Source organism: Stenotrophomonas sp. Ste96, assembly GCF_024519495.1.
GTDB classification, from domain to species: domain Bacteria; phylum Pseudomonadota; class Gammaproteobacteria; order Xanthomonadales; family Xanthomonadaceae; genus Stenotrophomonas; species Stenotrophomonas bentonitica_A.
Genome location: NZ_JALJRX010000003.1, coordinates 528,732 through 586,402 on the forward strand (window position 1 = coordinate 528,732; position 57,671 = coordinate 586,402).

A 57,671-nucleotide genomic window follows, 5' to 3' on the forward strand; every position below is an offset into this window, starting at 1 on the left:
TGCTGGCCTGTCACGCCGGAGGTCGCGGGTTCAAGTCCCGTCCGCTCCGCCAGTTTTAAAAAAACCTCGAAAAAAGCAGCACTTCGGGGTGGGCAATCTGAATATCTTCGGATAGAATGAGGGCCTGCAAAGTTTCAAGTGCGGAGCGGTAGTTCAGCTGGTTAGAATGCTGGCCTGTCACGCCGGAGGTCGCGGGTTCAAGTCCCGTCCGCTCCGCCAATCTTTGAAGAGCCCTTGGTGAAAACCAAGGGCTTTTTTTTGTTTCCAATCCAGCAGATTGCTCGGCAGCGCGGCGCACACCGTTTGCCCGCCGCGATCGGTGGGTGCGGCACCGGGCAGATCGCGCGCAGGGGCCGGCGCGGGCACTTTTGGAGCCTGCCGCGAAGCGGGTTACACTGCCGGGCTCGCCAATCAGGCCTTGATTTTTCCCATGCTGCAGAAACTTCGCGACAAGACCTCGGGCTGGATCGTTACCGTGATCCTGGGGCTGCTGATGATTCCGTTCCTGTTCGTGATCGACTCCAGCTACCTCGGTGGCGTCGGCTCGCAGAACGTGGCCAAAGTGGCCGCACCGCCGACCTGGTGGAAGTCCGCCCCGTCGTGGTGGCCGGTCTCGTTCCTGTGGCAGCACCATGAGATCAGCTCCAACGATTTCCGCGTGCGCTTCGAGCAGGCGCGCCAGCAGGCACGCCAGGAGCAGGGCGAGGACTTCGATCCGCGCCAGTTCGAAAGCACGGAGAGCAAGCTGGCCGTGCTCGATCAGATGATCGATGAGCAGGTCGTGCGCCTGGCCGGCGAACAGTCCGGCATCGTGATCGGCGATGCCGCCGTGCGCGAGTACATCGCCTCGATCCCGGCCTTCCTCGGTGCCGACGGCAAGTTCAACCAGGACAACTACCGCATCGCGCTGGCCAGCGGCAATCCGCCGCGCACGCCGACGCAGTTCGAAGCGCTGGTGCGCGAGAGCATCCAGCAGTCGATCATTCCGTCGGCCCTGCAGCGTTCCGGGTTCACCACCCAGAGCGAAGCCGAGCGCCTGATGAAGCTGCTCGGTGAAACGCGTGACGTCGAACTGGCCGCGCTGCCGGAAACCCCGGCCGACACCGCCGAAGTGACCGACGCACAGATCAAGCAGTGGTATGACAGCCACACCAAGGATTTCCGCCAGCCGGAAACCGTGTCGCTGGAATACGTCGAAATCAACGGCGCGAACCTGCCTGCGCCGGCGGCCGCCGACGAAGCCACGCTGCGCAAGCGCTATGACGATGAGAAGGCGCGCTTTGCCACGCCGGAACAGCGTCTGGCCTCGCATATCCTGATCACCGCCGATGGCAGCGATCCGGCCAAGCTCAAGGCGGCTGAAGAGAAGGCAACCCGCCTGGCTGCCGAAGCCAAGGCACCGGGTGCCGACTTCGCCGCACTGGCCAAGGCCAACTCCGAAGATCCCGGTTCCAAGGACACTGGTGGTGACCTGGGCTGGGTGGAACGCGGCGCGATGGTCAAGCCGTTCGAAGATGCCCTGTTCGCCATGAAGGCGGGCGAGGTGACCGGTCCGGTCAAGACCGACTTCGGTTTCCACGTGCTCAAGCTGCGCGAGACCAAGGGCGGCGAAGGCCGTTCCTTCGACGAGGTGCGTGACCAGCTGGCTGCCGAGCAGCTCAAGGCCGACACCGACCGTGTGTTCACCGAGCTGAGCGGCCGCCTGGTCGATCTGGTCTACAAGAACCCGACCTCGCTGGAAGGTCCGGCCAAGGACATGAGCCTGCCGGTGCAGACCATCGGTCCGTTCACCCGCACCACCGCCAGTGGCATCGCCGCCAACCCGGCCGTGCTGCGCGCGGCGTTCTCCGACATCCTGACCCAGGACGGCACGGTCAGCGACCCGATCGAGCTGGGTCCGAACCACAACGTGATGATCCGCGTGACCGAGCACAGCCCGGAACAGGCGCTGCCGCTGGACAAGGCCCGTGAGCAGGTCATCGCCGCGATCCATGCCGACCGCACCCGCCAGGCGTCGGAGAAGGCCGTGGATGCCGTGCTGGCCAAGCTGAAGGCCGGTCAGACCCTGCAGGCGCTGGCGACCAGCGAGAAGCTGCAGATCAGCCCGCTGCCGGGCCTGCCGCGCACCCAGCCGGTGCCGACCCCGGAGATCAACCGTGCCGTGTTCAGCGCGCCGTTGCCCGCCGAAGGCAAGCCGAGCTACGGCAAGGTCGCCGTGCAGGGCCGCTACGTGATCTACGCGGTGACCAAGGTCACCCCGGGCAACGTTGCTGAAGTGGACGCCGCCCAGCAGCAGCAGCTCAAGGAGCAGCTGAGCCAGATCGACGGCATGGCCGCCGCCAAGGCCTACGTGGAAGCGATGCGCAAGCACTTCAAGGTGCAGACCGAAGAAGCCAACCTCTAACCGGGGCGGCTTCTGCTGGACAACAAAAAGCCCGGCGATGCCGGGCTTTTTGCGTTGGGGGTGGGCGCTGCTCAGTCTTCGACGCGCAACACCGCTCCCGGCTTGAGCACACTGCTGCCACTGAGGCCATTGAGCGACAGCAGGGCCTTCAACGGCATCCCGTAACGGCGGGCGATGGTCCAGGGCGATTCGCCATCGCGCACGGTGTGGCGGCGGCTGCGCGGACGATCCGCGCTGGCCACCGTGCGGGTGGCGGCCGGCGCAGGCGCCGTACGGGCGGCCGGGCTATCCACTGGTGCGCTGGGAGCCACCGCAATGGCGGCCACGCTGGCGCTGGCATCCACCGGCGCATGCGCGGTCGGGGCCAGAACCGTCACCTGGCCGGCCGGGCGGCCCTTGCCGCTGGCCAGGGCCGGGTTGAGCCGGGCGATCCGGGCCGGATCCAGGTCGCGCTGCTGGGCCCACTGCTGGACGCTGGTGCCCGCCGGCAGGGTATGCCCCTTCAGCACGGGCACGGTGCGGTCCAGCGAGGCCATCACCGCTGGCTCGGTTTCTGCGTCTTCCAGCACGCAGGCCAGGGCGTGCAGCTTCTCGACATAGGCATAGGTGACCGGCGACAGGCCGGGCAACTCGGCCGGACGCGCGTTCTGCGCGTTCATGCCGGCCTTGCGCAGCGATTGCAGGACCCGGTACTCGCCGGCGTTGTAGGCCATGGTGGCCAGGCGCCAGTCGCCGCCGAACATGCCGTGCAGGGTCTTGAGGTAACGCACCGCGGCCTGGGTGGAATCCACCGCCGAGAGGCGGCCGTCGTAGCCCGGGGTCATCTGCACGCGGTGGTTCTTGGCGGTGGTGGCGATGAACTGCCACAGGCCGGCCGGGCCGCCGCCGTTGCGGGCGTTGGGCCGGTAGCCGCTTTCCACGAAGGGAATCAGCGCAAATTCGGTCGGCAGGTCGGATCTGCGCAGCTCTTCCACCACATAGCCGAACAGCACCAGGGCGTCATCGTCCTGGTTGGCCAGGCGCGAGGGGGCATGCGCGAACTGCTTCTGCCAGCGCGGGCTGGTCGCCTCGGCGTCGCAGGTGGGTTCAGCCAGGCCATCGCGGAAGCTGGCGAAGATGTCCTGCCCGTTGCGCACCGAGGCCGGCGGCAGCGCCGCAGCGGTCAGGGGGAGGGAGGACAGGCCGGCCACGTTCTGCGACATGCCGGCGGTCAACGACTGGGCGCCCGCGCTGCCGGCCACGGCGATCGCCAGGCCCAGCGCGAGCGGCAACAATCGCCGACTCATGTTCGGAATCCGTCTTTCCAGTGTCGCAGCCCTGCGACAACATCGACTTCATCGGTAACGGGACGCCCGAGATGGGCGCTGACGGCCGCCTGGATGGCGGGGGTACTCGTACGCAGGAACGGATTGCATTCCAGCTCGCTTGCCAGTGAAACCGGCAGCGTGGGCAGGTCATCGCGGCGCATGGCCAAGGCCTCCTCATGGCGCTGCGACAGCGCAGCGTTGGTGGGGTCTACATGCCGCGCGAAGACGGCATTGGACAGGGTGTACTCGTGGGCGCAACAGACCATCAGTTGCGCTGGCAGGGACGCCAGCTTCCGCAGGGATGCCAGAAGCTGGGGAGGCGTACCTTCGAACATGCGCCCACAGCCCAGGCTGAACAACGCATCGCCACTGAAAAGGTGTTCAGCGGTGTGAAACGCGATATGGCTCCGGGTGTGCCCGGGCACGGATACTACGTGGAACCCCAGCCCCAATGCCTGAACGCATTCACCTTCAGCGACCCGATGGGCGGCCACCTGGATGCGCGGTTCTTCTGGCGCGTAAACCTCCACCGCCGGAAAACGCGCCTGCAGTTCTGCCACGCCGCCGATGTGATCATCGTGGTGATGGGTCAGCAGAATGCTGTGGGGAACCCATCCCTGCTGCGCTGCGGCAGCCAGAACGGGGTCGGCCTGGCCGGGGTCGATGACCACGGCGCGGCCGTCGTCGGCGACCAGCGCCCAGATGTAATTGTCCGCAAACGCGGGTAGGGCGGTCAGTCGCATAGAATTGGACCATGCCCCCCGCGCCGAGCTCCCGTCAAGCGACAGTCGCATCCTGGTTTGATACTGAACCGGCACACGCCTTGTGCCGTCTGGAATCCGAGCGGTTGCGCAGCCTGCTCGCCGAGCGCCCGGTGAACCCCTGGCTGTGGGTGGCACCGACGCCCGGCTGGCTGGAGCGCGTCGAGCTGCCCGGTCGCGGCCTGCGGCTGTTCCGCGACGGGGCAAGCTACGCCGGGGACGTGCACTGCGGGCTGCCGTTGCCGCTGCCGGACGAGAGCGTCAACGCGATCATCCTGCAGCACGTCACCGCGCGCGATGCCGAGCAGCTGATCGACGAGTGCGCGCGGGTGCTGATGCCGGGCGGCCGCCTGTGGTTGTCCACGCTCAACCCGTTCAGCCCGTACCGCCGGCAGTGGCGCCACCACGGGCTGGTGGTGCGCAGCCCGCAGCGGCTGCGCCACACTCTCACGCAGGCCGGTCTGAGCTGCGAAGACCTGCACTACCTCGGCCCGATGTGGCGCGACCGCTCGCCGGCCCGGCGCGACCTCGCTCCACTGCGCGCGGCCTGCCTGTTCACCGCTGAAAAACGCACTCTGGCCCTGCCGGGACCGACGCCCGTGGCCCTGCCACGCTGGCACGGGACCGTGGCCACCTGATCTGGAATGGAATGAAGACGATAGAAATCCACACCGACGGTTCCTGCCTCGGCAATCCCGGCCCGGGCGGCTGGGCGGCGTTGCTGCGCTACAACGCGCACGAGCGTGAGCTGAGCGGTGGTGAAGCGCATACCACCAACAACCGCATGGAACTGATGGCGGCCATCTCGGGGCTGGAAGCGCTCACCGAGCCATGCAACATCGTGCTGTACACCGATTCGCAGTACGTACGCCAAGGCCTGACCGAGTGGATGCCCGGCTGGATCCGCAAGAACTGGAAAACCGCGGGCGGCTCGCCGGTCAAGAACCGCGAGCTGTGGGAGCGCCTGCACGCGGCCACGCTCAAGCACACCATCGACTGGCGCTGGGTCAAGGGGCATTCCGGCGATCCGGACAATGAGCGCGTGGACCAGCTGGCGCGCGACGCCGCGATCCGGATCCGTGCCGCCGGCCCGGTACACTGAGCCCATGCGTCAGATCATCCTTGATACCGAAACCACCGGCCTGGAGTGGCGGAAGGGCAACCGCATCGTCGAAATCGGCTGTGTGGAACTGCTCGAGCGCCGCCCCAGTGGCAACAACTACCACCAGTACCTCAAGCCGGACTGCGAGTTCGAGCAGGGCGCGCAGGAAGTCACCGGCCTGACCCTGGAATTCCTGGCCGACAAGCCGGACTTCGGCCAGGTCGTCGACGAGTTCCTGGCCTACATCGACGGCGCCGAGCTGATCATCCACAACGCGGCGTTCGATCTGGGCTTCCTGGACAACGAACTGTCGCTGCTTGGCGACCACTACGGCAAGATCACCGACCGCTGCACGGTGATCGATACGCTGAAGATGGCGCGTGAGCGCTTTCCCGGCCAGCGCAACTCGCTGGACGCGCTGTGCCGACGCCTGGGCGTGGACAACGCCCACCGCCAGCTGCACGGCGGCCTGCTCGATGCCCAGATCCTGGGCGATGTGTACATCGCGCTGACCTCGGGCCAGGAAGAAATCGGCTTCGGCGCGGCCGACGACCGCAAATCCGGCAGCGCCCGCGTGCAGACCTTCGACACCTCGCGCCTGCTGCCACGCCCGCGCGTGGTCGCCACCGCCTCGGAGCTGGAAGCACACGAAGCGCGCCTGGCCAAGCTGCGCAAGAAGGCCGGCCGCGCGATCTGGGATGGTGAGCCTGAAGCGGTGGAAGCGGTCAGCGCCTGATGGCCCGACCCCGGCGGTAGATCCCGACCGTTGGTCGGGATGCCTGCCTCAATGGCACCGCACCAGGATCACGGTGATGTTGTCCGAGCCGCCGCCATCCAGCGCGGCGGCGACCAGGGTATCCACGCATTCCTGCGCACTGGCATCGTCGAAGGCGAGGGTACGGGCAATGCCCTTGTCCTCGACTTCCTCGGTGAGCCCATCACTGCACAGCAGCAGCTGCATGCCCGGGCGCAGCTCACCGGTGGTGGTCGCCACATTCAGGTGCGCCGGATCGGTCACGCCCAGCGCCTGGGTCACCACATTGCGGTGCGGGTGCGCGCGTGCCTGTTCGGCGGTCAGATTGCCCTGCGCGACCAGCTCCTGGACCACGCTGTGATCCTGACTCAACTGGGCCAGCTTGCCGTCGCGCCACAGGTACGCGCGGCTGTCGCCCACCCATGCCACCTCGTAGCGATTGCCCTGGACCCGCGCGGCCACCACCGTCGTGCCCATTGGCAGGCTGTCATTGCGGCGGCGCGAGGTACGGATGATTTCCTCATCGGCGATCCGGATGGCATGCGCCAGCGTCGCCCCGCGGCGGATCTCGCGCACGATGGTCTCGCGCGCCAGCGCACTGGCCACCTCGCCACAGGCGTGCCCGCCCATGCCATCGGCGACCAGCCACAGCGCCAGTTCGCCATCGCCGTAATACGTATCCTCATTGAGGTCACGGCGCAGGCCGGGGTGGGTCAGGTGTCCGAATTCGATCATGAAGGCGCGTGCCGGTAAGGATTGCGGGGGATAACGGCATGATCGCGGCCCGCCGGACATCCGGCAAGGCATCCATACAGAAGAAATTCACTTCTTTGCCCGCAATGACTTGTCGCCAGCGCGTCCTACCCGTATCATTCGCGTCCCGGTTCGCCGGGACCATCTGGAGAGGTGGCAGAGCGGTTGAATGTACCTGACTCGAAATCAGGCAGGCGTTTATAGCGCCTCGGGGGTTCGAATCCCCCCCTCTCCGCCAGATACTTGAACTAAGCCCTTGAATTTCAAGGGCTTTTTTCATTTCCGGCTTGGCCGGTATGCCATCTGGTATGCCATAAGGAGCTGGCTGCTGCTGGATCATTCTGGACGTGTCCACGCCTGCAATTGGCGCAGATGGTTTGCCTTGCTGAAAGGGACGTTTGCATGCCATAGATCGCAATACTGGGCAGCTCACGACACTGTGTGCCTTGCGATGGGCTTCGCTGTCTTCAGATGAATGGCAGCAGCTAGACGATGCTGACAAAATTAGCTGACATTTTGGTACTGTAAGCTGCAGTACATATGCAGCCGCCCTGGGGGGCTATGGCCACGTCCAAGACTGCCACACTGACACTTCGGATCGATCCAGACTTGAAGGAGGCTCTTCGAGTTGCGGCTGAGCATGAGCATCGATCGATTGCGAACATGATCGAAGTACTTATACGCAGCCACTGCGAGCGACATGGCATTGATGTAGTGCGCTCGGTCGGAAAACCAAACAGCAACGGAGTGCATTCATGATCAAGACTGTCAAGCAGGCCTGCCGGTTCAATCCCGTCATCCGTGACTATCGAATGGCTCAGGGCATCGAGAACCTCGCAGACCTCATCAATGATGCTGGTGATGGCAGCGAGTTCTTCTCGCGTAACTTCGTCACCCACGGCATGGATCAGCTCTTCCGCGAAGCTCTGCTGCGACTTTCCGGCAAGTCCGACCAGGCCGTCTTCGAGCTGACCCAAGCGATGGGTGGCGGTAAAACGCACATGATGATCGCGCTGGGCTTGCTCGCCCGCCATTCGCATCTGCGCAAGGATGTTCTGCCTGCGGATCTGGCCTCGCGCATCGAGTTTGGCCAAGCGCGTATTGCTGCGTTCAACGGTCGCAACAACCCCGACAACTTCATCTGGGGCGAGATCGCCACCCAACTTGGAGCTGCAGAAGCCATCAAGCCCTATTGGGCGAACGGCCCCAAGGCCGTCGATCAGCGTCAGTGGAAAGAAATCATCGGCGACAAGCCGACGCTGATCTTGCTCGATGAACTGCCGCCCTATCTGGACAACGCCAGCACTCAGGTGTTTGGCCAAGGCACGCTTGCCAACATGGCGGTCTACAGCCTCTCCAGCCTGATGAGTGCTGCGCTAGAACTGCCTAATTGCGCCATCGTGGTTGCAAACCTCTCGGGCAGTTACAAGGCTCAGACAAAGGCCTTGGCTGATGCCATCTCCAACCTGCAGCAGGAAACCCGCCGCCAGGCGATGACCATCACGCCTGTGCAACTGGCGGGCAACGAAATCTACGAGATCCTGAAGAAGCGTCTCATCGACGAACTGCCGGACGAACGCGTCATCTCCGACATTGCGGAGGAGTACGCGCAGCAGATCAAGAAGGCCGAGGATGGCGGCTATATAGTCGCCAGCAGCATCGAGCAAATCGCCGAGCAGGTCAGGGAAACCTATCCCTTCCACCCGTCCTTCAAGCACCTTGTCGCGCTGTTCAAAGAGAACGAAGGCTTCCGCCAGACCCGTGGCCTGATGCAGTTCACCGCACGCTTGCTCAAGAGTGTGAGTGAGCGCGAAGCCGACGATGTCTTCCTGATCGGCACACAGCACCTGAACTTGAACGACGAGCAGGTCAAGGACGAGATCGAGCGTATTGCGCCCAAGCTGATGCCGGCTGTGACGCGCGATATCGCAGATGCGGGCAACGCCATCGCCGAGCATATCGATATCGAACTGGCAGACGATGCCGCGCAGCAGGTTATGACCTTGCTGCTGTCGTCCAGCCTGTCGCGTGCTGTCGGTGGCCGTATCGGCCTCTCCGAAAGCGAGTTGATCGAGTTCCTGGCTGCGCCGCAACGCAAGCCCGATGAGTTCCTGCAGGCATTGCAGCGCCTACGCGAATCGGCGTGGTACCTCCACCGTGAAGAGCAACGCTTCTTCATCAAGGAAACCGAGAATCTCTCGCGCCAGATCGAGCGCAACGCCAAGGAAGTACCGCAACCCAAGGTCGATCAGGCGCTCATCAATCGCCTCTCGGGCATCCTTGCCCCGGTCAGCAAGATCGCCTATCAGGCCGTGCAGGTACTGCCCCGGCTGGATGAACTCAAGCTCGGTGGCCCGCGCACGCTGATCGTTATCAAGCCGGATGGCAAGGTGCCGCCGAGCGAATTGCAAAACTTCTTCGATTACCAGCAGGAGAAGAATAACCTGCTGGTGCTGAGCGGCCAGGACAGCCTGTTAGCCGACGCAGTTGAGGAACGGTTGCGCGAGTTGTATGCCATCGAGCAAATCCACAAACGCCTAAAGCCCGGTGACACTCTGTTTGATGAGGCCCGCGACCGCTTCGAGGAATCCGAGGATCGCTTCAGCAAGGCCCTGTCGGCAGCCTACAACCGGATTTATTTCCCAGCCAACGACCCGGTGGATGGGCGTGACGTCTTGGCTGGAGTCACTATTGATCAGGGCCTCAAGCTTGGCCAGGGCGATCAGTCCGCCGAGGCGCAGATCGAAAAACTGCTGGCTAGCCCGCGCGCCGACTACAAACTCGTAGCCGAGCTAGGCAAGGACAACTTCGACGAATGCTTCGCGCAGGCCGAGGAGTACCTGTGGCCGTCCGGCAAGGACAACCGCCGCACCCCTTGGAAGGATGTCACCACCCGCGCCAAGTGCTCGCCGATCTGGCCGTGGATGCCGGGTTCCAGCGGCCTCGATACGCTCAAGACCGAAGCCCTGAAGCAAGGCCGCTGGCGTTTGGGTGAGGATGGCTACATCGAGAAGGGCCCGTTCCCCAAGGACAAGGCAACCGTCAACGTCTCGGTCATCAACGTCAAGCCAGACACCGGCGAAACGATTCTGAGCCTCACGCCTCGCCACGCGGGCGACAGCCCCATCGTCTATTGGTCGAGCAAGCCCGACGTTTCCGACAAGGACAACAAAGTCGAAGACCTGGATAACTTCGCCACCGGCGAGGGCACGGTCTACTTCATGGTGAAGGAGCCCACCGGGCGCTACGAAAGCGGCCCCGCCACTCGCTGGCTGGCCGATCTCAAGATTCGTCATCAGATCGAGCCTGCGGCGGACAAGCGCCGCGTCACCCTGGCAGCTACACCGCACGCCGACATCTTCTATACCCTGGACGGCTCCAATCCCAAGGACGGCACCCGCTACGACGCGCCGTTCGAGATCGGTTCCGCGAGCTGCCGCCTGCTGGTGTTCGCCCGCGCGGGCGAGGCTAACAAGACGGCGGACTTCCAGATCCCCGCCAGCGGCGACAAGACGGTACAGATCGTCGACAGCAAGCCTGCACGCCTGCAAAGCAAGCGTGTTGCTCTCGACACGACCGACCGCGTCTTCAGCGTCATCAACCGTTTCCGCGATCAGCCTGGCACGCGTTTCAAGGGTGTGCGCTGCGAAATCGGTGAGGGCGAGAACACCGTAACCGTGCGCTTCCAGGAGCGAGAAGTCACCGCCGCCATCATCGAAGGCGTCGTCAACAGCCTGCGCGACGTGCTCAAGGAGCCTGACGCCCCACTCAACATTGCCATCGCCGACGGCATCGCCTTCGATACCGGCTTTGCACTCAAAGAGTTCGCCAAGCTCGCCGGAATCGAGCTCAAGCCGGGCGACATCAATCAGGAGGAATGAGGATGGCTAAAGCCGCAGGTAACACACCATCGCCCAAGGCGCGTGCGCAAGTGCTGCACACGCTGGGTTTTGGCGTGCCTGCAACTTCTGATCCTCATCACTTCAAGGTCGTTATTCCCAAGGCAAGCACGGGCAAAGTTCAGATCAGTGAACACCTCGGCTTGCAGTCAGCAAGCAACGACAACGCGGTGATTGACCGCGTTTTGCTGGATCGACCTCGCTGGACCGCCATCCGCGCCGAAGTTCAACGAGCCTTCAACGCTCGTCTGGCCGCGCATGGCATCAAGCCCGGTACGTGGAAGGTCGGCGACAACCCTGTGGATCGCTTGCTCGGCAAGGAATTGTGCGTACTGGCCTGGGCCGTCGAGCAGATGGAGATGGAGAAGATTCCAGTCGCCGTGCGCAACTGGTTGGCGCTGCGCCCGGAGGAACGCTGGTGGCTGTTTGGCATGACGGCCACGAGCACCGGCGGGGTGATGGATGGGGGCAAGGGCTGGCGCGCAGCGCTCAAACACGCCTTGGGCGATGTGGCGCAGAGCGAACTGCTGGCACCGCGTGCGCGGCGTGGCAAGTCGGAACAAGACGCTGTCCAGATCTCCTTGGGCCTGTTCGGGGAAGACGCGCCATGAACGCCGTGCCCGTGCCCCAGCAGCCGAAGATTTATCACATTGCCCATGTGGATCGTCTGTCATCCATCGTGGCGACGGGCGGGCTTTTGTCGGATGCGCTGGTTCAAGCGCAGGCGCTGGGCGGAACGATGGTAGGCATGACCCACATCAAACAGCGCCGTCTGACCGAGCTTCAACTTGCCAGCCACCCCGGCTTGTTCGTCGGTGCCTGCGTGCCGTTTTACTTCTGTCCGCGCTCCGTGATGCTGTATTTGATCCACCGGCGCAATGCAGAACTGGCCTATCAAGGTGGTCAGGAACCCATAATCCACTTGCAGGCGGATTTGGGCGCAGTTGTGGCCTGGGCCAACGCGCAACCCGCTCGCTGGGCCTTCACGCTATCAAACGCCGGATCGTATTTTTTTGAAGACCGCAATGACTGGGCGCGTCTTGGTGAAATCAACTGGGCGGCGGTGCAGGCGAACAACTGGAGTGGCGGCCTGAAAGAAGGCAAACAAGCCGAGTTCTTGTTGGAGCAACATTTTCCGTGGCACCTTATCGAACGCATCGGCGTGCAGTCTGCCACGGTCTATCGACAAGTCGTCAACGCCCTTCCGGCGCACGGACACCGGCCTCCGGTCGAAGTGCGCCCGGACTGGTATTACTGAATGAGAGGAGCACAGCCATGATCGAGTACACCTCGGGCGACATCCTCCAGTGTGAGGCCGACGCACTGGTCAACACTGTCAATTGCGTCGGCGTGATGGGGCGCGGCATCGCCTTGCAGTTCAAGAACGTCTACCCCGAAAACTTCAAGGCTTACGAGGCCGCCTGCAAGCGAGAAGCCGTGCAGCCGGGTCGCATGTTCGTTTTTGAGACGGGCCAGCTCACTCTGCCGCGCGTCATCATCAACTTTCCGACCAAGCGCCACTGGCGCGGCAAAAGCCGTATTGAAGACATCGATGCGGGCCTTGTCGATCTGGTCAATGTCATCCGCGACAAGGGCATCCGCTCCATCGCCATCCCGCCGCTGGGCGCAGGCCTGGGTGGGCTGGACTGGAACGAGGTGCGCCCACGCATCGAGCGCGCCCTGGCAGAGCTTGCCGACGTACGCGTGCTGGTGTTTGAGCCCAAGGGAGCCCCGGCCACCGACAAGATGGCGCATGTGCGCGAGGTGCCCAAAATGACAGCGGGTCGCGCAGCCTTGGTGGAACTGATGCAGCGCTATCTTGGCGGCCTGCTTGACCCCTTTGTCACCCTGCTGGAAGTCCACAAGCTGATGTACTTCATGCAGGAAGCAGGCGAGCCGCTGCGTCTCCAGTACGTCAAGCATCACTACGGCCCTTACGCCGAGAACCTTCGGCATGTGCTGAAGGCGGTGGAAGGTCATTTGATCGCGGGTTACGCCGACGGCGGCGATGCGCCGGACAAGCCGCTCACGCTGGTGCCCGGTGCGGTTGAGGACGCCAAGGACTATTTGGATCAACACGACATCAGCCGCGCCCGTTTCGAGCGCGTAACCAAGCTGGTCGAGGGCTTCGAGTCACCTTACGGGCTAGAACTCCTGGCCACAGTGCATTGGGTGATGAGCCGCGAGGGTGCCACACAGCACGAAAGCGTAGAACGTCAGGTCTATAGCTGGAACGCACGCAAGCAGCAGTTCACCCCGCGCCAGCTTGCCATTGCCGAAGAACGGCTGCGTTCCCACGGCTGGCTGTCACCGGACGCGGCTTCGGCCCATTGAGGATTCATTAAAGAATGCAGCAAACAACAACCACCCTCACGCCTTTGGCCTTGAAAGATGCGCCCGCGCTGATCGAGACGGTTTTTCCCGCCCAGAAAGTGTCGTTCGAGGCACAAAAGGAGCGGAAGGCAAATCTTGGCCAAACCCTGACCGGGCTGGGCTCCTACTGGAAGGGTCGCAAGCCACTGATCTTGGTGCGAGCCATCGTGCTTGGCACTCTGCTACCGCCCACTGACGACGCGGAAGCCGATCTCGCCATCTTCGAAAAGCTCATGGCGTTCGACGATGAAGGATTGGCCCGACGGGCATTGGCGGCCAACGCGTTCTCGGTGTCCAAGCTCCAGGAGATGATCCCTATCTCGGACCCGGAGCGCTACTTTGGCGGACGTGGTTGGCGACGCGACATCACCGATGACGACAAGCTGGTGCTGTACCGCCAGGCGCTGGCCACCCTGTCTGGTTACGAAGAAAAGGCCAGTATCAGCAAACGCCCGGAAGAACTGGATCAAGACTGGCTCTTCGCTCCGGTGTGGGCAGAGGTCAACCGTCACTACGCTCATCTCGGTTTAAGCGTGCGGTCCTTGCCCGAGCTGGTGGAACAGCTGGGCGTCTTGCGTTACGGCCACCGCGCCCGCGTGGGCGACACATTTAGCGGCGGCGGCTCCATCCCTTTTGAGGCTGCGCGCATCGGCTGCGACGTGTATGCCTCCGACCTCAACCCCATCGCCTGCATGCTGACTTGGGGCGCATTGAACATCATTGGTTCAAGCCCGGAGCGACGCGTAGAAATCGAGAAGTCACAGGAACGTGTTGCCAAGTCGGTGGATGCGGAGATCACGAAGCTGGGCATCGAGCACGACAAGCAAGGCAATCGCGCCAAGTCTTATCTTTATTGCGTAGAAGCCCGTTGCCCGGAAACGGGATGGATGGTTCCTCTGTCCCCATCGTGGGTGATCTCCAAGGGCCGGAACATCATCGCTCGCCTGAAGCCGGATCACGGCAACAAGCGATTCGACATCGAGATTGTCAGTGGCGTTTCGGACAAGGAAGCAGCGGCTGCTGATCAGGGTACGGTGCAAGACGGCGACATGGTCTATACGTTGGACGGAAAGACCTATCGCACGCCCATCAAGACGCTGCGCGGCGACTATCGGAATTCCGATGGCAGCACGGGCAATCGCTTACGTCGTTGGGAGAAGAACGATTTCAAGCCGCGCCCTGATGATGTTTTTCAGGAGCGGCTCTACGCCATTCACTGGATCGCTAAGGACTCGCTCACCAAGTCCCGGCAGGAAACTTGGTTTGCCGCCCCGACTGACGCCGATTGGGAATCTGAGCGCCGCGTGGAAACGCTCGTCGCTGCGAACCTGAGCCAGTGGCAGGATGAAGGACTGGTTCCGGATATGGCCATCGAACACGGGGACGAAACGACCCGTCTATTCCGTGAACGCGGTTGGACACACTGGCACCATTTGTTCAATGCGCGGCAGCTGCTTTTGATCTCGCGCTACTTCCAGCATCGCACGCCGGAAGACTACGTATTCAACGCCAAGTCGCTGGATTGGAACTCCCGGATCGCCAACTGGATGAACCATTGGGAGAAGACCAACAACGTCTTCTACAACCAAGCGTTGAACACGTTCTACAACTACGGCATCCGTTGCTTTTTCAGCCACGAAGCAGGCCGGTCGTTCGGCTTTGCCAACAGTCCGCTTCCAGAGACTCGCCGGTCGATCAAGTGCCGTGATGCAGCCAAGCTTGAAGACGACGCTGATATCTGGATCACCGATCCACCCTATGCGGATGCGGTGAACTACCACGAGATCACCGAGTACTTCATTGCCTGGTTGCGCAAGAACCCACCCCAACCCTTCGATGACTGGGTGTGGGATTCGCGCCGCGCACTGGCGATCAAGGGGTCAGACGACGAGTTTCGACGTGGCATGGCTGCCGCCTACAAAGCAATGGCCGATCACATGCCTGACAACGGCATGCAGTGCGTGATGTTTACCCATCAGGACACCGCCGTCTGGGGCGACCTAATCGGCATCTTCTGGGCTGCGGGCCTGCAAGTTGTGGCGGCGTGGTACATCGCGACGGAAACCAATGCAGCTATCAAGAAGGGGAGCTTTGTCCAAGGCACCGTCATCCTGATGCTCAAGAAGCGCGCGGCTGGCGAGCGTACTGGTTTCAAGCAGCGTCTGTTGCCCGCCGTTCGGCAGGAAGTGGCGCGGCAGATCGAAACCATGATGCATCTGAACGACACTGTGGCCGCCCACCACGGTGAGCCGGTGTGGGGAGACTCCGATTTGCAGATGGCCGGGTATGCGGCAGCCCTCAAGGTGCTGACCGCCTACACACGCATCGGCGACGAGGACGTCACCACCTTCGCTCTGCGCCCCCGCGCACGGGGTGAAGTCACTGTGGTGGACGAAATCGTCCAGCAGGCAGCGGAAACCGCATCCAGCCTGCTCGTTCCAGAGGGCCTCACCGCCGACGCGTGGGGGCGCCTCACTGGCATCGAACGCTTTGTACTGCGGATGATGGACATGGAAACCGCAGGCACGTCCAAGCTGGACAACTATCAGAACTTCGCCAAGGCGTTCCGCGTGACGGACTACAGCCGCGTGATGGGCGACATGCGCCCCAACAACGCACGCCTCAAGCGCGTCAGCGAATACGCTTCGCGCGATCTGACAGATGCTACCGAGATCGGCGTGACGCGGCTGGGTCAGCTCATCATCGCATTGCAACAGCTGCTCAAGGACACCGAAGCGCAGGTCATCGTTGAGCAACTGCGAGCCGAGATGGCTGACTTCCTGGAAGTCCGCTCGCTGCTGGTGGACATGCTGGCCTTCATCGAGCGCAAAGCGCCCGAATCTGAGGTGCGCTCTGCCGCCGAGGTGTTGGGTGCGCGTTTGAAGAACATGCGCTTCGGCGATTGAGGGAAATTACATGCAGGCGGATTTTCTCGATGCACATGAACGCCATTGGGATGATGCGGAACGCTTGTTTCAGTCGCAGCGCTGGGCCAATGCCGATCATCTGTACGGCATGGCGGCGGAGTGTGGAATGAAGCGGCTGATGCTGGCGTTTGGAATGCAATACGATGCAATCAAGGATCGACCTGCCAGCCAACAGGACCGGGTGCATGCGGATGGCACTTGGGCGCGTTTCGAGAGCTATCGCAGCGGCCATGCGCAAGGGACGAGCTATGCGCTGTCGCCCGGTAATCCATTTGCAGACTGGGGCGTTTCCGATCGCTATGCCCATCAGTCCAACTTCGATCAAGCGCGAGCGCAGGGGCATCAAGCCGGCGCTCAGACAGTACGCAGCCTGATTACCAAGGCGCAATACGAGGGCTTGCTATGACCACCTTCGATCAGATTCTGCCGATCACCACTGGGGTGCTGGCGGCTCATCGCGACACGCTGTCTCGGCTGGAATGGTTGATCATCAATCGCGACCTTAACGGGCGAGTGCGCTTTATTGCACCAGAGCAAGTCCGCGAGGACCAGGGCCTGCGTGCGACTATCGAGGCTGTTTACCAAGCGCTGGCCGAGCGCCTGGCGCCGCACGCTTATCAGCCGGCGATGGGCATTTTGTATGAAGCCAATCCAGAGCAGGCTAGGCAGGGCGCATCCAGCTATGACGTGAACGGATTCGAGAACGTGTGGGTGGTGGACCGACTGGCCACCGAGGCCAACTGGGCGCGTATCGCGCCGGAAACGCAAGGTGCTCCGCGCATTGTGTTCTTTTCCATCAAGGGCGGCGTTGGCCGCTCTACGGCGCTGGCTGCCACGGCGTGGCAACTGGCGCAGGCTGGCAAGCGGGTGCTGGTGTTGGACCTTGACCTGGAGTCGCCCGGACTGTCCTCCGCGTTATTGCCGGTGGAACGGCAGCCGATGTACGGCATCACCGACTGGCTAGTTGAAGACATGGTGGGCAACGGCGATGTCGTTCTCGACAGCATGGTTGCTACCAGCAATCTCTCTCATGACGGTGAAATCCATGTTGTTCCTGCTCATGGTGCGGAACACGGTGAATACATCGCAAAGTTGGGCCGCGTCTGGATGCCCAAATTGCACGCTGATGGAAGGCGCGAGGCGTGGTCGGCTCGGCTTGAGCGCTTGTTGCATACGCTGGAGGCGCGTATCCAGCCGGATGTGCTGCTGATCGACTCGCGCTCCGGCATCGACGAAATCGCCTCTGCTTGCATCACTGATATGGGTGCAAATCTGATTCTGCTGTTTGCGCTCGAAGGTGAGCAGACTTGGAACGGTTATCGAATGCTGTTCGAGCAATGGCAGCGTGCCCAGGTGGCCGAAGAAATCCGTGAGCGCCTGAGGGTTGTAGGCGCCATCGTGCCCGAGCTGGATCGGGTGACTTATCTTGAGGGCTTGCGCGAGAGCGCATATGGCATTTTTGCCGACAGCCTCTACGACGAGATTGCGCCGGCCAATCCAGCCGCCATCGGGCCGAGCGCGAGCGGTGATGGGAAGTGGCGGGTTGAGGAGCTGGTAGAAGGCTGGAACTTTGACGAGGCGGATGAAGGCGCGCCCCACTACCCGTGGGCAGTGAACTGGCACCGCAGTTTTGCCGGTTTGCGCTCATTGCAGGGTCGGCTCGCCAGCATTGATGCGCAGGAGGTGCAGACCGTTTTCGGCCCGCTGATCGGCGGTGTGCGCGACGCCATTGAATCAAGGAGTTTGTCATGACGTCAGCTCAGCAGTTGCGCGAAGCCATTCTGGCCGCGCCCCTCGAAACCAGCAATTTCGCGGAAACCCCGCAAGCCGGAACCTTGTATCTACCCCCTTCGCACCTCAAGGCATTGAGGTTGGATGCGCACGTTGTTGTAGGGGGGCGTGGCGTGGGCAAATCATTCTGGACGGCAGCCCTGCAATCGAACCCGCTTCGCCAGCAACTGGGCGCTGCGGTCACTGAGTTGCAGGGCATTGAAGTTTTCGTAGGCTTCAGCAATGCCGAGGCCATCGACGACTATCCGAATGCCGACGTTTTTGCCGCTTTTCTTGACCAGGATGGCGACCCCTATGATTTGTGGCGCGCCGTGATTGTGCGCAGGATTGCGCAAAAGGCCGGCGAGCCGATTCCGCTTACCAGCTGGCAAGCAACGGTCAATTGGTTGAAGCAACAGCCGGAAGACGCGGCGCGATTGATGCAACGTCCACGTAACTGGAAAGGCTTGGTGCTCTTTGATGCGCTGGATCGCACCAGCACCGACTGGCGACGCATGGACGGCATCGTGCGCGGCCTACTGCGGGCAACGCTTTGGCTGAAGGCCTTTGCCGGTCTGTACGCCAAGGTGTTCTTGCGTGAGGACCAGGCCGAGCGCACCGTGTTCAATTTCCCGGATGCCTCCAAGCTCACCGCCACCAAGGCTGAACTGACCTGGGCCAGACATGACCTGCATGGCCTGCTCTGGCAACGTCTGATCAATGCGCCCGATCCAAGTGGCTTGTGTCTGCGCGATGTTTGTCCGCATGAACAGCAAAATGGCGTGTGGCGTGTCGCGCAGCCGATGAAATCGGAGTCAGAGGCGCAAAAGCAGGCGTTTGCAACCCTGGCCGGGCCGTGGATGGGGCGTGACCGGCGTCGGGGTGTGCCCTACACATGGTCGGTGGGTCATTTGGCCGATGGGCGCGGCCAGACCTCGCCACGCTCCTTCCTCGCGGCCATTAGGCGCGCGGCGGAAGATTCCAGCGAGCGCTATCCCCAGCATGACCATGCCTTGCACTTTGAGAGCATCAAGCGCGGCATTCAGAAGGCATCGGAAATCCGTGTGCAGGAAATGGCCGAAGACTACCCGTGGGTGCCTGAGGTCCTCGCCGCTCTGAGCGGTATGAACGTGCCAATTGATTTCGATGTGGTATTAGCTAAGTGGCAAGAGGCGTTTCCTGACGGCGCACAAGGCATTAGCACTACCCAGCTGCCCGCACAGCACGTTGATCGTGGCTGGAGCGGTGTACGTGAGGATCTGCAGCGCCTGGGATTGTTGGAAGTCAGAAAGGATGGGCGCATCGATATGCCCGACCTGTACCGCGTCGGTTTCGGCTTGGGTCGCCGCGGCGGCGTGAAACCCAAGAATTAACACTTATGAGCATGCGGCGCTTCTCTTCGCGTACCCATCGGCTGGATGCTAGCTTCCTGATGCAGCATCTGGCCGGTGCCAAAAGCTACAAGCGCATCGCTGGCTACTTCACCAGTTCTTTGTTCGAGGTAGCAGGGGAAGCACTGGAGCACATTCCTGAGGTCAAGATCGTTTGCAACGTGGATATCCACCCGGACGATCTGAAAGTGGCGCAACTGCGCGAGAGCAAGATGCTTGGCCGCTGGAACGAGCGCGCCCTGGAGGCCGAGGCACTGCTTAACCGCGAACGCTATCGGCGGCTGGACGCCTTACTCGCCAAGCATGGGCAGGCGGTGCGCATAGCACCGGACGATATCTGCGGTTTCGTGCATGGCAAGGCAGGTGTGATCACCCTGGCTGATAGCCGTAGGCTGGGGTTCATCGGGTCGATGAACGAGACGCGAAACGGCTGGCAGCGCCACTACGAAATCCTGTGGGAGGACGAATCGCCAGAAGGCGTGGCGTGGATCGAGGAAGAATTCGACTTCCTCTGGAACGCCGCCAAGCCCCTTCCGCAGGCCGTGATCCGCGAGGTACATCGGCGTGGCTACCGGCGTGAGATCGAGTTCATCGAGATCGATGATGATGAGAGTCTTGCTCCTGCAGCCCTGATCGAATCACCGCTGTACCGAGAAGGTCAACAACTCCAGCCGTGGCAGCAGGGCTTTCTGACCGAGTGTCTACGCCATCAGCGTCTGTACGGCACGGTGCGCCTGCTGTTGGCCGACGAAGTAGGCCTGGGTAAGACGCTGTCGCTGGCTACCGCCGCGTTGACGCTTTGCTTGTTGTCCGACAAGGACAATGGGCCGCGTCGTCCGGTCGTGATCTTTGCCCCTGCCACGCTGACCGAACAATGGCAGACCGAAATGCTGGACAAGCTGGGCATCCCGACCGCCCGTTGGGATACCGTTGGCAAAGTCTGGCTGGATGCTGACGAGCGAGTGCTGTCGCCTGCCGGGCGCGAGCAAATTGCCCATTGCCCGTTGCGCATCGGCATTGTCTCCACCGGTTTGATGATGCGCGACTCGCTGGAGAAGCAGCACCTGCTTGGTATGCGCTTCGGTGTCGTGATCTTGGACGAAGCGCACAAAGCCCGAACCCGCCAAGGCTTTGGCAAGGAAGCCGGAAAGCCGAACGAGCTACTGGCTTTTATTCGTGAGATAGCCGCGCGTGCCGATCACGTGCTGCTGGGCACGGCTACGCCGATCCAGACCAACCCTGCTGATCTATGGGATTTGCTGGGCATCCTGCACCAAGGCCCAGGCCGCTTCGTGCTCGGCCACGACCTAGCACCGTGGCACCGACCCGACGAAGTGCTTGACATTCTCGCGGGCCGCGTGGAGGTCGAATCGCTCACCCATGCGTGGGAACTGTTGCGTTCGCCGCTTCCGCGCATGGAATCAACCAGTGAGCCTCGCGCCCGTCGCTTTTTCTCAGCTATCCGGCAAGACTTGGGTTTGCAGAACGGCGAGTGGCAAACCAACCGTTCGCTGGCCGATCTGACTGAGGAAACGCGGGAGATTATGGAAGAGGAGCTAGAGCGCCGCATATCAGGTGCAACGCTTTTCCAGCGCGAAAATCCGCTGGTACGCCATGTCGTGCTTCGCAAACGCCAGCAGCTTGAAGACGCTGGGCTACTGGCTCGCGTCGGCGTGGACGTGCATCCGGAACGAGGGCAAATATCGGAGCAGCGCGCTTTCGATGCCTTGTTCGAGGGCAAAGCACTGCGCACGTCCGAAGACTTCAGGCAGGCGTACGGCGAAGCACGTGCGTTCGGCCGGGCACTGGCCAAGCGCGGTAAAGGCAGCGGTTTCATGAAGAACCTGATGGAGCAGCGCATCTGCTCCAGCGTCCACGCGGGCTTAGCGTCGGCCCGGCGCTTGCTGCAAGGCGATGCCGAGCACGAGGAAGACGAAGAACTAGAAGTTGATCTCACAGTCGAGACGGGTGAGGAACGCGAGGTTCTTCAACGCCTGATTACCCGACTCGAGCGGTTAGAAGCCGATCCAAAGATGGAGGCCGTCGTCCACTTCCTCGACAAGGAGAAATGGCTGGAATTGGGCGTCATCATCTTCAGTCAGTATTACGACACAGCGAAGTGGTTGGCGGACTTGCTGGCGTCGCGCTACCCGGAAGAAGCTGTCGGCCTTTATGCGGGTGCGGGCCGGAGCCGTCTGTACCAGCGTGGTGACAGCGTGAGTGTCGAGCGTGAAACCCTGAAGCGGATGGTCGCCGAGCACCAGATTCGCATCATGGTGGCTACCGATGCCGCCTGCGAAGGCTTGAACCTGCAAACGTTGGGAACGCTAATTAACGTCGATCTGCCGTGGAACCCAACGCGCCTCGAACAGCGGATTGGCCGCATCAAACGCTTCGGACAGCGGCGTGAAACCGTTGACATGCTGAACCTCGTGTTCGAGCAGACCGTGGACGAAAAGATTTACGAGCGCCTTTCCGAGCGCATGAAGAACCGCTACGACCTCTTCGGGTCGCTGCCAGACACCATCAAGGATGAGTGGATCGAGGACATCGAAACACTGGGTGAGCAGCTGGATGACTACATCAACGCGCAGAAAACCGCGACGGGCTTTGATCTACGCTACACCGGCACGATGATGCCACCGGACAAGGATTGGCGTGAGTTCACGGAGGTTCTATCAAGACGCGATCTGGCTACTCTGATGAGTACAGCTTGGGGTTAGCTTTTTAGGGATGTTAGTTTCTGATTTTTTCACTTTGATTAGGGAAATCATCATTCTATTAAATTTCAAACACATATTACCCAGTTGATGCCGGTGGTTGCTGGCTTCGCGTGTCGATGCTCCGCAATGAAGCATCTTCCTTGGGTATGGCTGTATGAAAGAAAGATCCGATTGTCTGTACTGTGTTTTGGTTGTCGCAGCCTCCATCATCGCTGCGGTTGCTCGGTGTGCTCTGTCTTCGGGCAGTGAAGACATCGAACCCTTTAATTGATACTACATTGGCATACGCACAAGGCCCGGCATCGTCCGGGCCTTGTGCGTTTGTGCCGTAAGAAGCGAGGAAAATACGATGCATCTGGTTGAAACAATGGCCTATGCGGGCGCTAAGCCGTGGCATGGTCTGGGCAATAAGCTTGAACAGCACCAGCCTATTGAGGTCTGGAAGCGTCAGGCAGGCATGGATTGGCAGATCGAGGACTCCGAGGTCCGTTTCATCACGGGTAGCAATGCCATCGGTGCCATCCACTCCTTCCCGGAGCAGAAGGTTCTTTATCGCTCCGATACCAGGGAGCCGCTGGCTGTCGTATCCAAGCGGTTCAAGGTTGTCCAGCCGGGAGAGATCCTGGAGTTCTACCGTGATCTGACGCAGCACAGTGGCTTTGAACTGGAGACGGCGGGGGTGCTCAAGGGTGGCAAGAAGTTCTGGGCCATGGCTCGTACGGGCCAGAGCACGTCGCTCAAGGGGCGTGACCGGGTGGATGGCTATCTTTTGCTTGCTACTGCCTGTGACGGCACGTTGGCCACCACGGCGCAGTTCACCTCGGTGCGGGTGGTGTGCAACAACACCCTGCAGATCGCTCTGGGAGACAGCAGCGGAGCCATCAAGGTCCCGCACCGCAGTCAGTTCGACCCGGATGCTGTGAAGCGCCAGTTGGGGATCACCGTCTCGACCTGGGACAACTTCGTGTCTCGCATGAAAGCCCTCTGTGACCGTCCAGTTGACCCCGATACGGTCGATGGTCTGTTGCGACGGGTGCTTACCTACCAAGGCCAGGGCACCACCGCTGAGGTCGTCAACGAGCAGGCGCTGGCCAGTGTCCGTGCCCTGTATGAGGGCGGCGGTCGAGGCGCGTTGTTGCCTTCCAGCCGTGCAACGGCCTGGGGCGTACTCAACAGCGTCACGGAGTACGTTGACCACCACCGACGAGCCCGTAGCGATGATCACCGCCGTGATGCGGCATGGTTCGGTGCTGGAGCTCAGCTCAAGCAGCGCGCGTGGGATGAAGTGATGAAGTTGGTGGCCTGATGGAAGCGCAGGCCTATCACATGACCACATTAGGGGCCGGATCCAATGAGGAGGAGAGCAGGATCCGGGTACGTGAGGACAGGACGATTGCGAGGGCGCTGCAGATCCTGCAGAAACGGGCATCGTTGCCAGGGGAGGTGCTGGGAGGAGCAACCCAGGGTGCATTGTTCTTCCGGCTACGTCTGGGAGGCGAAAACCGCGAGCATTTCGAGGTTGCCTTTCTCGACACGCAGTTCCAGCTCATCGCAGTTGAGCGGCTTTTCTCAGGAACGATTGATGCAGCCGAGGTTCATCCTCGGATCGTGGTTCAGAGGGCACTTGCCCACAATGCATCGGCGGTACTCATGGCTCACAACCATCCAAGCGGTAGCTTGCAGCCATCTGCATCAGATCGCGCAGTCACGGCGCGGCTGAAGGCTGCCTTGGACACCGTGGACGTGAGGCTGTTGGACCATTTCGTTGTCACCAGTCATGAGGTGGTCTCGATGGCCTCTCAAGGCATGGTCTGACAGAGCTGCAGCGATCAGTGCTGTCGCTTCGCCCATTCATCTTGACCACATCGATAGCTTGAAATGAAAGACCTGACCAAGGCCGCCCATCAAGGCGGCCTTTTCTATTCCGGAGATTGCCAATGAGCAAGCACACCGCGTTGCGTTTGGTTGATACGCGTTCACTGGATCGCCAGCAGTGGCTGGAGGTCCGCAATGGCGGCATCGGTAGTTCGGATGCTGCCACCGCCGTGGGGTTGAACCCCTACAAGAGCCAGCTGGAGCTGTGGCAGGAGAAGACGGGCCGCAAGCCAATGGAAGAGATCCCCCCTGGACAAGAGGATCCCCGCTACTGGGGAACCCTGCTCGAACCCATGGTGGCCACAGCCTACCAGGAGCGCACGGGGAACCGGGTACGCCGAGTCAACGCCGTTCTGCAGCATCCGACCTTCCCGCACATGCTGGCCAACCTCGATCGAGAGGTAATTGGTTCCCCGGGGGTCCAAATCCTTGAGTGCAAGACAGCAGGGGAGTTCGGCTCTCGGCTGTGGAAAGACGGGGTTCCCGAGTACGTGCAGCTGCAGGTACAGCATCAGTTGGCAGTGACGGGGAAGCAGGCAGCAGATGTGGCAGTGCTGCTGTGTGGCCAGGCGCTGAGGATCCACCGTATTGAGCGAGACGAAGAGATCATCAGCCGCCTGGTGGTATTGGAGGCCCGGTTCTGGGATCACGTTATCAACGACATCGAGCCACCAGCTGATGGTTCGGAGTCGGCGGCCAGAGCGCTTCGGAGCCTGTATCCGGGCAAAGACACGGTTGTCGACTTCAGCCAGGACGAGGTGCTGGTCGAGACGTTCTCTAACCTAGTGTCTCTCAACGAGGCAGTAGCAGAGCAAGAACAGCAGGCAGAGCTGCTGAAACAAACGCTGCAGCAAGCCATGGGCGATGCATCCGTTGCCAGGTTTGGCTCGTTGGGAGAGGTGATCTACCGCCGTAGCAAGGATGGCACGTCACTGGATACCAAGCGGCTCGCAGCCGAGCACCCGGAGATCGCCGCGGCCTACACGGTAGTCCGTCCGGGGTCACGGCGATTCCGAATCAACACCACGATCAAAGAGGTCACATCATGCTGAAGGGACTGGCCATAACGCCGCCCGTGATTGGGCGTATTTCAATCGGCCGGGTAGTAGAGCGCAATGGCAAGCGGCTGCCAGAAAAGGACGATCAGTTCACCCTCACTAGCCAGGTACAGAACCGTGAGGGCTGGGTGCTGCACCCGCTGGATGAGGAATTGCGGCAGGCATCGGACGGTAACAAGCTGAGGTCCATCCCGGTGCGCCTGCTCTTCGACGATCCAACCCTGAACCTCCGGGCTGACTACTCGCTTTTCAATCGCGAGAACGGAAGACCGCTGTGTGTAGGCAATGGAGACACCTGCCGGCGAGCTGGCCCTGAAGGCATGGAGACGTTGCCTTGTCCTGGTCCGGATGCGTGCCAGTTTGCCAGTGGGGGCTGCAAAGCCTATGCCCGCTTGAATGTGGTCATTGGGGACGGGGAAGGTGATGCGATGGGCAGCTTTGTCCTGCGTACCACCTCCTACAACACCATCCGGACACTCGCAGCGCGACTGCACTACCTCAGTGCGGTGTCAGGTGGTCGGCTGTCCTGCCTGTCCTTAGAGCTGAAGCTACGAGGTAAGTCCACCACGATGAGTTACCGATCAGCGATCTACTACGTCGATCTGTTGGTTCGGAGTGGTCTGACACTGGAGCAGGCTGTCGCAGAGGCGGTGGACCGACACGCCGCAAGAGCTGCGGCGGGGATCGACCAAGCTGCACTGGATGAGGCAGCGAGACAGGGCTTCGCTAACGGGGCCTTCGAGGACCTGGACGAAGACGTGCCAGCTGTGGTCGAGGAGTTCTATCCGACAGGGCATGGCGAGGTTGCACAGGCTCCAGCGAACGGAAGTCTCAAGGACAGACTGGAAGCGCAAGCGTCACGGTTAGCGTCGTAGGTGAGCAGTACCTGTTCGGACTTGTATCAGGTACGGGCAAGAGGCAGTTCAGGTCCTGCGCGGACAGATGATGGAACGGACCAATTTGTGTGCGCAGATGACGAGATATGCCAGGGAGCGAAAGCTCCCTGGCATGTAAGCGATTGATTTTTATTTGACTTTGTCGGTTGTGAGCGTGCATGGAAAAAACCTGGATTTTTTTTCCCTGTACCCGCAACAGCAGCATATCGACACTGATCACGTCGGAGGCCAATCCCCTTCGATAGGAAACCGGCCGGATTCCTTCCTGAAACGTCCAACACAACGAAGGAATCAACAAATGAAGCACATAACGTCCAGTCTGCGCCAGGGCGTAGACAAAAGCATGCCTTTGGCTGAGGAGAACAACACTGGCTGGAAAGCAGGGTGGCCGGATAGCCCGACGCTCCGCTTGAAGGAGCTGATCACGCTGCTCCGCGTCAGCAGGAGCAAGGCATACGAGCTGATGAAGTCCGATCCGGACTTCCCGAAGGGCATTCCGCTCTATGACAGTGAACTGTCTCCGAAGTTCTACTGGACGCATGAAGCCATGGCATGGGCTGAAGGCCGTGCAGTGAAGTTCCGTCGTGCGAAGGAGGAGAAGTGATGATGGCTAATTTTGCAGTCCACTCTTCGCCGCTTGACGCGCTCACGCACGCTCTTGGTGAACAGTTGTCCAAGGGGAAGAACAAGCTTGAGCAGGATTTCAGGGAGGCCTATCCGATCCTTGAAGAGCACATCGCAAGGAAGATGCGCAAGAAGGTCTTGGTAGATCAGTTCAATGCTGCGTACAAGCATGAGCTGAACCTGATTCAATTCCGCAAGCTGCTCAAGGAGGAGCGTGCTCGTCGCCATGCGGATGGCGATGCTACCCGGTGCCAGAGCTGTGGCCAGCTGTTGGTCGAGGCCGAAGAAAACACCGCTGCTGAGACGACTGAGGAGGATGCATGATGACTACCAATCGGCAGCGTTATGCCCCCAAATATCCTCTGGAAACCTTTCATCATGTTGCTCGTGAGGCTGGCCTTGAGCTCCTCCGCAACGTGCAAGTTCCGGATGCCATGGTTGGCATGGGTCTTGTCAATGCCATTTCGATGGCGTGCCAGGGGCTGATTGATGTCAAGTTGCCGACCGGACAGATCAGGCCCGTAACGCAGAACTTGATGCTTGTGGCTGAGTCTGGTGAGCGCAAGTCGACGGTGTTCGAGCTGCTGCAGGCACCTTTCCGCGATGCAGATACGAAGGCGATGACTGCGTTCAAGCAGCAGTCAGAGTCTTATGAGATCGAGCTTGGACTCTGGATGGCCAAGATGAAGGGCCTGAAGAGCGCGATCAGTAAAACGGTTGCCGGTGGTAAGTCTGTGGAAGCACTGGAGGCACAGCTGAAGGAGTATGCAGAAAAGAAGCCTCTGCAGCCTCGCCTTCGTTGCTTCATCAGGCAAGACATAACAGCCAAGGCCATCATGGAAGCTGTGCAGGGTGATGGCGAATCCATCGCTATCACTACTGATGAAGGTCACATGTTGTTCAAGAGCGAGGCAATGGCGAATGTGGGACTGCTCAATCGTCTCTGGGATTCACCGGGAATGATGCCATTGGATCGCGCGGAGAACGAGCATCTGATTGTGATGAATCCGCGAGTGTCGGTGAGCATCATGACCCAGTACGAACCGTTCAAGCAGTTCCTCAATAGGCGGGGCTCTGTCGCAAAGGGGAGTGGCCACTGGGCACGCTACCTGGTTGCGTGGCCTCGCTCCATGATGGGTTATCGGCGGATCGAAGACGTGGAGCCGGTTTGGGAGCATTTGCCGGCATTCCATGAGCGGATCGCGCAGTTGTTGTCCAAGTACAAGGAGCTGTCTGCAGCGGAGGCCATTGCTCGTGAAGTGGTGTGCTTCTCGATCGATGCCAGGGCGCGCTGGGTAGCATTGGCATCAGAAACTGAGTCCTTGTTGCGCGACGGGGAGTACTTGAGTGATATCAATGACTTCGCGGCAAAGATCATGGAGATCGTGGCTCGACTCGCTGCATCGATGCAGTACTTCAGTGGAGAGGGCGGTGACATCACCCTCGATACGATCAATCGTGCCTTCGAAATCGTTCGGTGGCATGTTGAGGAGTACAAGCATCTGTTCTCGCCCGCGTTTGCGCTGGCTCAAGATCAGATTGATGCCCAAGCATTGGAGAGCTATCTCTCCACGAGGTGGTGGCAGGGGCGTTATTCCGATACACATGCACCTAAGAATCAGGTTTTGCGTTGTGGGCCTGTACGTGACCGAGCAAGGCTGAATGCAGCTATCTCGATTCTTGAAGTCCAGGGAGCCATTCAGGTCTGCCGTGTCTACCGGGATAATAGGACCTATTTGCGCTTGATGAACCACTACTTTGACCGGAGGACTTTGTAAGCAAGCTTGAGACCAAGGGGCCCCGGCAATAGGCCGGGGCTTTTCTGCTGTGGTTAGCTGTTTCTATCTTGATTCTGCGACTTTGTCGCAGAATCGCCGGGTGGAGCACTGAGGTCTGCCGGATTATCTGGCGCTGAAGCTGCCTTCCCGTCTTTACGGCATTGAGCATACTGGGACTTCTCGGCGTCTTCCATCTCCTTGACGAAGCGTTGGCCGAGGTGGCGTTCTGCGGGTCTGACAATGCCTTGCTCTCGCAAGCTGCGGTGGTCTACGCGGGTCGAATACCCATTCTCAGCAAGGAACTGATTCTGGATGTCCGCTACCAGCTTTCGCTGTGCAGTCACCTGCTGCTTCAACTCCATTGGGCTTTTCCCCCCACTGTCCTTACGGCATCCACCTGCGGAAGGATTCTTAGAGTTGTAGCGGGCGAAGGTCTGTTCAGGTGCACGGTCGATTGCATCAGGCAGCCTGTCTGAGCACATCAGATGGATGTGCGGGTTCGGATCTCCGCCTAGTTTTCCTTCAGGTGCATGGAGCGCGTACTGGTACGGCTTGATCCCTGCTAGGTTCTTAGCGAGCAGTTCGGCAAGTTCGGTCTGTTGTACGGTGCTGAGCTCACTTGGTAGTGCTATTTCATGCTCACGATAGACTGCCCCGTTGGAGCGTTCATGCTTGTCAGCAACACTCCAGAACCGTTTCGGATCGTTGCCAGCCCATTCGGGCATGTTTCCGTGTCCTGTATGGACAAGGTCTTTTTTGTCGCTATGTGAGCCCTGTCTCTCGATGTAGTTGGCGTGCCTGCGAGCACTTCCTTTCTTGCCGCTTTTGATACTGTAGTGGAAGCTTGCCATTGCTGTATCACCCTTTCTCTTTGGATAATAAGAAAGCCGACAAGAGTGATTCTTGTCGGCTACAGGTAGATACTCGTGATCGAAGGTTGCTGGGCTTGGATAGAAAGGGTAAGTGCGCGTACCACACTCCCCCTGTAATCTATCTTCAGTTCTTATTGCTTGAGATTCCCTTCGATTCCTTTCGTTCTTCGTGTTTTTGCTTCGATGGACGTGAGTGAGTGTCTACATATGTATAAGGGTGATGCAAGTTAAAAATTACATAGCGTGTGAAGTGGCTTGATCTTCAATGTACTGAATCAAGTCTTCGCAAAACATGTTGATCTTTGTCTCGTATTCGTTGCCTGCTACGAGATCGAAGTGAGAATGAGCTATGGTCATGTGTTTCAGGTAGGCGAGCTGAAATTTCATGAATGCTTCCATTCGGTTGTTGCGTCCGAATAGTAATGAGAAGACGATGCAGTATCGATGATAGAGAGTAATCATTGCGCCTTGCGGAATGTAATCCTCTTCATACAGCTCTCCGATGTCTCTTGATGGATCCAGGTGGCTCAGTAGACGAGATACCGTTTTTTCACTAGAGATCTGCCCTTTCCAGTAGGGCGTGTACTTCGTTTTTATCTTCTTTTGTATCTTTATGGCTGATATGGCTGCGATGCAGTCTGCCATTGAGATATTGACGGCCTCGGGATCTGTTCTGTGCCACTCGTGGAAGACATAGGCATGCAGAACCTTCTGCGTTTCGTCAGCTATGTTTGGGATTTCGCTGGATCTAAATTCTTCACCAGTGGCTTGGTGAACCAGACGTGCCAGCTCCTTTGCATGGGTTTTCAGGAAAGAGTGAATAGCTGCGAGTGATGTGACAGGTCGCAATAGGTCATCGCTCTCTGACGGTGAGGAGAGGGCGTGAGCGAAGAGTGGCTCTATCTTGTATTTACTTAACGCTTCGTTTTCTGATTCGATAATTCGTTGATACTCGCCAACGAAGTGCAAGAATGGAAGGTTTATCAAATAGATGTATAGTCTTTCGTGGATGGGGGCGGCTTCTTTGCTGGTCAGGAGTGATGATGGTTGATAGCTTTCTATTTGATGTGCGCCAAACATAAAAGCGCTTGCTATGGCTTCATCATCGCCGGCGAAAGCTATGTAGATGGGATCAATAAGTTCCTTTATTTGTCTGGCGTAGTATTCAAGGAGTTTCGAAGGCGTGAGCCTGTTGGTGTGTATGTGCTTAAGTATCTCCTCGTCGATCTCACGCTCAAGTGTGGACATGAGATAGGAGGCTGCTTTGATGGTTTTTTCGTTTCTTGGGGTGTTGCGTTCCGTCCAGTGCTCGAAGGTGGCTTGGGATGGCCCTGGGAGGGAGATTCTTTCGAAAAGTTGTCCCTTAAATGATCTGTTGCTGCGATAGAGTAGCTTGATTGTTTTGATGGTGGTGATTGGTAGTTTTGAATTTATCGATGGTATTTCTATATTAAAGTTTGATTTGATGAAATTGATCGCCCCCTCTAAATTCTCTTTAGTTATTTCCTCTCTGCATATGGCTGGATTGGATTTTTGGCTGCCTTTTGGCTCATGTGGGGGCGTGCGGTTGAGCTCTTCTAAAAGTTCGTTGATGCTTCCAGTTGCTGATTGATCTGTTAATTGATCTTTTTCGAAGTTAAAGCGCGGCTTATACTTCCCTGGTTCGATGTTGCTGTCTTCCATTTTCAACCACCATCCTTTTGGTTGTGTCTAGTGTTTGATGATCGCTATGTCGCCGATCCTTGTGGCGCACCTGAATAAGGCTGCGCCACTTCGTTTTATAGCAGGGAGACAACGAACGCAATGAGGGGCGCCATTGGGCTTTGATGGACGCGTTGGAGTGCTCGCCAGGTCTGCCTCCACCAACCCGCCAGCCCACGCTGCCTACTCCCACAGTGCCTCTGCCGAACTTCGCGTTGATCTGGTCCAGTACGGTCATGGCCCGCTCTGTCTCCTTGTCTTGCCCGTTCTTTGGTACAAAGACATTACATGGGGGGGGGGCAGCGAGCATGATCCGAACAATCTCAATTCATCGCCATAAGAGTTTTCATCCAGCTAACGCGCATTCGGTTCATATCCCGAATAAGGCCGCGACTTACGTCTACGGCCTCAATGGAGCAGGGAAGTCTTCCATCGGTGAAGTAGTCGACGGGCTGGCGCGCAACGATCCCGCGTTTGCGCACTGCAGGATCGAGACAACCGACAACGCGCGCTATCGATACTTGATCTACAACCACCACTACGTTGAACGCCTGATCGGCCAACCCATCCAGGGCATCTTCACCGTCGGTGAAATCGACACTGCCCGCCAGCAACGCATCCAGGACATCGAGAACCGCAACGGCGAGTTGGACGGTCTGATCGCCCTTGGCGCAGCAAGTGTCAGGACAGCCGAAAGCAACATTGCCAAGGAGCTGGTGCGGGCCAAGGACGAGATCTGGAAGGCGGGTTCTACCCCGAAATCACGGACTGTTTGGAAAGTGCTGAAAACTTCTGATCCTGCTTGACCCGTCGCCGTCGCATCCTGGGGTTGTGGCGGCGCTCGATGTATTCGAACACATCGGACCGGGCGGCATCGAGTGTGGGATACGTTGTGCGATAGATCCGCTCGCGCTTGAGCAATCCGAAAAAGCCCTCGCAGGCTGCATTGTCGCCACAATGCCCCACCGCACTCATCGAGCAAAGCAGGCCATTGGCGGCCAGGTAATCCTGGTAATCACCGCTACGAAATTGGCTGCCGCGGTCGGAGTGCAGGATCAGCGGATGCTGCTCCTGACGCTGCCAAACCGCCATCTGCACCGCTCTGATCACCATCTGCCTGTCCTGCCGATGATGCATCGACCAGCCCACAATGCGCTGATCAAACAGATCCAGCACGTCGCATAGATACAGCTTGGCCTGCTGGGTCTTGATCTCGGTGATGTCGGTCACCCACTTGGTTTCCGGCTCCAAGGCGCTGAAATCACGCTCCAGCAGGTTGCGCACGCCCGGCGGCGTCAGTGTCGGTTGAGCGCGCTGCCGCCATCAATCGGGCAACCCGATTTCGACTGGCTAACAACCCTTCCTCGACCAGATCCTCCTGCATGCGGCCGGCCCCCAGCGTGCCCCGGCTGTCCTGATGCAGCGCATGGATACGGCTCAGCAAGCGCTCGTTGTCGCGCTGGCGGGCACTGGGCAGTCGCTTGCTCCAGTCGTAGTAGCCACTGGTCGATACCCGCAGGCAGCGGCACATCAGGCGAATCGGAAACTCATCGCGGCAACGTTCGATCACCTGATACCTCAGGATGATGCCTTGGCAAAGAACGTCGCCGCTTCTCGCAAAAAATCCCGCTCCTTGGTGATCCGGGCCAACTCGCGCTTGAGCCGGGCAACTTCCTCGTCACGCGGGCTACCGGTGCCAACAAAGGCGGCTTTTCCCACCGCCTGTGCCTCCCGCTTCCAGCGAGTCAGCAGGCTGTCACGGATGCCCAGCTCACGGGCTACCTGGGCGCAGCTGACACCTGGCCGACTGGCTTGCTCCACCGCACCACGCTTGAACTCGGCACTGAACTTACGACGCTTTGACATGAACACTCCTCATGGCCTGAATCGGCCTTCTTGTAAGTGTCCGTGAAAACGGGGTAGAACCCCCTCCGAGGTCGCATGTGTCTGTCCTGGGCACAGTGGTTGCGTACGGGGATACAAGCCGGCAGGTTAGGAGAAGCCGGCGACCATGTAGGTCTGCTCAATCCGGACACAGATTCATGGCTGCATGTGTTAATGCCGGCGGAGGCCGGGACAATGCGCTGCAGGCGGGACTCTCACGTAATGCTTCCCCTGCAGGTGGTGTGCTGTTGTGCGGAGCGTGGTGCTATTCAGCGCTAATCACACATGAAACAAGGAGCCCAGGATGCGTTCGCCATTACGCAAGCAGGATTTCCCCGTGGAAAAAGTGCGTCAGTACCTTTAGCCCGGCCCCATCGTGCTGGTGACGTCGCAATGGCAGCAGCAGCGGAACATCATGACGCTGGGCTGGCACACCGTGCTGGAGTTCTCACCGTCGCTGGTCGGTCTGATGATCTCCCGCGCCACCCACAGTTTCGATCTGATCCGCCGTAGTGGGGAGTGTGTGATCAACCTGCCGACGGTCGCGTTGGCGGATACGGTGGTGCGCATCGGCAACTGCAGTGGCGTGTCGGTGGACAAGTACGCGCTGTTCGATCTTGCGCCGGTGCGGGCATCCCGGGTGCGTGCGCCGCTGCTGGGGCGGTGTCATGCCAACCTCGAATGCCGTCTGCACGAAGATGCGCTGGTGGAGCGCTACAACTTCTTCGTCTTCGAGGTGGTGAAGGCGCATGTGGCAGTGTCGCCCAGGCATCCGCGTACGCTGCATTACACCGGCGATGGAGTGTTCATGACGGCAGGCAGGATGATCAGCCGCCGTTCGTTGTTCCGGCCGGACATGCTGGGGTGAGTATGGTGCGGGCCGTTCGGGCGGCTCGCCTGGGCGTTGGGCTCTGTCCGCGCGCGCCGACACCGGGCAGGGATTTGACCCGCCCGCCTCGGCGGCGCAAAGTGTACCCATGCCTCGCTGACTAGGAGTTGCAGCCATGACCGCTGTCAGTTCCCTCCACGCCCAAGGTGACAAGCTGCCGCCCTCCCGACTTTGGCGCGTGTTCTGGCTGCAGGGGGTGATCCCCAGCAACCTGTTATGGGCCGCCGCCCTCTGGGCGTTGGCGCAGGGGCGCACCCCGTTGTTGCTGGCGTTGTTCGCGGCGCTGCTGCTGTATACGGGCTGGATCATCCCGGCGGTATGGCGGGCGGCGCCGAGCGCGCAAAATCCCAATTACGGTGTTGCCGCGCGCGGCCTGACCGTGGCCTGGGGCTTGAATACGGTGCTGGTGGTGTTCTTCCTGATGCTGCAGCTGCTGGCTCAGTAGAACTGCACCGGTGTGCCATCGCGATCGAAGGCGGCAAAACGGCTGATCTGGCCGTCGTTGACCGCGTTGACCATCAGGCGCAGTGGTTGCGTTGCTTCATCGCTGGACGGGGCAATGCCGCCACGGCCATCCAGTGAGGCAACAAACACCAGGTCCCAGACCAGCCCGGTCTGGGCGGATTCGGCGGCCAGGGTCTGGAAGGACGCGATTTCCTGCGGGGCCTTGTCCACACACAGCACCGGGCTCAACGTGCCACCTTCGCCGTTGCTGTGGCGGGCATGCTGATCGGCGGTGGGTGATTCGGGCAGGTCGGCTTTGACGAACACAAACAACAGGCGTTGGGGCTCGGTTTGCTGTCCTGCTGCCTGCAGCAGGCCATTGAAATCGTTCAGCATCATGATCGGGGTCACTGGACAGGGCGTTGGTAAAGGGTATGCTGCCATAGCTTCGCAAGGCATGGCGGTGCCCTTGATTGATTTAAGTCATGCCATCGCTTCAAAGCCCCACGTAGGCTGACGGTCAGTCACTACAGGCGAGGGAACCCCGGCATGCCGGGCGAGCGTGGATACGTGCAGTCAGGAGGTAAAACAGCCATGAGCCAACTCACCGATGGCTTCGGGCGCAGCTTTCCATACCTGCGTCTGTCGCTGACCGAAGCCTGCAACTTCCGTTGCAGCTATTGCCTGCCCGACGGCTACCAGGCCGACGGCCGGCCGCGCTTTCTTGCGGTGGATGAAATCGCAAGGCTGGTACGGGCGTTTGCCACGCTGGGCATGCACAAGATCCGCCTGACCGGTGGCGAGCCGAGCCTGCGCAAGGACCTGGACCAGATCATCGCCACCGTGGCGCAGGTGCCGGGCGTGCGCAAGGTTGCCATCACCACCAACGGCTGCCTGCTGCCCAGGCGCCTGCCAGGCTGGCATCGTGCGGGCCTGACTGCGCTCAACGTGAGTATGGACAGCCTGCGTCGCGAGCGTTTCCATGCCATCACCGGACATGACCGCCTGCCCGAGGTGATGGAAGGCATCGCCCTGGCCCAGGCGTTGGGCCTGCAATCGGTCAAGCTCAATGCCGTGCTGCTGCGCGGCCTCAATGACGACGAACTGCCGCAATGGATGGCCTTCCTGCGCGACCGGCCAGTGAGCGTGCGTTTCATCGAACTGATGCGCACCGGTGACAACCGCGATTACTTTGAACGTCACCATCTGTGCGCCGATGTGATCGTCGGGCAGTTGCTGGCTGCTGGCTGGAGCGAGCGCAGACGCGCTGCCGATGCGGGCCCCGCACGTGAGTTCAGTCATCCCGACCATCGCGGCAGCATCGGCATCATCGCTCCTTACTCAAAGGATTTCTGCAAAGGTTGCAACCGCCTGCGGGTTACCGCGCGCGGCGATCTGCGGTTGTGCCTGTTCGGTGACTTCGGCATCGCACTGCGGCCGCTGCTGCAGTCAGATGAGGACCAGGGCGCGCTGCTGGCGCGCATCACCACCCAGCTTGGGCTGAAGGCAGCCGGGCATGGACTGCATTTCGGCCAGACCGGGTTGACCCCGCATCTGGCCTCGATTGGAGGATGAGACAAGCAATGAGTGGGCAGATGAGTGCGGCATTCCATATGGCCGATGTACGTGACAAGCGCATTACCCGTCGCCGCGCGGTGGCGGTGGGTGAGCTTGTCGCCGGGCCTGTTGCCTATCCCCTGATCGTCGAGCGACGTCTGCCCAAGGGGGACGCACTGGTGATGGCCGAGATTGCTGGCCTGCAGGGGGCCAAAATGGCCTCGGCGTTGATGCCGCTGTGCCATCCGCTGCCACTGGAACTGGTGAGGGTTTACTGCGCGCCGGCGCCGGAGCGGCTTGCCATCCGGGTGTGGTGCGAATGCGCCAGTGAAGCGCGTACCGGGGTGGAGATGGAAGCGCTGGCAGGGGTCAACGCGGCCCTGCTGACCTTGTATGACCTCAGCAAGCCGGTCGAGCCCGCATTGGAGATCGGCGGTGTCCGGCTGCTGTTCAAGGAAGGCGGCAAGAGCGGCGTGTGGTTGCACCCACAGGGTATGGATGCGGAGGAGCGTGAGCGCTTCCGCCCGCGTCCGCCAAGACAGCTGCAAGGTGCGAGCTGTGTGGTGATCACGCTCAGCGATCGTGCCAGCCGGGGCGACTATGTGGATGAATCCGGGCCAGTGCTGGCCGAGGGGCTGCGTGCACTGGGCGGCGAAGTGGTCAGCACGGAAGTACTGGCCGATGGCATCGAGCCGCTGGCCGGGCGTCTGCACGCGTTCGCCGCCAGCGGCATCCGCATCTGCCTGTGCACTGGCGGCACGGGCCTGGGACCGCGCGATCTCACTCCAGAGGCGTTGCAGTCGCTGGGTGGGCGCAGCGTGCCCGGGCTGGCGCAGATGCTCCGTGGCCTTAGCGCGCAGCACACGCCGTTGGCATGGCTGAGCCGTGCCGAGGTGGTGCAACTGGGGGGCATGCTGGTCATCGCCCTGCCGGGTAGCCCGCGTGCCGCGGCACAGTGCATGAGCATTCTCACGCCGGTGCTGGGCCATGCATTGGCGATGATCGACGGGGCCAGCCACGCATGATCACTTACGCGCAGGCCCTGCAGATCCTGTTGGCCGAGGCGCCGGCGCCAAAGACCGAGCAGGTGGTGGTTGCCGAGGCAGCAGACCGGGTGCTGGCTGCGCCAGTGGTAAGTGCCCAGCACCTGCCACCGTTCGACAATGCTGCGATGGACGGCTTCGCCCTGTGCGCGGACGGCCAGCCCTTGCCTGCCGGTGCCGTATTGCAGGTTGCCGGCTGGCAGGCCGCAGGCGATGCCGCAGCACAGGGGGAGGCAGCACAGGCCTGGGAAATCATGACGGGTGCGCGCATGCCGGCCGGCCTGGACAGCGTGGTGCCGGTCGAGCAGGTGGAGGTGCTGGATGCCGTGGAGGGTCGTCCTGCGCGCGTGCGTCTGCAGGCGATGGTCACGCCCGGGCAACACGTGCGGCTGCGCGGCCAGGACGTGGAGTTGGGCGAAACCGTGCTTGCCGCTGGCACGTCGCTGGATGTGAACGCCATGACCTTGCTGCATGCCCTCGGGACAGCCCGGGTGCAGGTGCAGCAGCGGCCGCAGGTGGCGGTCATCAGCACCGGCAAGGAGCTGATCAGTGATGCGGCCCAGCCGTTGCAGTCCGGGCAGATACGCGACAGCAACCGCCCCTTCCTGGTCAGCCGCCTGCACACCGCGGGTGCTGATGTGGTCTGGAACGGTGTCGTTGGCGATGACGTGGCTGCTTTTGATGCTGCGCTGGACGCGGCCTTGGCCGCCGGCGCGCGCGTGGTGCTGAGTACGGGGGCGGTGTCGCAGGGCCGCTATGACTTCATCCCTGATGCCCTGCGTGCCCGTGGTGCCACCGTGCTGTTCCACAAGGTCGCCATCCGCCCGGGCAAGCCGCTGCTGTTCGCCCGCCTGGCCGATGGTTGCCTGTACTTCGGCCTGCCGGGCAATCCGATATCCGCGGCAGTGGGGTTGCGCTTCTTCGTGGAGCCGGTGTTGCGCCGCATGCTGGGTTTGGAAGAAGAGGCGCAGTTGCAGTTGCCGTTGCAGGGCGATGTGCGCAAGCCACCGGGGCTGCGCATGCACGCACGGGCACGGGTGGAACTGGATGCGGGGGGGCGGCTGAGCGTGCGGGTGTTGTCCGGGCAGGAATCGTTCCGGCTCAAGACCATGCTGCAGGCCAACGCCTGGGCGATTCTGGAAGGTGAGGATGCGTTGGCCCCGGCCGGCACATTGGCTCGCGTGCAGGGTTGGGGGCATCGCGAGCCGCTGCAACTGGCCCGGCAGGAGGAAGCATGAGAGAGGTCGTTGTGCAGTTGTTTGGTGTGTTTTCCGAGCTGGATCATCGTCGCGAGCTAAGCGTGCGGGTGAACGGTGAACACATCGTGGACCTGCGCCGGGCATTGCGCGAGTTGCTGCTGGAACGGTTCCCCCGGTTCCGTGCCGGGCTGGTGGACTATTCGGTGTTTGCCGATGAAAAGCGCGTGCTGCGCGACAGCGAGCCGCTGCCTGCGGACGGTCGTGTGGCCATCCTGCCACCGGTGAGCGGAGGTTGAAATGAGCGCGAAAAATCTATGGAAAGTGGTCGAGCGCAGCGCCGCCGCGATTGATCCGGGCGAGGGCATCGCTTTTGTGTCCGACCCCGGCTTTGGCGGCATCGATGTATTCATCGGCAAGGTGCGCGACCTGAACCAAGGGCGCGCGGTGCAGGGCATCACCTATGACATGTTCGAGCCGCTGGTACTCAACGAGTTCCAGCGCCTGGTGGCCGAGGTGGAGTCCGAGTTCGGCCCGCGCATCAAGCTGTACGTGGCCCACGCCAGGGGCCGCCTGGCGGTGGGTGAGGTGGCGGTGGTTGTTGCCGCCGGCAGTCCCCACCGTGACGAGGCTTTCCGTGCCTGCCGGCAGCTGATCGAGGCAGTCAAACACCGCTCGCCGATCTGGAAGCAGGAGCATTACCAGGATGGCGACAGCGAGTGGAGCGAAGGCTGCAGCCTGTGCCAACCCAGCGCCGAGCACGCCGACGACGGACATGTCCACGATCACGCCCACTGACCTGCCGGCCATGGCCGGCATCGTGCTGGCCGGTGGCCTGTCCAGCCGCATGGGCCAGGACAAGGCCTTGCTGCGTTGGCAGGGCAGGTCCCTGCTGGCGCACATGTGCGCGCTGCTGCAGGCCGCGGGTGCGCAGACGCTACGGGTCAGCGGCAGCTACCCGGTGCTGCCGGGGGTCGAGTCGGTCCCCGACCTGGTGCCGCGCTGCGGTCCGTTGGGGGGGCTCTACAGCGTGGTGAAGACGCTGCCGGATGGCCCTGTCTGGGTGGTGGCGGTGGACATGCCGCTGCTCGACCGGCAACTTCTTTGGCGGTTGCGTGACGCAGGTGACGCTCGCTGCGTGCATTTCCGCGGGCAACCGCTGCCAATGCGGTTGAACATTGACCGCAGCTGTCGCACCCTGTTGCAGTCGATGGTGATGGACGTGAACGGGCCGCGCTCGTTGTACCGCCTGCAGCGACAGCTGGGCAGCATCGAGCTGCGCCTGCCCGACGATGGCGATGCCCGTCTGCTGAACTGCAATACCCCCATCCAATGGGAGGCTCTGCCTCATGAAAGTGCAGATCCAGTCGCAGTCCGTACGACTGCGCATTGACGAAAACGAGCTGGCCGAGTTGTTGGCGGGGCAGTGGGTGACCAGCCGGACCGACCTGGGGGCACTGGGCGGCTTTTCCTGCGCGCTGCAGCTGCATGCAGGCGAACAGGCGCGGCTGGATGGCAGCGTCACGGCGCTGCGGTTCGCGCTGCCTCAGGAGGATGTGCTAGCGTTGCAGCAGCGCCTGCCGTGCCGTGATGGACTCTCTTACGAACTCCCCCTGCAACCGCAACCGCTGCATCTTCAGTTTGATGTCGATGTACGTGACAGCGTGCGCCAGCGTGGCGTGCAGCGCCGTGCAAGCGACGTCAGCGTCGCCGCAGATTGATATTTGTCAGGTAGGCGCCGTTATGGCGCCTTTGGTTGATCAAGATCAATACCGGCCCCAGGGCCGCCGGGCTTAATGACGCCGTGGCGACTGGGCAGGCAACAGCACAGCAGAACCAGCGCCGTATCAAACAGCCTTGGAGCGTTGCATGAGTGTCAGTCGCGATGCCGTAAAAAACAGCAGGCCCGGTCCCGGCGGTGTCATCACCGATTGGCGGCCGGAAGATCCGGTTTACTGGGAGCAGACCGGTAAACGCGTTGCCACCCGCAACCTGGTCATATCCATCCCCGCGCTGCTGCTGGCGTTCTCGGTGTGGGTGCTGTTTTCGGCGGTGACCATCAGCCTGCCGAAAATCGGGTTTGCCTTCAGTACCGATCAGTTGTTCTGGCTGGTGGCCTTGCCCAGTCTTTCCGGCGCGACGCTGCGCATCTTCTACTCCTTCGTGATCCCGATCTTCGGTGGCCGCCGTTGGACGGCCTTGTCCACCGCCTCGCTGTTGCTGCCCACCTTGTGGCTGGGCTTCGCGGTGCAGAACCCGGCCACGCCGTACTGGGTGTTCGTGTTGATCGCGATCCTGTGCGGCTTTGGTGGCGCCAACTTCTCCTCCTCGATGTCCAACATCTCGTTCTTCTATCCCAAGCAACGTCAGGGCATGGCGCTGGGCTTGAACGCGGGTCTGGGCAATGTCGGCGTATCGGTGTCGCAGGCGGTAGTGCCGCTGGTGATCACGGTGGGCGTATTTGGCGCGCTGGGCGGTGCACCGCAAGCGGTGGTTGATGGCGGCGCGCCATTGTTCGTGCAGAACGCCGGCTTCATCTGGGTGCCCTTCATCGCCTTGTTCGCGATTGCGGCCTGGTTCGGCATGAACGACCTGACCAGCGCCCGCTCTTCGTTCTCCGAGCAGGCGGTGATCTTCCGCCGCAAGCACAACTGGCTGATGTGCTGGTTGTACATCGGCACCTTTGGTTCCTACATCGGCTTTTCTGCCGGTTTCCCGATGCTGGTCAAGAGCCAGTTCCCGGATGTGAACCCGCTGGCCTATGCCTTCATCGGTCCGCTGCTGGGCGCGTTGATGCGCTCGGTGGGCGGCAGCCTGGCCGACCGCTGGGGCGGTGCGCGGCTGACGTTCTGGGTGTTCGCACTGATGATCGCGGCGGTGTTCGGCGTGCTGCACTTCCTGCCAAGCAATGGCCAGGGCGGCAACTTCTACGGTTTCCTGCTCTCGTTCATGGCCTTGTTCGTGCTCAGCGGCATCGGCAACGGCACCACGTTCCGGATGATCCCGGTGATCTTCCGCACCCTGCATGAGCGCCTGTCGGCCAATGAAGGCGCCGAAGGCAAGAAGGCCGCTGCCCACCAGGCCAGCATTGAATCGGCCGCCGTGGTCGGCTTCTCCGGCGCCATCGGTGCCTACGGCGGCTTTTTCATTCCCAAGAGCTACGGCTCATCGATCACCTTGACCGGCAGCCCGGATATGGCGCTGTACGGCTTCATTGCGTTCTACATCACCTGCCTGGTCGTCACCTGGTGGTGGTACTACCGGCGCGGGGCCGAAACCCCCTGCTGAGAAAGCAATGCACCGCAGCCAGATGACACACACAGCCACGATGCAGCAGTTTGCGAACGGAGATTCACCATGAGCTATTTCCTTGATCGCTTGCAGTTCTTCAAGCGTGATCCACAACCCTTCGCCGATGGCCATGGGTTCAGCAAGAGCGAAGGGCGGGACTGGGAAAACAGTTATCGCGCCCGTTGGCAGTACGACAAGATCGTGCGCTCCACCCACGGCGTGAACTGCACCGGCTCGTGCAGCTGGAAGATCTACGTCAAGAATGGCCTGGTCACCTGGGAAACCCAGCAGACCGACTACCCGCGCACCCGCCCGGACCTGCCCAATCACGAACCGCGCGGCTGCCCGCGTGGTGCCAGCTATTCCTGGTACCTGTACAGCGCCAACCGGCTGAAATATCCGCTGATCCGCGGCACCTTGCTGCGCATGTGGCGGCAGGCCCGCAAGACCATGTCACCGGTCGAAGCCTGGGGCAGCATCGTGCAGGACCCGGCCAAGTCGCGCGAGTACAAGCGTCGGCGTGGCATGGGCGGATTCGTTCGATTGAACTGGGACGAGGCTAACGAAATCATCGCTGCCTCCAACCTTTACACCACCAAGGAGTTCGGCCCGGACCGCATCGTCGGTTTCTCGCCGATTCCGGCGATGTCGATGGTGTCCTACGCGGCCGGTGCGCGCTACCTGTCGCTGCTCGGTGGTGCCTGTCTTTCCTTCTACGATTGGTACTGCGATCTGCCGCCGGCCTCGCCGCAGGTGTGGGGCGAGCAGACCGACGTGCCCGAATCGGCTGATTGGTACAACAGCCGCTACATCATCGCCTGGGGCTCGAACGTGCCGCAGACGCGCACGCCCGACGCGCACTTCTTCACCGAGGCGCGCTACAACGGCACCAAGACGGTGTCGATCTGCCCCGACTATTCCGAGCTGGCCAAGCTCACCGACCATTGGCTGCACCCCAAGCAGGGCACCGACGCCGCGCTGGCGTTCGCCTTCGGCCACGTGATCCTGCGCGAGTTCCACGTCGATACGCCCTCGCAGTACTTCCAGGACTACTGCCGCAAGTACTCGGACATGCCGATGCTGGTGCGTGTGGAGCGACGCGCCGACGGCCGCCTGGTGCCGGGCCACTTCCTGCGCGCAAGTGAGCTGGGCGGGCTGGGCGAGAGCAACAACCCCGAATGGAAGACGCTGGCGTTCGACGAGAACAGCGGCGATGTCACCGTGCCGAACGGCTCGGTCGGCTTCCGCTGGGGTGAAAAGGGCAAGTGGAACATCGAGGAAAAAGCCAGTGATGGCCATGAAACCCGCCTGCGGCTGAGCCTTGCCGATATCCACGACGGTATCGAAGCAGTGAGCTTCCCGTATTTCGGTGGCATTGAGAGCGACGGCTGGACCGCTGCGCCGGCCGAAGAAGTGCTTGATCGCAACATCCCGCTGCGCCGCCTGCCGCTGGCCGATGGTGGCGAAGCACTGGTGGCGACGGTGTACGACCTGCTGCTCGCGCAGTACGGCGTGGATCGCGGCTTTGGCGGCGCCAATGTCGCCAAAAGCTTCGACGAGAATGTGCCGGGTACGCCGGCCTGGCAGGAACGCATCACCGGCGTGTCACGCGCCGAGGTGATAGAAATCGCCCGCGAGTTCGCCCGCACTGCCGACAAAACCCATGGTCGCAGCATGATCATCGTCGGCGCCGGCATGAACCACTGGTTCCACAACGACATGAACTACCGTGGCCTGATCAACATGCTGGTCATGTGCGGCTGCGTGGGCCAGACCGGCGGTGGCTGGGCGCATTACGTGGGGCAGGAAAAACTGCGTCCGCAGACCGGCTGGCAGCCGCTGGCGTTTGGCCTGGATTGGAGCCGTCCGCCGCGCCAGATGAACGGCACCTCGTTCTTCTACTTCAACACCGGGCAGTGGCGTTACGAAAAGCTGCAGGTGGACGAACTGCTGTCGCCGCTGGCCGATGCCTCCAAGTACAGCGGCAGCCTGGCCGACCTCAACCTGCGCGCGGTGCGCATGGGCTGGTTGCCGAGTGCACCGCAGCTGGACCGCAACCCGCTGCAGCTGGTGCGCGAGGCCGAACAGGCCGGCATCGCACCGGCCGACTACGCGCTGTCCAAGTTCAAGGACGGCTCGCTGGACTTCGCCTTCGCCGATCCCGATGCGGCGCAGAACCACCCGCGCATGATGTTCATCTGGCGCTCCAATCTGCTCGGTTCCTCCGGCAAGGGCCACGAGTACATGCTGCGGCATCTGCTCGGCACCCGTCACGGCCTGCAGGGCAAGGATCTGGGCGAGATGGGCGCGGTCAAGCCCGAGGACGTGAAGTGGCATGACGAGGCGCCGGAAGGCAAGCTCGATCTGCTGGTGACGCTGGATTTCCGCATGTGCACCACCGCGCTGTATTCGGACATCGTGCTGCCGACTGCCACCTGGTACGAGAAGGACGACCTCAACACCTCCGACATGCATCCCTTCATCCATCCGCTGTCCAAGGCGGTGGACCCGGCCTGGGAATCGCGCAGCGATTGGGACATCTTCAAGGGCGTTGCACGCACGCTGAGCGACATGGCACCGGGCGTGCTCGGTGTCGAAAAGGATCTGGTGCTGGTGCCGACCCTGCACGACACGCCCAACGAGCTGGGCATGCCGTTCGGCGTGGCCGACTGGAAGAAGGGCGAGTGCGAGGCCATCCCCGGCAAGACCATGCCGAGCATGACCGTGGTCGAGCGCGACTACCCCAATCTCTACCGCAAGTTCACCTCGCTCGGTCCATTGCTTGACAAGCTGGGCAATGGCGGCAAGGGCATGAGCTGGGATACCAAGCACGAGGTTGAATTCCTCGGCAAGCTCAACCACACCGTGCTGGAAGAAGGCATCAGCAAGGGCCGGCCATCCATCGACACAGCGATTGATGCCTGCGAAGTGGTGCTGCATCTGGCCCCGGAAACCAACGGGCATGTCGCGGTCAAGGCCTGGGAATCGCTGAGCACCTTCACCGGCCGCGAGCACGCCCATCTGGCGCTGGGCAAGGAACATGAGGCAATCCGCTTCCGTGACATCCAGGCACAGCCGCGCAAGATCATTTCCTCGCCCATCTGGTCCGGGCTGGAAGACGACAACGTCAGCTACAACGCCGGCTATACCAATGTGCACGAGCTGATTCCGTGGCGCACGATCACCGGTCGCCAGCAGTTCTACCAGGACCACGAGTGGATGATCGACTTCGGTGAGGCCTTCATGAGCTACCGGCCGCCGGTCAACACCCGCACGGTGGAGCCGCTGCTCAACAAGCGCTCCAACGGCAACAAGGAGATCGTGCTGAACTGGATCACCCCGCACCAGAAGTGGGGCATCCACAGCACCTATAGCGACAACCTGATCATGCAGACACTGTCGCGTGGTGGTCCGATCGTCTGGCTGAGCGAGGACGACGCGCGCAGTGCCGGCATCGAGGACAACGACTGGATCGAGCTGTTCAACGTCAACGGTGCGATTGCCGCGCGTGCGGTAGTCAGTCAGCGGGTGATGTCGGGCATGGCGATGATGTACCACGCCCAGGAACGCATCATCAACGTGCCGGGTTCGGAGATTTCCGGCACCCGTGGCGGCATCCACAACTCGGTGACCCGCATCGTGCTCAAGCCCACCCACATGATCGGCGGCTACGCGCAGCTGGCATGGGGCTTCAACTACTACGGTACCTGCGGTACCAACCGCGATGAGTTCGTGATCGTGCGCAAGATGGACAAGATCGATTGGCTGGATGGTGAAGAGTCCGTTGTCGCCGCACGGGAGGTGGTGTGATGAAAGTACGTGCCCAGATTGCGATGGTATTGAACCTGGACAAGTGCATCGGCTGCCACACCTGCTCGATCACCTGCAAGAACGTGTGGACCTCGCGCGAAGGCGTGGAATACGCCTGGTTCAACAACGTTGAAACCAAGCCCGGTATCGGCTACCCCAAGGAATGGGAAAACCAGGACAAGTGGAACGGCGGCTGGGTGCGCACCAGCGCCGGCAAGCTGGTGCCGCGCGCCGGCGGCCGCTGGCGCATGCTGGCCAAGATCTTCTCCAACCCCGACCTGCCGCAGATCGACGACTACTATGAGCCGTTCGATTTCGATTACCAGCACCTGCACGACGCGCCCGAGCTGAAGCATCAGCCGACCGCACGGCCGCGCTCGCTGCTGACCGGGCAGCGCATGGAAAAGATCGAGTGGGGCCCGAACTGGGAGGAAATCCTCGGTACCGAGTTCTCCAAGCGCTCGCGTGACTACAACTTCGACAAGGTGCAGAAGGAAATCTACGGCGCCTTCGAGAAGACCTTCATGATGTACCTGCCACGCCTGTGCGAGCACTGCCTCAATCCGGCCTGCGTGTCAGCCTGCCCATCCGGTGCGATCTACAAGCGCGAGGAAGACGGCATCGTGCTGATCGACCAGGACAAGTGCCGTGGCTGGCGCATGTGCGTGTCGGCCTGCCCGTACAAGAAGATCTATTACAACTGGAAAAGCGGCAAATCCGAGAAGTGCATCTTCTGCTACCCGCGCATCGAGATGGGCGAGCCCACCGTGTGTTCGGAAACCTGCGTGGGCCGCATCCGCTACCTCGGGGTGATGCTGTACGACGCCGACCGCATTGCCGAGGCCGCATCGGTGGCGGCGGAGAAGGACCTGTACCAGGCCCACCTGGACATCTTCCTGGATCCGTTCGACCCGGCGGTGATCGAAGCCGCGCGTGCCGAAGGCATCCCCGACAGCTGGCTGGAATCGGCCAAGCAGTCGCCGGTCTACAAGATGGCCATCGACTGGAAGCTGGCACTGCCGTTGCACCCGGAATACCGCACCTTGCCGATGGTCTGGTATGTGCCGCCGTTGTCGCCGATCCAGTCGGCGGCCGAGCGTGGCCACGTCGGCATGAGCGGCGAGCTGCCGGATATCGCTTCGCTGCGTATTCCGGTGCGTTACCTAGCCAACCTGCTGACGGCGGGTGACGAAGCGCCGGTTGTGCGGGCGCTGGAACGCTTGATGGCAATGCGTGCCTGGCGACGCGGCAAGAACGTCGATGGCGTGGAAGACATGCGCGTGCTTGAGCAGGTTGGTTTGACCCCGGCGCAGGTCGAAGAGATGTACCGCTACCTGGCCATCGCCAACTACGAGGACCGCTTCGTGATACCCAGCGCGCACCGCGAGTACGCCAACGACGCCTTCGGCGAACGTGGCGGTTGCGGCTTCACCTTCGGCAATGGCTGCAACGGTGACAGCCCGGCCGATCTGTTCAGCCAACGCAAGAACACCACCTTTGCGGTGCATCCCAACCGCCAGCACCGGCACGAGGTGACGAAATGAGTGTGCTCAAGCTGATTGGTGTATTGCTGGATTACCCGCGTGACGAGCTTTGGCAGCATGGCGAGGAGCTGCTTGAGGCCTGCGACGATCCGGCGCTGTCGCCGGCCCGTCGCGGGCAGTTGCAGGCCTTCGTACGCGAGCTGCTGGCCAGTGATCCGCTGGATGCGCAGGACCGCTGGTTGTCCACCTTCGACCGTGGCCGCTCGATGAGCCTGCTGGTGTTCGAACACATCCATGGCGAGTCGCGCGACCGTGGTCAGGCCATGGTCGACCTGATCGACGCCTATCGCAAGAACGGTTTCGAGCTGGATGCGCGCGAACTGCCGGATTATCTGCCGCTGTTGCTGGAATACCTCTCGCACCGGCCGCAGGCCGAGGCCAAGGACTGGCTGCACCACATCGGCCACATCGCCGGCATGCTCGCCGCGCGTGCGGCCGAGCGGCAGCTGCCGCATGCGGTGTTGCTGGAAATCCTGGTCGAGGCCGGCGAAGGCAAGGTCAACTTGGCGGTGCTGCGGCAACGGGCAAGCGAGGAAGTGCGCGACGACACCGTCGAAGCCATGGACAGCCTGTGGGAGGAAGAGGCGGTGCGCTTCGGCACCGATGCGCCTTCGCAGGATTGCGACCCACCCCATCGTTCACCGGCACGCGCGCAGCCGCGGGAGATCCAGCCATGAATTACGTCAATCAGTTCGCCTTCCAGTTCTATCCCTACATCGCGGTGGCGGTGCTGTTGATCGGCAGCTGGGCGCGTTATGACAAGGCCATGTACAGCTGGCGTACCGGCTCCACCCAGTTGCTGTCCGACCGTGGCATGCGTATTGGCAGCAACTGCTTCCACATCGGCATCATCGCCATCCTTGGTGGCCACTTTGTCGGCCTGCTGACCCCGCATGCGTTGTATGAGCCCTTCATCACCTCCTCGCAGAAACAGTTGCTGGCGATGGTGGTCGGTGGCTTCTTCGGCGCGCTGTGCTTCGTCGGCATCACCATTTTGCTGGTGCGGCGGCTGACCAATGCGCGGGTCCGCGCCATCGGCAGCTTTGGCGACACGCTGGTGCTGGTGCTGCTGTTCGCTCAGCTCTGTCTTGGCCTGTACAGCATCAAGGTCTCGGCCGGCCATCTGGACGGCGGGGTGATGGTGATGCTGGCCGAGTGGGCGCAGCACATCGTCACCTTTCGTGCCGGCGCGGCCGATTATGTCGAAGGCGTGCATTGGGTCTACAAAGCGCACATCTTCCTCGGCCTGACGCTGGTGCTGATCGCACCGTTCACCCGTCTGGTGCATGTGTGGAGCGTGCCGATCAGTTACCTGTGGCGGCCGTACCAGGTGGTGCGTCGTCGTCAGGCCACGCTGCGCTACGGTCCGCGGGAGTAAGCCATGGGCAGCCTGCCACGCATACTTCCGATCACGGTGATCGACTCGGACAAGTCGGTGCCGGCCGAAGCCGGCCACCATCACGAACAGGATGCGGGAACCCGTGGCCTCGGCCAGCCGGCGCCATGCAGCCTGTACGTACAGGACACGGCAATCAACGAAGCCGATATCGCCCGCGAGATGCAGTTCCATCGGGCGATGCGCCCCGAGCAGTCACGTGCCGATGCGGCACGTGCACTGGTGGTGCGCGAGCTGCTGCGGCTGGAGGCCGAGCGGCTCGGCCTGGCCGATGTACCCGGCGCCGGCCAGGAAACCAGCGAGGAAGCCCGCATCCAGCAGTTGATCGAGCAGACGCTGGAGGACCGCGTTCCCAGCGAGGACGACTGCCAACGCTACTTCGCGCAGAACCCGGAAAAGTTCCGTGCACCCGACCGCATCCGCGTACGCCACATTCTGCTGGCGGCGCCGGCCGACGATATCGCCGGCCGGTTGAAGGCGCGCACCCAGGCCGAGAAGCTGATTGCCGAGCTGCTTGAACAGCCGCATGTGTTTGCCGACCTGGCCGCGCGTCACTCGCAATGCCCATCCAGCAGCGAAGGCGGCGAGCTGGGCTGGTTGCAACGCGGCCAGACCACGCCAGAGTTCGACCGACAGGTGTTCCGCCTGCGCCAAGGGCTGGCGGGCTTCCCGGTGGAATCGCGCTGGGGCTACCACGTAGTGGACGTGGTGGCGGCCGAAACCGGCGAAGCGCTCGGCTTCGAGCAGGTGCGGGCGCAGATCAGTGACTACCTGGAACTACAGGTGCGCCAACGCGACCTGCAGCAGTTCCTGCTTGAGCTGCGCGAGCGCTACCCGGTGCGCGGGCTTGAAGACATCGAAGCACAGGCTGAGTAGAACGTAACCCCCAGGAGTGGCAATGAGCCAGAATCTACAGAACATCAGCAGCGGCGAACAACAACGTGCGCTGTGGTTGAGCACGTTCGCCTTCACCATGTGCTTCGCGGTGTGGATGATTTTCGCCATCATCGGCATCCAGATCAGCAAGCAGCTGGGTCTGAACGACACCCAGTTCGGCCTGCTGATTGCAACCCCGGTGCTGACCGGCTCTGTGATCCGCGTCTTCCTCGGCATCTGGTCCGACCAGTTCGGCGGCCGCAAGGTGATGACCTTGGTGATGTTGTGCGGCGCGGTGGCAACGTGGCTGCTGACCTACGCTGAAACCTATCCGCAGTTCCTGCTGGCGGCGTTGTTTGTCGGCATTGCCGGCGGCAACTTCTCGGTCGGCGTCACTTATGTCTCCAAGTGGTTCCCGCCGGAGAAGCAGGGCACCGCATTGGGCATCTTCGGGGCCGGCAATATCGGCTCGGCAGTGACCAAGCTGCTGGCACCGCTGGTGATGGTGGCGTCCGGTTGGATGATGGTGGCCAAGCTGTGGGCGGTTGGGCTGGCGGTTACCGCGGTGCTGTTCTATCTGTTCAGCAAGGAAGACCCGTCGCTGGAAGAGCGCCGTCGCAGCGGCGTCAAGCCGATGTCCTTCGCCCAGCAGATGGCGCCGCTGAAGAACCTGCAGGTGTGGCGCTTCTCGCTGTACTACTTCTTCGTATTCGGCGGCTTCGTCGCCCTGGCACTGTGGCTGCCGCACTATCTGGTCGGCGCCTACGGCATGGACGTCGCTACAGCGGGCGTGTTGGCCGCGTGCTATTCGATCCCGGCCAGCCTGTTCCGGGTGGTGGGCGGTTGGATGTCCGACCGCATCGGTGCGCGCAGGGTGATGTACTGGACGCTGGGTGTGTCGTCGATTTGCACCTTCATCCTGGCCTATCCGGATACCCGCTACATCGTGCAGGGCATCCATGGCGAGATCAGCTTCCATCTGGCAATCAGCGTGACCTTGTTCACCATGCTGGTGTTCGTGCTCGGCTTCTTCATGTCGCTGGGCAAGGCCGCGGTGTACAAGCACATCCCGGTCTATTACCCGCAGCATGTGGGCTCGGTCGGCGGTGTGGTCGGCATGATCGGTGGCCTCGGCGGCTTCATCCTGCCGATCGTGTTCGGCGCGTTGAACGATGCGCTCGGCATCTGGAGCAGCTGCTTCATGCTGCTGTTCGTGCTGGTCAGCATTTCCCTGGCTTGGATGCACTTCGCCATCCGGCGGATGGAGCGTCGCAACTTCCCGCAGCTGGATCGTGAGACCGACCTGCCTGAAGCCATCGACGCCGCCGCCGCGGAGAAACAGCGCCGGGCTTGATCCAGATCAGTGAAACCCGGCGGTCGCTGCGCGAGGATGCTTGCATGCCAGTAGAGACCGCCGGGATGGATGACGCCACATTGCATGTTGCATTGCTGCAGCAACCCGCGCACGTGTTGTTCCCGGCGCCGGCGGAGCTGAGCCCCGGCTTCGCCGAGGCGGGCTGGCGTGCGGCCATGCAGGCCAGCAACGAGCATCTGATTCCACGTGCGTTGACGCTGGGTTTCTGCGCACCCCCACATGAGCTGGAGCGCGCCGAGAACGTGCTGGACGCGTTGCTGGTGTGCGTGCGCCTGCATGCGAACATGCTGGCCAGCGATCGCGAAGTGGCGGCCATGGTGCTGCAGCCGGGTATCGTCGAGCATCTGCCGCCCGCCCTGCTGGGCCGCCTGTTGGACGCGGTGCCGGAGCAGCTGTGCACCATCGCCCGGCCGCAGGTTGAGGTGCGCCTGGATGCGGCCAGCGATGTCGCACCGGCTGCATTGCGCGAGGTCGGCTGCACGCGGATGACGGTGATCGACCATGCCGGCGTCAATGGCCCGGCGATGCTGGCCCAAGCCCAGCAGACCGGCTTTACCGCGTGTTACTACCAGCTGCGCGTGCCGTGCTACGCCGATGTGTCGTTCCTGCAGCGGCTGCAGCGGGTGCTGGAGCTGGCGCCCGAACGCATCATCCTGCCATCGCCTGCCTTGCTGCCCGAGTACCCGTTGCCAACGGACTGGCTGCAGGCATGGCGGCTGCTGCGTGCAGGCGGCTACCTGCCGCTTGGCGGCGATCACTATCAGCGGCCGGACCTGCCGATGCCGCTGCGCAACGGCGATGGCCAGCGTCATTGCGACCTGCTCGGGGTGCCGCGGCGCGAGCGCCATGACCTGCTCGGCATTGGTGTGGGCGCCTTCAGCCAGATCGGCGATGTCATCTGCCGCATCGAGCCTGAGCCGAGCCATTGGCGCGCCTGCCTGGTGGTTGGGCAGCCAGGAATATCCTCCGGGCTTATTCTTTCCGAGCATGAACGTATGACCGATGAGGTGGTGCAGAGCCTGGCCTGCGACCACGCATTGGACATGCGCGCCTTCGAATGGCGCAACGCGCAGCCATTCGACGCCTGTTTCGAGCACGCGTGGAGCCGCGTCGCCATGTTCATCGAGCGCGGCTGGCTGCGCCGTGACGGCGACATGCTGTTGATCCAGAACGAAGGTGAGCTGCTGTGGCGTATGATCGCAGCGTGCTTCCGCCCCTTGGCCGCTGTTGCTTGAAAACGGAATGACGTCACCTACACCCCCACCGCGCGGCCCCTTGGGAACCGCGACGCCGAATCCAGCCGCTGCCGGCGACGGTGACGCGCTGCATTTCTGCACGACCTGTGCGTTCTCCGATGCCTGCAGTTCGCAGGGCTATGACAAGACGGCGCTGAACGAGCTGCACGTGATGGTCGACCACGTTGGGCCGTACCATGCGGGCGACTACATCTTCCGCGCGGGTGAACCCTTCGATGCAATCGCTGCGGTGCGCGCCGGCATGGTCAAGACCTTCGTCGACGACAGCCTTGGCAACGAGCAGGTGCTGGGCTTTGCCTTGCCTGGCGAAGTTATCGGCCTGAACGCCATCCACGGATCGCGTTATCCCTGCAATGCGGTGGCGTTGGATACCGTGCATCTGTGCCGTATCTCGTTTCCGCGCATCAGCATGCTGGCCAGCCGCATGCCCGGCCTGCAGGCCAAGCTGTTCAGCCTGCTCAGTGCCGAAATCGGCAAGGCGGGGCTGTTGGCGGCCAATTACCGTACCGAGGAGCGCATGGCGGCGTTCCTGCTGGATATCTCCAGCCGCTACGCGCGGCGTGGCTTCTCGGCACACCGCTTCAACCTGACCATGACCCGCACCGAGATCGCCAACTACCTGCGCATGGCGCCGGAAACGGCCAGCCGGGTGTTGCGGCGTTTGAGCGACGAAGAAGTCATCGCGGTGAAGCAGCGCGAGATCATCCTGCTGCAACCGGAACGTCTGGCGTTGATGGCGGCCACCGATGACGCAAGCGAATGATGCCCAACCAAGGATGCATGCATGAACAAGCTGTGGGCGTTGTTGTTGCTGGCCGTCACGCTGCCGGCAAGCGCAGCTGATCTGACGGTCTCCGCGGCTTCCAGCCTGACCGAGAGTTTCCGCGAGATATCCAGCGCATACGAGACGGCCAACCCGGGCACGAAGGTGGACCTGAACTTCGCCGCCTCCGGCACCTTGCTGCAGCAGATCGCACGCGGCGCGCCGGTCGACGTGCTGGCCTCGGCCGACCAGACCACGATGGCACAGGCCAATACCGAAGGCCTGATCGATCCGGCAACCCAGCACGTATTCGCGCAGAACAGCCTGTGGGTGGTGGTGCCGCCGCAGGCCAGCAACAAGCCGACCACGTTGGCGGCGCTGACCAAGGCCGATGTGAAGCGCGTTGCCATCGGCAATCCCGACAGCGTACCGGTTGGGCGCTATGCACGCGGTGCGCTGCAGCAGGCCGGTGTGTGGCCGGTGGTGCAGGCCAAGATGATCAGCACCCAGAACGTGCGCCAGTCACTGGACTATGTGGCACGGGGTGAAGTGGATGCAGGCTTCGTTTACGCCACCGACGCGCAGGCGATGAGCGAGCGCGTGCAGCGCGCCTTTCAGGTGCCGGTTGCCGGTGGTATCGCGTATCCGTTGGCGATGGTGAAGACCAGCCGCAATGCCGCCGAAGCAAAGCGCTTCATCGCCTTCGTGCGCTCGGCGCAGGGCCAGGCCATTCTGCACAGGCACGGCTTCGGTAGTCCTTGATGGTGGATCTGGACTGGAGCGCGCTGTGGTTGTCGTTGAAGGTGGCCGGCTGGGCGACCGCGATCAACCTCGTGCTCGGTGTCGGATTTGGTGCCTTGTTGGCGCGGCGGCGCTTCCCCGGCCGTGAGTTGCTGGACACGATATTCACCCTGCCGATGGTGTTGCCGCCGACGGTGCTGGGCTATTACCTGCTGGTGCTGATCGGCAGCAAGGGCCCGCTTGGTGCATGGCTGGAAGACAGTTTCGGCATCAATCTTGTGTTTACCTGGCAGGCAGCGGTGATCGCGGCTGCGGTGGCCTCGTTTCCGCTGGTGTTCAAGCCGGCGCGTGCGGCCTTCGAGGATGTGGATGGGCAGCTGGAACAGGCCGCGCGCACCTTGGGTGTATCCGAGCTGGCGCTGTTCTTCCGGGTGACCTTGCCGCTGGCATGGCGCGGCATTCTTGCCGGCTTGCTGCTGGCGTTCGCCCGCGCGATGGGCGAGTTCGGCGCCACCATCATGGTCGCCGGCAGCATTCCCGGCCGCACCCAGACCTTGTCCATCGCCATCTACGAGGCGGTGCAGGCCGGCAATGACGGTCGCGCCAACGCCTTGGTGCTGCTGTCCTCGCTGGTCTGCATCAGCGTGCTGCTGCTTGCCGCGCGATTGGTCGGGCGGCGGCAGGAGGGGGCGCGCAATGTGGCTTGAGCTGGATATCCAACGCAAGCTGCAGGCTGCAGGCCAGCACTTCCAGCTGCAGGCGGCCTTGCGTTGCACACAGCGCAATGTGGTGTTGTTCGGCCCGTCTGGTGCGGGAAAAAGTTTGACCTTGAAGGCGGTGGCTGGATTGCTGCGGCCGGACGCCGGTGTGATCCGTATGCACGGGCAAGCGCTGTTCGATGCGGCTGCCGGCATCAATCTGTCACCACAACGGCGCCGCATCGGCTATGTGTTCCAGGACTACGCCTTGTTCCCGCACCTGACGGTGCGGCAGAACGTGGGTTTTGGCCTGCAGCGAGGCCTGTTGAATCCGCCGCGGAGCCGTCGTATCGATGCGGTCGAGCAATGGTTGCAGACGTTCCGCATCGATCACCTCGGTGACCTGCTGCCGTCGCAGATCTCCGGCGGCCAACGTCAGCGCACCGCCTTGGCGCGGGCGCTGGTGACCAAGCCGCAGGCACTGCTGCTGGATGAGCCGTTCGCCGCACTCGACCACGCCCTGCGTGCGCATCTGCGCCAGGAGCTTGAAACGGTGCTGGACCAGACCGGCATCCCGCTGCTGCTGATCAGCCATGATCCGGAGGACGTGGACATGTTCGGCCAGCAGGTGGTGCATCTGGCTGATGGCCGCGTGCAGGCCTGATTCTCCGCGTAACGATTAGTCCGGCTTGCCGTCCGCACGTGGGCGCCAGTAGATCCACCCCAACCGCAGCAACCACGGTGCAAGCACCAGCAGCCAGCCGGCGGCGGCGACGGCATGCCAATGCCAGGGATCATCCAGTAGCGGCGCCAGGATGCGCAGCACTGCAACCAGTTGCAGGCCGAGCAGGGCGACCCATGCGACCACCGGCATCACCAGTGCACGCCCGGAATGGCCTTGGGTCACACGCGTGACCATGGCCACCAACAGGCTGCCGAACAGGCCGATCGCCAAGGCATGTAGTGGCGCGCGTTCCAGCCAGCCGGTATGGCCGGCAAGCGCAGCGATGTCCTGCAGCAGATACAGCAGCATCGCCAGCGGCCACCACGCCAGTCCGTAAAAAAGCACGCTCAACAGCGGCGGCTTGGGTCCGCGCGGCCACCAACGCCACAGCGAGTACAGCGACAACAGCAGCAGGCCCGCATCGGCCAGCAGCGTCGCCAGTGGCTGCTGCAGCTGTTCCCCGGCCAGATGCAGCAGGCACAGTCCCCACAGGATCGCCAACCATTGTGGTGGCCGCCATGCCTGGTAGCCCGGCACCACGTTGCCGGCGAAGAACGGAAACATGCGGTGGGCGACGCTTGCGTAGATCGGCAGCAACAGCCCGAAGGTGCCAAGCGACACGCTCAGTGCCTGCCAGCGGATATCAGCACCTGTGGCAGCGGCGGCGAAACCGAGCAGGCCGATCCAGCCCATCAGCAAGCCGGACCAGCATGACCACGCATGCCAGGTGCGGCCTTTCTCCTGCAACAGCAGGCGGCCGAGTACGACCAGCCCGAATGCCCATCCCAGCGCCGCCAGCAACAGGGCCAACCACATCCCGGGTTGCCAACCGCTGCTGGCGGTCAGCAGCGCGATCTGCGCGCCGAACAGTCCGCTACCAACGCCTGCGTATTGCCACCGCGGCAGTGCCGGCAATCCCATCCAGCGTGGGAATACGGTCAACAGGAAGCCGAAGATGAAACTGGGCAGCACCAGGTACTGCATCCACAGCCCATGCAGCCAGGCCGGCGGCACGGCGGGCACGGGCAGGGGGCTGCCCAGCTGCAAGCCGGCCAGCCAGAGCGCCCACCAAGCCATCGCCAAGCCGAGATTGCAGACACCGATGAAGAACAGCAGCCGGTGTGGCGCATTGAATAGCTGCACGCGGGTCGTGAAAGTTTCCACGCAGCGAGTATCCGCCCCTTCGTCGCCGCCGGGACTGACCAATATCAAGGCCGGCGCCATCAGCAGAAAGCCGCGGCAAGCATCGCCAGATCAATGGCTGGCCGTAGCCCGGGTAAGCGCAGCGCACCCGGGGCGGTTGGTGCGGAGTGGGAGGGACGCCCAGATCCGTCGGCGTGGCGTTCGCACAGGAGTGAGCCACAGCACACATCGCGAGATTGAACGAAAGCCCGTAGCCCGGGTAAGCGCAGCGCACCCGGGGCAGTTGGTGCGGAGTGGGAGGGACGCCCAGATCCGTCGGCGTGGCGCTCACGCAGGAGCGAGCCACAGCACACATCGCGAGATTTAACCAAAGCCGTAGCCCGGGTAAGCGCAGCGCACCCGGGGCGGTTGGCGCGGATACGGATGCCCGGACCGCTCTTCCCGGGTGCGCTGCGCTTACCCGGGCTACGTTGCTGCGGGCGAGTGTGGTGCACCCTGGACGATAGTGGCCAGATCGTGATGGCAGGCAATCCGCCTGCCGCGGTGCGATGATGGAGCACGGGCGTAGCTGGCGTACCCTGCGGCCTGTGGGGGCTGATTGGCGGCGGGTCGACGCAACACGCCAGCGGCAAGTCATCTCTTCTTGCGGGGAAGCAGAAAGATGTTCCGGAGCAGCCTCGAAACAGCACCACTGGCACGCGGGTTCACCTTGATGGCATCGCTGCTGCTTGTGCTGTGCGCCTCGCTGCTGCTTGCACCTGCGCCGCTGCTGGCTGCGACCGAAGAAAGCACCGCCCAGGCGCATGCCCCAGCGACGGTGCGCTATTACAACCGTGACATCCTGACCTTCCGCAGTGCGTTCATGGGGCGCTCGCCCTTGCAGCGGGCGCAGGTTGCCGAATTCAACATCAAGCGCATCGTCGACGAGCCGGGAACGCCCGGCGTCACCTTCAACGATACCGCCGCCGGTGTGATCCTGCTGCTCGGCGGGGAAGTCGTCACCCTCATCACGCCTGCCGATGTGGATACCGCGCAGGGCCAGAGTCTGGCCCAGGTACGCGAGGAGGTGCGCAGCCGGCTTGGCGAGGCGGTCGCCGCCGCCGAGCGCGAGCGTGCGCCGGGACGGGTGCTTCGCGGTGTGCTGCACAGCCTTGTCGCCACCGCACTGGCCGCCGCCTTGGCCTGGGTGATGGCCTGGCTGGCACGTCAGCTGCGGGCGGCGATGCTGGTCTGGGTGGGTAAAAAAGCCGGGACGTTGCGTAGCGTGCCGGTACGGCAGATGCTGCATGGGGCCAATGCGCTGGCCGACTGGTTGTCGCGCGCCTTGCTGCTGGTGGCGGTGCTGGTGCTGGCCGAGGAATGGCTGCGCTATGTATTCCATCAGTTCGACTACACCCAGCCGTGGGCAACGACGATGACGTTGTGGCTCGCTGCCCAGGCCAAAGCCTGGTTGTGGGCGGGGGTGGCGGCCATCCCGGGGCTGGTGACGGCGCTGATCATTTTCCTGCTGGCACGCCTGGCCAGCCAGATCATCGGCATCCTGTTCCGCGGCGTGCAGCATGGGCGTTTCCAGTTGTTCGGCATCGACCGCCAGTTGGCCGAACCCAGCCGCAAACTGATCGTCGCGGGCATCTGGCTGTTTGCGCTGGTGATGGCCTATCCCTATCTGCCCGGCTCGGGCAGTGATGCGTTCAAGGGCCTGACGGTGCTGCTGGGCGTGATGATCTCGCTGGGCGGATCGAGCATCGTCGGCCAGGCGGCGGCGGGCTTCACCCTGCTGTATTCAAGGACGATGTCGGTCGGCGATCTGGTCAAAGTGGCGGAGGTGGAAGGGCAGGTGATACAGATCGGTTTGTTCACCACCCGCATCCGCACCCTTACCGGGGTGGAGGTCAGCCTGCCCAACATGCATGTGCTCAGCGGCAAGCTGCTGAACTATTCGCGTGATCCGCAGGCGGCTGGCATGTGGCTGGAAACCGGCGTGACCATCGGCTATGACACGCCGTGGCGGCAGGTGCATCGGCTGCTGCTGGACGCGGCTGGCAGGACCGGGCATGTGCAGCACGCACCGCC

Annotated in this window: 49 protein-coding genes, 2 tRNA genes and 3 pseudogenes (1 of these 54 only partly in view); 46 read left to right on the plus strand and 8 right to left on the minus strand. The window is 61.9% G+C overall.

Annotated elements, in window-relative coordinates; genetic code table 11:
* The first annotated feature begins 142 nt into the window (after positions 1–142).
* A tRNA-Asp gene (locus tag OC373_RS11805) sits at positions 143–219 on the plus strand.
* 211 nt (positions 220–430) lie between these two features.
* Positions 431–2,404, plus strand: coding sequence for a peptidyl-prolyl cis-trans isomerase (locus OC373_RS11810; RefSeq protein WP_070426717.1), 1,974 nt, complete (start codon positions 431–433; stop codon positions 2,402–2,404).
* A gap of 71 nt (positions 2,405–2,475) precedes the next feature.
* Here OC373_RS11810 and OC373_RS11815 read toward each other — a convergent pair whose 3' ends face one another.
* Positions 2,476–3,690, minus strand: a complete 1,215-nt coding sequence (locus OC373_RS11815; RefSeq protein WP_070426718.1) for a lytic transglycosylase domain-containing protein — start codon at positions 3,688–3,690, stop codon at positions 2,476–2,478.
* A complete protein-coding gene (gloB, locus tag OC373_RS11820; protein WP_102789541.1) occupies positions 3,687–4,454 on the minus strand; it encodes a hydroxyacylglutathione hydrolase in 768 nt (255 codons plus the stop codon). Before gloB ends, OC373_RS11815 begins: the two co-directional genes overlap by 4 nt.
* A gap of 11 nt (positions 4,455–4,465) precedes the next feature.
* Here gloB and OC373_RS11825 point away from each other — a divergent pair, with 11 nt between their 5' ends.
* Genes OC373_RS11825 through dnaQ form a run of 3 tightly spaced genes read left to right on the plus strand, consistent with a single transcriptional unit; the run spans position 4,466 to position 6,310 of the window.
* Positions 4,466–5,110: a class I SAM-dependent methyltransferase gene (locus OC373_RS11825; protein ID WP_261997734.1), complete on the plus strand. Its 645-nt coding sequence runs from the start codon at positions 4,466–4,468 to the stop codon at positions 5,108–5,110.
* A gap of 11 nt (positions 5,111–5,121) precedes the next feature.
* Positions 5,122–5,574, plus strand: coding sequence for a ribonuclease HI (gene rnhA / locus OC373_RS11830; protein WP_019185795.1), 453 nt, complete (start codon positions 5,122–5,124; stop codon positions 5,572–5,574).
* Between the two features lie 4 nt (positions 5,575–5,578).
* Entirely contained in the window at positions 5,579–6,310 is a 732-nt protein-coding gene (gene dnaQ / locus OC373_RS11835; RefSeq protein ID WP_070426721.1) for a DNA polymerase III subunit epsilon, read from the plus strand.
* Positions 6,311–6,358: 48 nt separating this feature from the next.
* Here the strand turns inward: dnaQ and OC373_RS11840 are convergent, their stop codons facing one another.
* Positions 6,359–7,063, minus strand: a complete 705-nt coding sequence (locus OC373_RS11840; protein ID WP_019185793.1) for a protein phosphatase 2C domain-containing protein — start codon at positions 7,061–7,063, stop codon at positions 6,359–6,361.
* Positions 7,064–7,228: 165 nt separating this feature from the next.
* On the opposite strand from OC373_RS11840, the gene OC373_RS11845 reads away from it, so the two are divergent.
* The 18 genes from OC373_RS11845 (at position 7,229) to OC373_RS11930 (ending at position 28,395) form a co-directional block, all read left to right on the plus strand.
* Positions 7,229–7,319, plus strand: a tRNA-Ser gene (locus OC373_RS11845).
* Positions 7,320–7,642: 323 nt separating this feature from the next.
* Positions 7,643–7,840 carry a ribbon-helix-helix protein, CopG family gene (locus OC373_RS11850; protein ID WP_261997735.1) on the plus strand — a complete coding sequence of 66 codons (198 nt, stop codon included), beginning with the start codon at positions 7,643–7,645 and terminating at the stop codon, positions 7,838–7,840.
* Positions 7,837–10,962, plus strand: a complete 3,126-nt coding sequence (locus OC373_RS11855; protein WP_261997736.1) for an anti-phage-associated DUF499 domain-containing protein — start codon at positions 7,837–7,839, stop codon at positions 10,960–10,962. The genes OC373_RS11850 and OC373_RS11855 overlap by 4 nt, the downstream gene beginning before the upstream one ends.
* 2 nt (positions 10,963–10,964) lie before the next feature.
* On the plus strand, positions 10,965–11,591 hold the full coding sequence (locus OC373_RS11860; protein ID WP_261997737.1) for an anti-phage-associated DUF3780 domain-containing protein: 627 nt from the start codon (positions 10,965–10,967) through the stop codon (positions 11,589–11,591).
* Positions 11,588–12,238 carry a DUF4433 domain-containing protein gene (locus OC373_RS11865; RefSeq protein WP_261997738.1) on the plus strand — a complete coding sequence of 217 codons (651 nt, stop codon included), beginning with the start codon at positions 11,588–11,590 and terminating at the stop codon, positions 12,236–12,238. Before OC373_RS11860 ends, OC373_RS11865 begins: the two co-directional genes overlap by 4 nt.
* A 17-nt stretch (positions 12,239–12,255) precedes the next feature.
* Complete coding sequence (locus OC373_RS11870) at positions 12,256–13,314, plus strand: macro domain-containing protein (protein ID WP_261997739.1); 1,059 nt, start codon at positions 12,256–12,258, stop codon at positions 13,312–13,314.
* 14 nt (positions 13,315–13,328) lie between these two features.
* The gene (locus OC373_RS11875) at positions 13,329–16,259 is read left to right on the plus strand and encodes an anti-phage-associated DUF1156 domain-containing protein (protein ID WP_261997740.1); all 2,931 of its coding nucleotides are present in this window, start codon (positions 13,329–13,331) and stop codon (positions 16,257–16,259) included.
* Positions 16,260–16,269: 10 nt separating this feature from the next.
* The gene (locus OC373_RS11880; RefSeq protein ID WP_053462289.1) at positions 16,270–16,686 is read left to right on the plus strand and encodes a hypothetical protein; all 417 of its coding nucleotides are present in this window, start codon (positions 16,270–16,272) and stop codon (positions 16,684–16,686) included.
* Positions 16,683–18,032, plus strand: a complete 1,350-nt coding sequence (locus OC373_RS11885) for an ArsA-related P-loop ATPase (RefSeq protein ID WP_199120756.1) — start codon at positions 16,683–16,685, stop codon at positions 18,030–18,032. Before OC373_RS11880 ends, OC373_RS11885 begins: the two co-directional genes overlap by 4 nt.
* Positions 18,029–19,423: a hypothetical protein gene (locus OC373_RS11890; protein WP_099589182.1), complete on the plus strand. Its 1,395-nt coding sequence runs from the start codon at positions 18,029–18,031 to the stop codon at positions 19,421–19,423. Before OC373_RS11885 ends, OC373_RS11890 begins: the two co-directional genes overlap by 4 nt.
* Before the next feature lie 5 nt (positions 19,424–19,428).
* On the plus strand, positions 19,429–22,164 hold the full coding sequence (locus tag OC373_RS11895) for a phospholipase D-like domain-containing anti-phage protein (protein WP_099589183.1): 2,736 nt from the start codon (positions 19,429–19,431) through the stop codon (positions 22,162–22,164).
* Positions 22,165–22,513: 349 nt separating this feature from the next.
* Positions 22,514–23,470 (plus strand): DUF932 domain-containing protein, encoded by a 957-nt coding sequence (locus tag OC373_RS11900; RefSeq protein WP_057667228.1) that lies wholly within the window; start codon positions 22,514–22,516, stop codon positions 23,468–23,470.
* A gap of 20 nt (positions 23,471–23,490) precedes the next feature.
* Complete coding sequence (locus OC373_RS11905) at positions 23,491–23,979, plus strand: JAB domain-containing protein (protein WP_099589191.1); 489 nt, start codon at positions 23,491–23,493, stop codon at positions 23,977–23,979.
* A 122-nt stretch (positions 23,980–24,101) separates the two neighbouring features.
* A complete protein-coding gene (locus OC373_RS11910; protein WP_099589184.1) occupies positions 24,102–25,091 on the plus strand; it encodes a lambda-exonuclease family protein in 990 nt (329 codons plus the stop codon).
* On the plus strand, positions 25,085–25,972 hold the full coding sequence (locus OC373_RS11915; RefSeq protein ID WP_261997741.1) for a hydrolase or metal-binding protein: 888 nt from the start codon (positions 25,085–25,087) through the stop codon (positions 25,970–25,972). Before OC373_RS11910 ends, OC373_RS11915 begins: the two co-directional genes overlap by 7 nt.
* 319 nt (positions 25,973–26,291) lie before the next feature.
* A complete protein-coding gene (locus tag OC373_RS11920; RefSeq protein ID WP_099589186.1) occupies positions 26,292–26,597 on the plus strand; it encodes an AlpA family phage regulatory protein in 306 nt (101 codons plus the stop codon).
* Positions 26,598–26,599: 2 nt separating this feature from the next.
* Positions 26,600–26,941 (plus strand): hypothetical protein, encoded by a 342-nt coding sequence (locus OC373_RS11925; RefSeq protein WP_261997742.1) that lies wholly within the window; start codon positions 26,600–26,602, stop codon positions 26,939–26,941.
* Entirely contained in the window at positions 26,938–28,395 is a 1,458-nt protein-coding gene (locus tag OC373_RS11930; protein ID WP_099589188.1) for a YfjI family protein, read from the plus strand. Before OC373_RS11925 ends, OC373_RS11930 begins: the two co-directional genes overlap by 4 nt.
* Positions 28,396–28,448: 53 nt before the next feature.
* Here the strand turns inward: OC373_RS11930 and OC373_RS11935 are convergent, their stop codons facing one another.
* Together OC373_RS11935 and OC373_RS11940 are read right to left on the minus strand one after the other, a co-directional pair.
* The gene (locus OC373_RS11935) at positions 28,449–29,246 is read right to left on the minus strand and encodes a MobA/MobL family protein (protein WP_099589189.1); all 798 of its coding nucleotides are present in this window, start codon (positions 29,244–29,246) and stop codon (positions 28,449–28,451) included.
* A gap of 255 nt (positions 29,247–29,501) precedes the next feature.
* Positions 29,502–30,950, minus strand: a complete 1,449-nt coding sequence (locus OC373_RS11940; protein WP_261997743.1) for a hypothetical protein — start codon at positions 30,948–30,950, stop codon at positions 29,502–29,504.
* 326 nt (positions 30,951–31,276) lie between these two features.
* Between OC373_RS11940 and OC373_RS11945 the strand changes: the two are divergent.
* A pseudogene (locus tag OC373_RS11945) lies at positions 31,277–31,714 on the plus strand (AAA family ATPase); the annotation flags it as partial.
* A 4-nt stretch (positions 31,715–31,718) separates the two neighbouring features.
* Here OC373_RS11945 and OC373_RS11950 read toward each other — a convergent pair.
* Positions 31,719–32,834 (minus strand): annotated as a pseudogene (locus OC373_RS11950) (IS3 family transposase).
* A 322-nt stretch (positions 32,835–33,156) separates the two neighbouring features.
* Here OC373_RS11950 and OC373_RS11955 point away from each other — a divergent pair.
* Together OC373_RS11955 and OC373_RS11960 are read left to right on the plus strand one after the other, a co-directional pair.
* A pseudogene (locus tag OC373_RS11955) lies at positions 33,157–33,720 on the plus strand (flavin reductase family protein).
* Between the two features lie 136 nt (positions 33,721–33,856).
* Positions 33,857–34,186: a hypothetical protein gene (locus tag OC373_RS11960; RefSeq protein ID WP_004146483.1), complete on the plus strand. Its 330-nt coding sequence runs from the start codon at positions 33,857–33,859 to the stop codon at positions 34,184–34,186.
* Here OC373_RS11960 and OC373_RS11965 read toward each other — a convergent pair.
* A complete protein-coding gene (locus OC373_RS11965; RefSeq protein ID WP_004146485.1) occupies positions 34,180–34,584 on the minus strand; it encodes a hypothetical protein in 405 nt (134 codons plus the stop codon). The genes OC373_RS11960 and OC373_RS11965 overlap by 7 nt on opposite strands.
* 195 nt (positions 34,585–34,779) lie before the next feature.
* On the opposite strand from OC373_RS11965, the gene moaA reads away from it, so the two are divergent.
* The 19 genes from moaA (at position 34,780) to OC373_RS12060 (ending at position 54,395) form a co-directional block, all read left to right on the plus strand.
* Positions 34,780–35,760, plus strand: coding sequence for a GTP 3',8-cyclase MoaA (moaA, locus tag OC373_RS11970; protein WP_032968965.1), 981 nt, complete (start codon positions 34,780–34,782; stop codon positions 35,758–35,760).
* An 8-nt stretch (positions 35,761–35,768) separates the two neighbouring features.
* The gene (gene moaCB / locus OC373_RS11975) at positions 35,769–36,767 is read left to right on the plus strand and encodes a bifunctional molybdenum cofactor biosynthesis protein MoaC/MoaB (protein WP_099589911.1); all 999 of its coding nucleotides are present in this window, start codon (positions 35,769–35,771) and stop codon (positions 36,765–36,767) included.
* Positions 36,764–38,023: a gephyrin-like molybdotransferase Glp gene (glp, locus tag OC373_RS11980; protein ID WP_261997744.1), complete on the plus strand. Its 1,260-nt coding sequence runs from the start codon at positions 36,764–36,766 to the stop codon at positions 38,021–38,023. Before moaCB ends, glp begins: the two co-directional genes overlap by 4 nt.
* A complete protein-coding gene (locus OC373_RS11985; protein WP_004146493.1) occupies positions 38,020–38,280 on the plus strand; it encodes a molybdopterin converting factor subunit 1 in 261 nt (86 codons plus the stop codon). Before glp ends, OC373_RS11985 begins: the two co-directional genes overlap by 4 nt.
* Before the next feature lies 1 nt (position 38,281).
* Entirely contained in the window at positions 38,282–38,779 is a 498-nt protein-coding gene (locus OC373_RS11990) for a molybdenum cofactor biosynthesis protein MoaE (protein WP_099589913.1), read from the plus strand.
* Positions 38,757–39,374: a molybdenum cofactor guanylyltransferase gene (locus OC373_RS11995; protein ID WP_049450912.1), complete on the plus strand. Its 618-nt coding sequence runs from the start codon at positions 38,757–38,759 to the stop codon at positions 39,372–39,374. Before OC373_RS11990 ends, OC373_RS11995 begins: the two co-directional genes overlap by 23 nt.
* Positions 39,331–39,702, plus strand: a complete 372-nt coding sequence (locus OC373_RS12000) for a hypothetical protein (RefSeq protein ID WP_099475678.1) — start codon at positions 39,331–39,333, stop codon at positions 39,700–39,702. Before OC373_RS11995 ends, OC373_RS12000 begins: the two co-directional genes overlap by 44 nt.
* A 148-nt stretch (positions 39,703–39,850) precedes the next feature.
* Complete coding sequence (locus tag OC373_RS12005) at positions 39,851–41,269, plus strand: NarK family nitrate/nitrite MFS transporter (protein ID WP_099589914.1); 1,419 nt, start codon at positions 39,851–39,853, stop codon at positions 41,267–41,269.
* A 69-nt stretch (positions 41,270–41,338) separates the two neighbouring features.
* On the plus strand, positions 41,339–45,082 hold the full coding sequence (locus tag OC373_RS12010) for a nitrate reductase subunit alpha (RefSeq protein ID WP_100449530.1): 3,744 nt from the start codon (positions 41,339–41,341) through the stop codon (positions 45,080–45,082).
* Complete coding sequence (gene narH / locus OC373_RS12015; RefSeq protein WP_099589916.1) at positions 45,082–46,626, plus strand: nitrate reductase subunit beta; 1,545 nt, start codon at positions 45,082–45,084, stop codon at positions 46,624–46,626. Before OC373_RS12010 ends, narH begins: the two co-directional genes overlap by 1 nt.
* Positions 46,623–47,303 (plus strand): nitrate reductase molybdenum cofactor assembly chaperone, encoded by a 681-nt coding sequence (gene narJ, locus OC373_RS12020; protein WP_057627037.1) that lies wholly within the window; start codon positions 46,623–46,625, stop codon positions 47,301–47,303. The genes narH and narJ overlap by 4 nt, the downstream gene beginning before the upstream one ends.
* A complete protein-coding gene (gene narI / locus OC373_RS12025) occupies positions 47,300–48,004 on the plus strand; it encodes a respiratory nitrate reductase subunit gamma (protein ID WP_099589917.1) in 705 nt (234 codons plus the stop codon). Before narJ ends, narI begins: the two co-directional genes overlap by 4 nt.
* A gap of 3 nt (positions 48,005–48,007) precedes the next feature.
* The gene (locus tag OC373_RS12030; protein WP_099589918.1) at positions 48,008–48,898 is read left to right on the plus strand and encodes a peptidylprolyl isomerase; all 891 of its coding nucleotides are present in this window, start codon (positions 48,008–48,010) and stop codon (positions 48,896–48,898) included.
* A 22-nt stretch (positions 48,899–48,920) separates the two neighbouring features.
* Entirely contained in the window at positions 48,921–50,252 is a 1,332-nt protein-coding gene (locus tag OC373_RS12035; RefSeq protein WP_099589919.1) for a nitrate/nitrite transporter, read from the plus strand.
* A gap of 44 nt (positions 50,253–50,296) precedes the next feature.
* Entirely contained in the window at positions 50,297–51,508 is a 1,212-nt protein-coding gene (locus tag OC373_RS12040; RefSeq protein WP_099589920.1) for a coproporphyrinogen III oxidase, read from the plus strand.
* 7 nt (positions 51,509–51,515) lie between these two features.
* Positions 51,516–52,292 carry a helix-turn-helix domain-containing protein gene (locus OC373_RS12045; RefSeq protein ID WP_099589921.1) on the plus strand — a complete coding sequence of 259 codons (777 nt, stop codon included), beginning with the start codon at positions 51,516–51,518 and terminating at the stop codon, positions 52,290–52,292.
* Positions 52,293–52,313: 21 nt separating this feature from the next.
* Positions 52,314–53,054: a molybdate ABC transporter substrate-binding protein gene (gene modA / locus OC373_RS12050; RefSeq protein WP_099475669.1), complete on the plus strand. Its 741-nt coding sequence runs from the start codon at positions 52,314–52,316 to the stop codon at positions 53,052–53,054.
* A gap of 2 nt (positions 53,055–53,056) precedes the next feature.
* On the plus strand, positions 53,057–53,740 hold the full coding sequence (gene modB / locus OC373_RS12055; RefSeq protein WP_099475691.1) for a molybdate ABC transporter permease subunit: 684 nt from the start codon (positions 53,057–53,059) through the stop codon (positions 53,738–53,740).
* On the plus strand, positions 53,730–54,395 hold the full coding sequence (locus tag OC373_RS12060) for an ATP-binding cassette domain-containing protein (protein WP_099589922.1): 666 nt from the start codon (positions 53,730–53,732) through the stop codon (positions 54,393–54,395). The genes modB and OC373_RS12060 overlap by 11 nt, the downstream gene beginning before the upstream one ends.
* A 15-nt stretch (positions 54,396–54,410) precedes the next feature.
* On the opposite strand, the gene OC373_RS12065 is transcribed toward OC373_RS12060, so the two are convergent.
* Positions 54,411–55,619, minus strand: coding sequence for an NnrS family protein (locus OC373_RS12065; RefSeq protein ID WP_236509020.1), 1,209 nt, complete (start codon positions 55,617–55,619; stop codon positions 54,411–54,413).
* A gap of 691 nt (positions 55,620–56,310) precedes the next feature.
* On the opposite strand from OC373_RS12065, the gene OC373_RS12070 reads away from it, so the two are divergent.
* Positions 56,311–57,671, plus strand: the 5' portion of a protein-coding gene (locus OC373_RS12070; RefSeq protein WP_157806033.1) for a mechanosensitive ion channel domain-containing protein. Its footprint extends 94 nt past the window's final position; the window shows 1,361 of its 1,455 coding nt (coding positions 1–1,361); it begins with the start codon at positions 56,311–56,313; its stop codon lies beyond the right edge, outside the window.

Coding starts and splice junctions, on each gene's coding strand:
- OC373_RS11900 (WP_057667228.1), top strand. CDS start 22,514: ATGCATCTGGTTGAAACAATGGCCTATGCGGGCGCTAAGCCGTGGCAT.
- OC373_RS11810 (WP_070426717.1), top strand. CDS start 431: ATGCTGCAGAAACTTCGCGACAAGACCTCGGGCTGGATCGTTACCGTG.
- OC373_RS11840 (WP_019185793.1), bottom strand. CDS start 7,063: ATGATCGAATTCGGACACCTGACCCACCCCGGCCTGCGCCGTGACCTC.
- glp (WP_261997744.1), top strand. CDS start 36,764: ATGATCACTTACGCGCAGGCCCTGCAGATCCTGTTGGCCGAGGCGCCG.
- OC373_RS11985 (WP_004146493.1), top strand. CDS start 38,020: ATGAGAGAGGTCGTTGTGCAGTTGTTTGGTGTGTTTTCCGAGCTGGAT.
- OC373_RS12035 (WP_099589919.1), top strand. CDS start 48,921: ATGAGCCAGAATCTACAGAACATCAGCAGCGGCGAACAACAACGTGCG.
- OC373_RS11875 (WP_261997740.1), top strand. CDS start 13,329: ATGCAGCAAACAACAACCACCCTCACGCCTTTGGCCTTGAAAGATGCG.
- OC373_RS12040 (WP_099589920.1), top strand. CDS start 50,297: ATGCCAGTAGAGACCGCCGGGATGGATGACGCCACATTGCATGTTGCA.
- gloB (WP_102789541.1), bottom strand. CDS start 4,454: ATGCGACTGACCGCCCTACCCGCGTTTGCGGACAATTACATCTGGGCG.
- narJ (WP_057627037.1), top strand. CDS start 46,623: ATGAGTGTGCTCAAGCTGATTGGTGTATTGCTGGATTACCCGCGTGAC.
- OC373_RS12000 (WP_099475678.1), top strand. CDS start 39,331: ATGAAAGTGCAGATCCAGTCGCAGTCCGTACGACTGCGCATTGACGAA.
- OC373_RS11870 (WP_261997739.1), top strand. CDS start 12,256: ATGATCGAGTACACCTCGGGCGACATCCTCCAGTGTGAGGCCGACGCA.
- OC373_RS11855 (WP_261997736.1), top strand. CDS start 7,837: ATGATCAAGACTGTCAAGCAGGCCTGCCGGTTCAATCCCGTCATCCGT.
- OC373_RS11930 (WP_099589188.1), top strand. CDS start 26,938: ATGATGACTACCAATCGGCAGCGTTATGCCCCCAAATATCCTCTGGAA.
- OC373_RS11910 (WP_099589184.1), top strand. CDS start 24,102: ATGAGCAAGCACACCGCGTTGCGTTTGGTTGATACGCGTTCACTGGAT.
- OC373_RS11925 (WP_261997742.1), top strand. CDS start 26,600: ATGGCTAATTTTGCAGTCCACTCTTCGCCGCTTGACGCGCTCACGCAC.
- OC373_RS11920 (WP_099589186.1), top strand. CDS start 26,292: ATGAAGCACATAACGTCCAGTCTGCGCCAGGGCGTAGACAAAAGCATG.
- OC373_RS11860 (WP_261997737.1), top strand. CDS start 10,965: ATGGCTAAAGCCGCAGGTAACACACCATCGCCCAAGGCGCGTGCGCAA.
- OC373_RS11905 (WP_099589191.1), top strand. CDS start 23,491: ATGACCACATTAGGGGCCGGATCCAATGAGGAGGAGAGCAGGATCCGG.
- OC373_RS11960 (WP_004146483.1), top strand. CDS start 33,857: ATGACCGCTGTCAGTTCCCTCCACGCCCAAGGTGACAAGCTGCCGCCC.
- moaCB (WP_099589911.1), top strand. CDS start 35,769: ATGAGTGGGCAGATGAGTGCGGCATTCCATATGGCCGATGTACGTGAC.
- OC373_RS11915 (WP_261997741.1), top strand. CDS start 25,085: ATGCTGAAGGGACTGGCCATAACGCCGCCCGTGATTGGGCGTATTTCA.
- OC373_RS11990 (WP_099589913.1), top strand. CDS start 38,282: ATGAGCGCGAAAAATCTATGGAAAGTGGTCGAGCGCAGCGCCGCCGCG.
- OC373_RS12030 (WP_099589918.1), top strand. CDS start 48,008: ATGGGCAGCCTGCCACGCATACTTCCGATCACGGTGATCGACTCGGAC.
- narH (WP_099589916.1), top strand. CDS start 45,082: ATGAAAGTACGTGCCCAGATTGCGATGGTATTGAACCTGGACAAGTGC.
- moaA (WP_032968965.1), top strand. CDS start 34,780: ATGAGCCAACTCACCGATGGCTTCGGGCGCAGCTTTCCATACCTGCGT.
- OC373_RS12045 (WP_099589921.1), top strand. CDS start 51,516: ATGACGTCACCTACACCCCCACCGCGCGGCCCCTTGGGAACCGCGACG.
- OC373_RS11815 (WP_070426718.1), bottom strand. CDS start 3,690: ATGAGTCGGCGATTGTTGCCGCTCGCGCTGGGCCTGGCGATCGCCGTG.
- OC373_RS12060 (WP_099589922.1), top strand. CDS start 53,730: ATGTGGCTTGAGCTGGATATCCAACGCAAGCTGCAGGCTGCAGGCCAG.
- OC373_RS11885 (WP_199120756.1), top strand. CDS start 16,683: ATGACCACCTTCGATCAGATTCTGCCGATCACCACTGGGGTGCTGGCG.
- OC373_RS11940 (WP_261997743.1), bottom strand. CDS start 30,950: ATGGAAGACAGCAACATCGAACCAGGGAAGTATAAGCCGCGCTTTAAC.
- OC373_RS11995 (WP_049450912.1), top strand. CDS start 38,757: ATGTCCACGATCACGCCCACTGACCTGCCGGCCATGGCCGGCATCGTG.
- OC373_RS11895 (WP_099589183.1), top strand. CDS start 19,429: ATGAGCATGCGGCGCTTCTCTTCGCGTACCCATCGGCTGGATGCTAGC.
- OC373_RS11965 (WP_004146485.1), bottom strand. CDS start 34,584: ATGATGCTGAACGATTTCAATGGCCTGCTGCAGGCAGCAGGACAGCAA.
- dnaQ (WP_070426721.1), top strand. CDS start 5,579: ATGCGTCAGATCATCCTTGATACCGAAACCACCGGCCTGGAGTGGCGG.
- modA (WP_099475669.1), top strand. CDS start 52,314: ATGAACAAGCTGTGGGCGTTGTTGTTGCTGGCCGTCACGCTGCCGGCA.
- narI (WP_099589917.1), top strand. CDS start 47,300: ATGAATTACGTCAATCAGTTCGCCTTCCAGTTCTATCCCTACATCGCG.
- OC373_RS12010 (WP_100449530.1), top strand. CDS start 41,339: ATGAGCTATTTCCTTGATCGCTTGCAGTTCTTCAAGCGTGATCCACAA.
- OC373_RS11880 (WP_053462289.1), top strand. CDS start 16,270: ATGCAGGCGGATTTTCTCGATGCACATGAACGCCATTGGGATGATGCG.
- OC373_RS11865 (WP_261997738.1), top strand. CDS start 11,588: ATGAACGCCGTGCCCGTGCCCCAGCAGCCGAAGATTTATCACATTGCC.
- OC373_RS11890 (WP_099589182.1), top strand. CDS start 18,029: ATGACGTCAGCTCAGCAGTTGCGCGAAGCCATTCTGGCCGCGCCCCTC.
- OC373_RS11825 (WP_261997734.1), top strand. CDS start 4,466: ATGCCCCCCGCGCCGAGCTCCCGTCAAGCGACAGTCGCATCCTGGTTT.
- OC373_RS11850 (WP_261997735.1), top strand. CDS start 7,643: ATGGCCACGTCCAAGACTGCCACACTGACACTTCGGATCGATCCAGAC.
- OC373_RS11935 (WP_099589189.1), bottom strand. CDS start 29,246: ATGGCAAGCTTCCACTACAGTATCAAAAGCGGCAAGAAAGGAAGTGCT.
- OC373_RS12005 (WP_099589914.1), top strand. CDS start 39,851: ATGAGTGTCAGTCGCGATGCCGTAAAAAACAGCAGGCCCGGTCCCGGC.
- rnhA (WP_019185795.1), top strand. CDS start 5,122: ATGAAGACGATAGAAATCCACACCGACGGTTCCTGCCTCGGCAATCCC.